Genomic DNA, 57,536 nt, shown 5'->3' with positions numbered 1-57,536 from the left:
TGCGCGGCGGCAAGACCAAGTGGGTCGTCAAGGAGGTGGCGCGCCAGCACCTGCCGGCCGAGATCGTGGACCGGCCGAAGTCCGGCTTCAAGGTGCCGCTGGACGCGTGGTTCCGCGACGGCCTGCGGGACATGGCCTACGACCTGCTGACCGGCCCCACGTCGTTCGTGGGCAAGACCTTCGACCGGGCCGCGGTGCGCTCGCTGCTCGACGACCACGACTCGGGTGACCGCAACGAGCAGCCGCGCATCTGGACGCTGCTGTCGCTCGAGGTGTGGCACCAGACCCTGAGCTGGTAGGCCGCCCATGTACGTCGCCTCGTCACGGCCGGGCCGGACCGACTTCCGCAAACGGTTGCCGGGCACCGTGTTCGCGCTCGGCACGGTCAGCCTGCTCACCGACATCTCCGCCGAGATGATCACCGCGTTCCTGCCGGTGTACCTGCTCTTCACCCTCCAGCTGGGCTACGCGCAGTTCGGCCTGCTGGACGGCATCTACACGGGTGCCACGGCGGTGCTCCGGCTGGTCGGCGGGCACGTGTCGGACCGCTTCCGCAGGCCCAAGGCGGTCGCGGCGGCCGGGTACGGCCTCTCCGCCGCGACGAAGGTCTTCTTCCCGCTGGTCGGCGGCTCGCCGTTCGGGATCGGCGCGCTGATGGCCGCGGACCGGGCGGGCAAGGGCATCCGGACGGCGCCGCGTGACGCGATGATCTCGCTGGCCACCCCGGAGGACCGGCTCGGCGCGGCGTTCGGCGTGCACCGCAGCATGGACACGGTCGGCGCGCTGCTCGGCCCGCTGGTGACGTTCCTGCTGCTCGCCCAGATCGGCATGGTGCCGGGACCGATCTTCGCGGTGTCCGCGGCGTTCGCGGTCATCGGCCTGATCGTGCTGATCTCGTTCGTGCGCGAGACGCCGGCGACCACGAAGCCCAAGGGCCCGCGGCCGTCGTTCAAAGCCGGGCTGGGACTGCTCACCGACACGAAGTTCCGGCGGACCACCATCTCGGCCGGTCTGCTCGGGCTCGCGACCGTGTCGGACGCGTTCGTCTACGTGCTCGTGCAGAAGGCGACGAACATCTCGCTGGGCTACCTGCCCCTGCTCCCGCTCGGCACGGCGGTCGTCTTCCTCGCGGCCGCCGCGCCCCTCGGGAAGCTCTCGGACAGCATCGGGCGCTGGCGGATGTTCCTGATCGGCCACGGGCTGCTGCTGGGCGTGTACGCGCTGCTGTTCATCCCGGAAGGCGGGATGGGCGTGGCGATCGCCGCGCTGCTGCTGCACGGGCTGTTCTACGCGGCCACCGACGGCGTGCTGTCGGCGAAGGTGAGCGAGTCGGCGCCGGAATCACTGCGGGCGTCGGGGCTGAGCGTCGTGCAGACCGGGCAGGCACTGGGCCGGCTGGTGTCGTCCGTCTCATTTGGACTGCTGCTGCAGTACGCGTCCTTCGGAACCGGTGTGACGGTGGCGCTCGTCACGCTCACCGTCACCCTCGTGGTCGCTTACGGAATCAACCGCGAGCAGCCAGCTTCTGCTTGATGGCCTCGAAGCCACCCTTGCCGAGCACCTTCATGGCCGCGTTCTTGGCGGCCACCCGGCCGGAGTCGCGGACGAACCGGACCGGCTGGGCGACCAGACGGTCCTGTGCCACTGCGCTGAACGCGGGCGTGCCGACGTCGTCCAAAGAGGCCCCGAACGCGGCCTTGTAGGGCTCGGGCGAGACGAGGCGGCCACGGGTGCGGTTGGACACGTTGCCGCCGTGCACGACCTGCAGCCAGCCCGGCGCGCCGCCCAGTTCCACGACCGGGAAGTGCAGGTGCATGTGGTTGTGCCAGTGCGCCCAGCACGTCACGGGCTCGTCCCACGTCTCGCGGACCGAGACGAACGCGTTGTGCCGGTCCACCCGGTGGTACAGGCCTCCCGGCGACTTGATCAGGCCGTTGACCAGGTAGTACGCCGCCGTGGTGGTCGGGCGGGGTGCAGCGCAGAGGCGTTCGACGAAGTCGGTGGCGAGACCGTCGTCGTTGTCCAGGTTCGTGGTGACCAGCTCATCGCCGATCTGCCCGAAAAGGGACCGGATGTCCGATCGCAGCTCTGCTCGCGAGACCTCCGCGCGGTACACGGGTGTGTACGCGTCGCCGTGCTCGGCGATCTTGTCCTTGAGCCATTGCGGTGATTCGGGGTCGAAGTAGATGAGCCACTTCGACCGTTTGTCGGTCTGGCCGACCACCGACGGCAGGCAGTAGCGCTCGAACAGCGCAACGCGCTCGGTGAGCCATCCTTCCTTTGCCCGGACGTAGCTTTCGGCGCCCTTCGACGGCAGGTTGAAACGCGTCAGGATGACGTGGTCCATGACTCCCCTTACTCCGGTCATCGCCTACATCGTCCGAAGGGCCCAAAACGTTGCGGGGCTAACGAAAGCGCGGCCGTACCGATAGCTAAGTTGTGCCAACGCTTCCCACAGTGGACGTCGTGATCCCCTGTTACAACTACGCCCACTTCCTGCCCGCGTGTGTCCGCAGCGTCCTCGACCAGCCAGGCGTGGACGTGCGGGTCCTTGTGATCGACGACACGTCCTCGGACAACACGCCTGAGGTGATGGCCGAGCTGATGGCCGCCGACAAGCGCGTCGAGGGACGCCGGCACGAGGTGAACAAGGGGCACATCGCCACCTACAACGAGGGTCTGCTGGAGTGGGCCGGCGCCGACTACACGGTGCTGCTGTCCGCGGACGACCTGCTGGCGCCCGGCGCACTGCTGCGCGCGGCCGAGGTCTTCGAGCGCAACCCCGAGGTGGGCATGGTCTACGGGCGGGTCGTCTACTACAACGACCACAACTCGTTGCCGAAGGTCACCCAGCTGCCCACGACGTCGCGCGTCTGGGCGGGCGAGCAGTGGATCGAGAACCGCTTCCGCAGCAGCCGCAACGTGATCTCCTCGCCGGAGGTCGTGGTGCGCACCAAGATCCAGCAGAAGGTCGGCGGCTACCGCGCGGACCTGCCGCACGCGGGCGACCTGGAGATGTGGCTGCGCATCGCGGCCGTGTCCGACATCGGGTACGTCAGCGGCAAACCCGGCGCGTACTACCGGGTGCACGAGAACTCGATGATGCGCACGACGTTCAAGTCGGTGTTCGCCGACCTGGAGCAGCGCCGCGACGTGTTCGACCTCGTGCTGGAGCAGAACCCCGGCCTGCCCTCGAGGCTCAAGCCGTTGGCGCGCAAGGCGATCGCGAGTGACGCGTTGTGGCGCGCGGTCCGGCTGCACGACCGCGACCAGCTCGACGGCACCGAGCAGGAGCTGCTCGACTTCGCCCGCGAGACCTACCCCGCGGTGGAGGAACTGCCCGAGTACCGGGCCCTGCTGCGGCGCAAGAAGTTCAGCCCGTCGTTCCTGAGCCGCACCCAGCTGTTCCTCGCGCCGCACGCGGTGAAGCGCGCCAGGCTGTGGGCCGGCACGCAGCGCTGGAAGTGGCGGGGCGAGTGGTGAGCACGCAACAACTCGAAGGCAAGGTCTCCAGCGCCATCCGCTGGAGTGCCGTCAACTCGCTGCTGCAACGGCTCGCCGCCGTCGGCATCAGCGTCCTGCTCGCCCGCCTCATCGCCCCCGAACAGTTCGGCGTCTTCGCGGTCGCCCTGGTCGTGCTCAACATCGTGCTGAGCGTGTCCGAGCTCGGTGTCAGCGCGGCCCTGGTCCGCCACAACGGCCCGGTCGAGGAGATGGCGCCGACCGTCACGACGCTGTCGCTGGCGTCCGGCACGCTGCTGGCGTTGATCTGCGTGGCCGGCGCACCGTGGTTCTCGAACGCGATGGACGCCCCGGAAGCGGCCGGCGTCATCCAGCTCATGTCGATCGCGCTGGTCGTCGCCGGCGCCACCGCCGTGCCGGGCGCGATGATGCAGCGGAACTTCCGGCAGGACCACAAGTTCTACGCCGACACCGCCGCGTTCGTCTGCGGCACCGCGGTCGCCGTCGTGCTGGCGCTGATGGGGTTCGGCGCGTGGAGCCTCGCGTGGCAGCGGATCGCGCAGAACCTCTCGGCCGCGGTCATCATGTTCTGGCTCACCAAGGACCGCTTCCGCCCGGGCTGGAACCCGGTCCAGGCGAAGGAACTGCTGGCGTTCGGCCTCCCGCTGGCAGGGTCGAGCCTGCTGATCTTCGGCGTGATGAACGTCGACTACATCGTGGTCGGCGCGATGCTCGGCACCGTGCAGCTGGGCTTCTACCTGCTGGCGTTCAACCTGGCGAGCTGGCCGGTGGCGGCGTTCTCCGCGCCGGTCAGGAGCGTCTCGCTGGCCGCCTTCTCCAAGGTCCGCGAAGACCCCGAGCTGTTCCAGAAGTCGTTCGGCCGCGCGCTGGGCCTCCTGGCGCTCGTCACGGTGCCCGCGTGCGTGCTCCTGGCCGCACTGGCCGAGCCGCTCATCCGCGTGGTCTACGGCGAGCGCTGGGCACCCGCGGCGACCGCTCTGGCGTTGCTGGTGCTGCTCGGCGCGGTCAGGGTGGCGTTGGAACTCGGCTACGACTTCCTGGCGTCCGCGGGCCGGTCGCGGGCCATCCTGGTGATCCACCTGGTGTGGCTGGGCGCGCTGGTGCCGTTGCTGGCGCTGGGCGCGAAGCTCGACGGCATCCGCGGGGTCGCGGCGGCGCACGTGATCGTCGGCGTGCTGGTCATCACGCCCGCGTACCTGATCGCGTTCAAGCCCTACGGCGTCCGCGCCGGAGCGCTCGGCGCGCGCCTGCTCAGGCCGTTCCTCGGCGGCGTGCTCATGGTCGTCGTGGTGCTCGGGGTCCGGAACGTGATCGACAGCGAGCTGCTGCAGATCCTCGTCGGCGGCGCGCTCTCGTGCCTCGCCTACGCGCTCGTGGTGTTCCCGATGAGACACGAAATCCTTGGCGTGTTGCGGAGGAAGGCGTCATGAGGCGGCTCAGACAGGTCACGAAGATCGTCCGCGAGCAGGGCCCGCGCCAGTTGGGTGTCCGGTTGCTGACCGCCGCGACGCGCCGGCTCGGTGCCGAGGGCGAAGAGCTGCCCGTGCGGCTGGAGGACGTCCGCAAGGCCGACGTCGAGTCGCGCAGGCCGGTCGTGATCCCGCCGATCCCGCAGGACGGCAAGCTCACGATCAACTGGGTGACCACTCCCCCGTCCAAGGGATCCGGCGGCCACACCACGATGTTCCGGCTCGTCCGGCACCTCGAGTCGCTCGGCCACGACTGCAGGCTGTACCTGTACGACACGTTCGGCAACACGGTCGCCGACCTCGAACCCGGTATCAGGGACGCGTTCCCGTTCTTCAAGGGCTCGATCCACGACGTGACCGAAGGCATGGCGGACGCGCACGCGGTGTTCGCGACGGCGTGGATCACCGCGTACCCGGCGTTCAACGACCCGTGCGCGGGCAAGAGGTTCTACCTCGTGCAGGACTACGAGCCGTGGTTCTACCCGTCCGGCGGGCTCTACGCGCTGGCGGAGAACACCTACCGGATGGGCATGCACGGCTTCACGGCCGGGCGGTTCCTCGCCGACAAGGTCCGCGACGAGCACGGCATGCCCGCCGACCACTTCGACTTCGGCTGCGACGCCGACCGGTACCGACTCGGTTCCGAGCAGCGCGACGGCATCGTGTTCTACGCGCGCCGCAAGGCACCGCGGCGTGCGTTCGAGCTCGGCCTGCTCGCGCTGGAGGTGTTCGCCGAGAAGCACCCGGACGTCAAGATCCACGTCTACGGCGAGAAGATCGGGCAGCTCGGACCGCAGTTCGTCGACCACGGCCTGGTCACGCCGGACGAGCTGAACTCCATCTACAACCGGTGCTTCGCCGGGTTGTCGCTGTCGATGACCAACGTGTCGCTCGTGCCGCACGAGATGCTCGCGGCCGGGTGCATCCCCGTCGTGAACGACGCGCACTTCAACCGCGTGGTCCTGGACAACGACCACGTCCGGTACGCGGCACCCACCCCGCACTCACTGGCGCGTGCGCTGTCCGAAGTGGTCACATCGCCGGACTTCGGCGCGATCGCCGCGGCGGCCGCGTCCAGTGTGGAGGGACGTTCGTGGGAAGCCGCCGGTCATGAACTGGAGAAGGTGCTTCGCCGCGAACTGTCTACATGACCGGGGACGGCGACGTGGCGTCGGGGATCAGCACGGTCGCCGGCTGCGAACCGTCCGCGGGCACGACGTGAACCGCGGGCAGCTTGGCGTTCTTGGGCACCGCGGCGAACGCGAGCTCGTTGGAGTTGAGCCAGGTCGCCTGGTCGTCGATGCCGGCGGTGCCGGGCAGCCGCTTCTCCGTGCCGGAGGCGAGGTCGAGCACGGCCAGGTCCCACGGACCGAGCCGGCCGATGCGCTTCTTGTAGGCGACCTTCGTGCCGTCCGGCGAGAGCGACGGGCACTCGGCGTCGCGGCGCAGCGACGTGACCGTCTTGGCCACCAGATCGCCCTTCACGAGCCACGTGAAGCCACCGCTGGCGAGCGTGGCGTAGAAGGTCCGGTCGTCGGAACCGACGGTCAGGCCCCAGTAGTTGATGTCACGCGCGGTGAGCGGGGAACCTTCCACAGTGGCGGCGAAGTGCTCCAGCGACTCGACGGACTCACCGGTGCGCACGTCGTAGAACCCGGTGCGGGTGGAGAACCCGCCGGGCACCGAGTACGAGTCACCCGTGACGAAACTCGTCCACGACACCACGTTCCCGGACCGCGACACCTTCGCCCTGCTCGGGATGCCGGGCAGGGCCACCGACTTGACCTGCTGACCGGCGCGGCTGATCTCGGCGGCGTAGGACGGGCCGGGGCCCGACAGCTTGAGGCACACCCTCGAGTCCCCGGCGACGTAGAACCGCTGGCAGGCAAGCTCTGTCTGGGTGCGGGCACCGCCCTCGGCGAGCTTCTCCACCCGGTTCTGCCCGCCGGCGAGGTCGACGAAGAGCAGATCACCGGTCTTGGCCTGCGACACGTGCTCGGAGCCGGCCACCGGCTCGTTCGCGTCGGTGGCGGCCGTGACGACGTAAGCCGCTGTCCCGCCGACGACCACGAGAATGGCCGCGACGGTCACGGTCAGTCGTCCAACACGCATGCTGCTGCCTCCAGGGTTCCCTACCTTCATCGCCGAACTGCTACGGCCTGTAACAGTTGGCGGCTCACCCCGATTTTCCAGGCAGGCGATACCCTACGAACATCGAGCGCGCAAGACCGAGCCGCGGAGCGGGGTTTTTAGATGGACTTCTGGGGAACCGTACGAGTGCTGCGGCGGCGGTGGTACATCGCCCTGCCCGCAGTGCTGCTCACGGGAGTCCTCGCCCTGTCCGTGTACATCTCGGTACCGACCCGCTACGAGTCGACCGGCGTGCTGGTGCTGACCTCCCCCGCGGCCGGCGGACGGTACTCGGAGAAGACGAAGCCCGAGGACGTGGTCAGGGTCAACCCGCTGCTGCAGTTCGACGGCAGCCTCACCACCACCGCGCAGATCCTGACGCAGGTGCTGGGCGACCCGAAGACGCACGAGGAGCTCGCGGGCAAGGGCTCGACGGCGACCTACACCGCCAACACCGGCCCGGTGGGCGGACCGCTGCTGTTCGTCACGACCGAGGCCGACTCGGCGGAGTCGGCGCAGGGCCTGGTCGGCAAGGTGCTGGAACGCACGATCGCCGAGCTCGCGGGGCAGCAGAAGGCCCTCAACGCGCCGGAGCAGACGTTCATCACGGCCCAGACCCTGGTCCAGCCGACCACGGCCGAGGCCAAGGTCGGCGGCAAGGTCCGGTACGTGGGCGCGGCGACAGTCGTGTTGCTGCTGCTGACCATCGCCTCGACGTTCGCCGCCGACTCGATGCTGCTGAAGATCAAGCGCCGCAAGGACAAGGAAGCCGCGGCGGCGTCCGAAAAGGACGCGCCGCCTCCCGCACCGTTGACGCCGTCGGCACCTCCGGCCCGGCAGCATCCCCAGCCGCTGGGGCAGAACGGGCAGCACCGGCCGCAGAACCAGAACGTGCACAACGCGCACCAGAGGACCGTGATCATCCCCGCGCCGAAGCCCCCGAACCCGGCATGGCCGACCAAAGACGACTGACCCGCAAGCGCGCCGACGGCGCCACACTGGTGATCTTCTACCTGCTGGCGCTGCTCGTCGTGCCTGCGAGGTTCACCATCGCGTTCGTCCCGATCACCCTGCCGCCCGCGCTGTTCGTGGCGCTGTGCCTCGCGGTGCTGTGGTTCGCCGCGCACCTGGTCGACCACCTGTTCATGGCCAAGGGCCGCAACGCGGTCCGCACGGTGCTCGCGATCTACGTGATCCTGCACCTGATGACGTACGCCATCGCCACGCGCCGCTACCTGCCCGCCGACGAGCTCCAGGTGTCGGACTCGGCGTTGATCCGGATCGTGGCGATGTCGGCGCTGGCGGTGTTCGTGTGCGACGCCGTGCGCAGCCGCGACCGGCTGAGCCGCCTGCTCAAGGTGATGGTGGGGTGCCTGACGTTCGGCGCGTTCATCGGCCTGTTCCAGTTCGCGCTGGGCCTCGACCTCGCGTCGTTCGTGACGCTGCCCGGCCTGCGCGCGCAGGACAACGGCTACTCGGCGCTGGAGTCGCGGTCGATCTTCTTCCGCCCGGCCGGCACGGTGAACCACCCCATCGAGTTCGGGCTGGTCTGCGTGCTGGGCGTGCCGTTCGCCGCGCACTTCGTGTTCCAGGCGCGTGACCGCGGCGAGCCGCAGGGCCGCTGGTGGCTGGCGCTCGGCCTGCTCAGCCTGATGGCGATCCTGTCGTTGTCCCGCACCGCGATCATCGGCCTGGTGGTGACGGGCGTCGTGCTCGGCCTGCTGTTCCCGCGCAAGCGCGGCCTGCCGCTGCTCGGCGTCGGCGCGGTGTTCCTGGGCGGCGCCTCGGCCGTCGTGCCGGGCCTGTTCGGCACGGTGACGTCGATGTTCTCGAACATCGAGGACGACCCGTCGTTCCAGGGCCGCACCAAGGACTACGACGGTGCGTGGCTCGAGATCGCCAAGCATCCGTGGCTGGGCCGCGGGTTCGGCACGTTCCTGCCGTCCAAGTACACGATCCTCGACAACCAGTACCTGCTCACCATGATCGAGAACGGCTACCTGGGCCTGCTCGCGCTGGCCCTGCTGTTCCTGGCCGGCATCTTCGCGGCGCTGCGGGCCCGCTCGCTGTCGCAGGACGAGAGCGTGCGCGGGATCGCGGTGTGCCTGGTGGCGGCGATGCTGACGGGGGCGCTGGGCGCGGCCACGTTCGACTCGCTGAGCTTCAGCGTGGCGACCGGGCTGATGTTCCTGCTGGTCGGGTCTTCCGGGGCGTTGCTGCGGATCGCCAAACAGGAAGCCGCCGAGAACAGGGAGCCTGCTCCGGCGGCTTCAGAGCCGTCCTAGCACCCGCGCCCGATGGCGGCACCGGGCATGATTTTTGGCGCGAAAAGCACGTTCGGGCCATCTAGCGGCACCAACGTGCTTTTCGCGCCAAAAGGAAGCGATCCTGTGGCTGGCGAGTTGCCGCGCGGTTCGCCGACAAGACGCCGGCACCAACGACGAGGCCCTCACACCAGTGCGGTGTGAGGGCCTCAGTTCGTTGTCAGAGGGCTTTCAGGCCGTCCGGGGTCTCCTCGTGCCGGATCCCGCACTCCGGGCACGTGTAGTCGGCTGAGAGCCGCGCCCCGCAGGAGCAGACCCAGCCCTTCACCACCGCCGGGTTGCCGGCCACGAACGCGTGCGCGGGCACCGACTTCGTGACCACCGCGCCGGCCGCCGCGAACGCGTGCTCACCGATCTCGGTACCGCACACCACGACCGCGCCCGCGCCGAGCGTCGCGCCACGGCGGACCAGGGTGGTCTCCAGCGCGTCGCCCGTCTTCTTGACGTGCGCGCGAGGCCGCAGATCGTTGGTGAACAACACGTTCGGCCCGAGGAACACGTCGTCCTCGCACGTCACGCCGTCGAACACCAGCGTGCCGTTCTTGACCGTCACGTTGTCGCCCAGCACCGCGCCCGACTCGACGAACGCGCCGTCGCAGATGTTGCAGTCGCGGCCGATGCGGGCGCCCGGCAGCACATGCGCGAACGCCCACACCCTGGTGCCATCACCGACGTCATCGGACTCGCAGAGTCCCTGGGGATGCACCCGCACGCCAGTCATCGAAGGGCCTCCGTCAGCGCCTGCACGACCCGAGCCTGCTGCGACTCGGTGATCTCCGGGAACAACGGTAGCGACAGCAGCTCCGAAGCCGACGACTCGGCCACCGGGAACGACCCGTCCAGATGGGCGAACGCGCCGGTCTTGTGCAGCGGCGTCGGGTAGTGGATGCCGGCACCGACGCCCGCGGCGTGCAGCGCGGAAAGCACCCGGTCGCGGTCCGGCACGCGCACCACGTACAGGTGCCAGACGGGCAGGTTGCCGTCCAGCACGACCGGAACCCGCACCCGTTCGACGTCCGCGAGCAGCTCGGTGTACCGGTCCGCGGCGGCGCGGCGGGCCTGATTCCAGCCCTCCAGGCGGCGCAGCTTGGCCGAGAGGACCACGGCCTGCAGCGTGTCAAGGCGGCTGTTGAACCCGAGCACCGGGTGCTCGTACTTGCGCGGCGAACCGTGCTCGCGCAGCAACCGGACCGACTCGGCGATCGCGTCGGACGTCGTCATCACCGCGCCGCCGTCGCCGTACGCGCCGAGGTTCTTGCCGGGGTAGAACGAGGTCGCGGCCGCGACACCGAGGCCGCCGACGGCGACACCGTTGCGGCGCGCGCCCTGGGCCTGGGCGGCGTCCTCGACGACCGGAACACCCAGCGGCAGCAGCTCGACCGGGGCGGCCTGGCCGTAGAGGTGCACCGGCACCACGGCCTTGGTGCGCGAGGTGACCACGGACGACACCTGGTCGACGTCGATCAGCAGCGTGTCGTCGACGCAGTCCACCAGCACCGGGGTGGCGCCGCAGCGGGCGACGGCCTCGGCGGTGGCGATGAAGGTGTTGGCGGGCAGCACGACCTCGTCGCCGTGGCCCACGCCGAGTGCCCGCAGCGCGAGTTCGATGGCGTCGGTGCCGTTGCCGACGCCGATGGCGTGCGGGACTTCCTGGTAGGCGGCGAACTCCGACTCGAACCGGGCGACCTGGGGGCCGTTGATGAAGGCTGTCGTCTTGAGCACTTCTGCCCAGCCGTCCGCCACCTCCTCGGCCACCTGCTCGTGCTGGGCACGCAGGTCCACCAGCGGAATCTCGATCACGCGCTCTCCCCACGCAACGGGCGGGCCGGCACGCCGGCCCACGTCTCTCCTGCCGGAACGTCCTGCAGGACAACGGCTCCCATGCCCACCACGGCACCGGCGCCGATCTTGCACCCCTCGCGCACCATCGAGCCCTGGCCCAGGTACGCGGATTCTCCGACGAACACTCCCCCGGCGAGCGATGCGCGGCCGGCGAACGTCACGCCGTCCGACACCACGTCGTCGTGGGTGATCAGCACCTGGGGCATCACCACCACGTGCCGGCCGATCTCCAAAGGCGTCGTGATCACGACACCCGCGAGCACGACCGTGCCGCAACCCAGGGAAGCTCCGGAAGTAACAGCCGCCGGATGCACGATGGTCGCCCACCGCTCCTCCGGCAGGTCAAGACGCGACACCAGCGAGAGCCGCGACAACGGCCGCCGCGCGTTCGCGATGCACGCCACGACGGCCGCGTCTCGGTGTCGGCCGAGCTGATCGAGCCCGCCCAGCACGGGCACCCCGTCGATCCGGGTGCCGTGCAGGGCGGCGGAGTCGTCGAGAGCCCCGATCGGGTTCCAGACGTCCGGGAGGAGGCGGACCGCCGCGATCACCTCGCGGGCGAGTCCGCCTGCTCCGACGAGCAGCAGTGGCCGTGGGGTCACTGGAAGACCACGTCGACCCAGTAGTTGCCACCGTTGTAGGACGAGGTCGGGAACCCGGACCCGGACGTGAACACACCGGCCGAGGCCGTGGCACCCAGCGGCGGCGAGTTCACCGAGCCGAAGTAGCCGGCGTTCACCGCGTAATGCCCTGTGGTGGTCGTGTACGAGGCCACGTAGGTGGTCCCGGACGTGATCGCCACCGGCTGGGCGAACGTCAGCGTCTGCCAGCCCGACCCGGTCTCGTTCGAGAACGTGCCGGTCGCCAGACGGGTGCCGTCCGCGGACCACAGCGAGCCGGTGTGGCTGCCGGTGTTGCCCGCGCCCTTGTAGAACTTCACGCCGGTGATCTGGCCGTTCGCCGACGACGTGAACTTCACGCCCAGCTCGTACGCGCTGCTGTCATCGGCCGAAGTTACCGTCGGCACCGTCGCCGCGCTGAACAACGAGCACGGACAGGTCTGCGTCGTCGCCGAGGTGAACGACCACGTGACGGGGTTCGCCATCACGTTGCCGAACGTGTCCTCGATCCGCATGCTCGCCGTGTACACAGTGGACGCCGCGAGCCTGGCGGCCGGGGTGAAGGTCACCATCCTGCCGTCCGGCGAGAGCGCCAGCGTGCCGCCGATCCTCGCGCCACCGGGGTCGGTGACGGCGAACTGCGCGGTGTTCAGGTCGACCTGCTCGTCGAACGACATCGTCACCGTCGACGTCAGGTCCACTTCGGACGCCCCGGACAGCGGGGTGTGCGACTGCAGCACCGGCGCGTCGTTGTCCGCGTTGGGCTGGTAGACGACGTCGACCCAGTAGTTGCCGGAGCCGTACGTCATCGTCGGGAACCCGGCGCCCGGCACGAACACGCCGTTCTGCTCCTGCGGTGCCGTGAGCGGCGGCGAGTTCACCGGACCCGTCCCGAAGTACCCGCCGTTCACCGCGTAGTGCCCGGTGGTCGTCGTGTACGAGGCGGTGTAGGTCTGCCCGGCGCTGACGACCACCGGCTGCGAGAACGTCAGCGTCTGCCAGCCGGTCGCGGTCTCACCGGTGAACGTGCCGGTCGCGAGACGCGAGCCGGAGGCGCTCCACAGCGAACCCGTGTGCGTACCGGTGTTGCCCGCGCCCTTGTAGAAACGGACACCGGTGAGCTGGCCGGACTGGGTCGGGCTGAACCGCACGCCCAGTTCGTAGGCGCCGCTGTCGTCCGCCGACGTCACCGCCGGCACCGTCGCCGTGCTGAACAACGAGCACGGGCAGGTCGGCGTCGTCGTGGTGGTGAAGTTCCACTCCGCCGGGGCCGCCATCGCGATGCCGTTGACGTCGGCGATGCCCACGTGCGCCTTGTACTGCGTACCGGCCACGAGCTTGCCGGCGGGCGTCCAGGTGACCGTCTTCTGGTCGCCGGACAACGACACCGAGCCGGTCAGCTTGCCGCCCTTGGGGTCGGTCAGCCAGATCTGCGCCGACGCCGGGTCGACCGGTTCGCTGAACGTGGACGTCAGCGTGGTCTGCAGGCCCACGTTCGTCGCGTTGACGGCCGGCGAGCGGTTCGTCAGCGTCGGCGGCGTGGTGTCGCCGTTGAGACCGTTGCGGTAGATGACGTCGACCCAGTAGTTCGTGGCGTTGTACGACGAGTTCGGGAACCCGCCGCCGCTGCCGTAGCGGTAGATGCCGTTGCCGCCGTCCTCACCGTTGGGCAGCGCGTGCAGCGACTGGTAGTCCGCGCCCTGGCCGTTGAAGAAGCCGGAGCTGACGGAGTACCGGCCGTTCGGGGCGTAGTACGACACGACGTAGGTCGTGTTCGCCTGCACCTGGACCGGCGAGTTGAACATCAGCTTCTGCCAGCCGGACGTGGTCTCGGCGGTGAAGGTGCCGGTCGCGAGCAGCAGACCCGTCGACGTCCACAGTGAACCGGTGTGCGTGCCGGTGTTGCCGGATCCCTTGTAGAACCGGACGCCGAGCACCTCGCCCTTGCCGTCGAAGCGGACCTTCGTGCCGAGCTCGACCGCGGTGGTGTCACCTGCGTCGATCACCGCCGGTGCCGCGAAGTCGTCCCAGATCGTGCACGGGCAGGTCGCCGGACGTGGCGAGCCCGTCGTGAACGTCCAGTTCGCCTGCGAGGACAGGTTGTTCGACGAGTCGGCGGCCTTCATCGAGACCGTGTAGGCCGTCGCCGCGGCCAGCGGGGCGGACGGGGTGAACGTGATCGTGCGGGCGTCGTTCGAGATCGACTTCGTGCCGGTCACCGCGCCGGCCGGGCCGGTCACCGTGACCTGCGCCGAGCTCAGCGTGACGTTCTCGTCGAACGTGCCGGACACCGTGGTGTTCAGCGCGACCGAACCGGCGTTGGACACCGGCGACATCGCGGTCTGGATCGGCGCACGGGTGTCGGGGCCCGGGTCGAGCGCCCACACCACGTCGACCCAGTAGTTGGTGTTGTCGAACGTGCTGTTCGGGAAGCCCGCGCCGAAGCGGAACACGCCGTTCGGACCGTCCACACCGGACTTCAGGCCGGTGACCGGTTCCATGTACGCCTGCTGGTTGTAGAACCCGCCGGTGTCGTACGCGAAGTGGCCGGTCGGCGTGAAGTACGAGACGACGTAGGTCGTGTTCGCGGTCACCGCGATCGGCGACGGGAAGAGCAGCGTCTGCCAGCCCGTCGGGCTCTCGTTGGTGAACGTGCCGGTGGCGAGCAGATCACCGTTGGCGGCCCAGAGCGAACCGGTGTGCGAGCCGGTGTTGCCCGTGCCCTTGTAGAACTTCACGCCGCGGACGTAGCCGTTGCTCGCGGCACGCCATTTCACACCGAGCTCGAGCTGCGAGCTGTCGTCGGCGGAGGTGACCTTCGGGACCTCCTGGCCGGAGAACATGCCGCACGGGCAGGTGCGGGCGGCGACGTTCGGCGAGGCCTGCACCGGGGTGGACAGGTTCAGCGAGTCGTCGACCGCGCGGACGCGCAGCGCGGCGGCACCGGACTGCGACGGCGTGTAGGTGTAGCTCCACGTCGTCTGCCCGGCCGTCCAGGTGGCGTAGTGCCAGCGGGTGCCGCCGTCGGTCGAGACCTCGACGCCGGCCACCTTGCCGGCCGCGTCGATCACGGTGCCGGAGAACGTGTACGGCTGGCCGACCGTCGACTGGGACGGCAGCGTGGTGATCTGCACGCCGGGCGCCGCGCCGTCGGAGATGGCACCGGAGATCACGAGCTCGTCGGCACCCCACAGCTGGTAGGGCTGGACGCCCATGTCCGCGAGGAAGTTGACGGTCGCCTGCTTGATCCGCTTGTCCGAGGTCGGGGTGTTCGTGAGGAACGCGTGTTCGTCGTCCACGCCCCACGCCCACTGCACCGTGCCCGCGCCGAACACCAGCGAGCCGGAGGGCGCGCGGTAGTACGTGATCGCGTGCGTCTCGGGGCCCGAACCGTACTCGTCGCCGTAGTTCTTCAGCGCGTAGTACCCGTCCAGGTTCACCGTGGTGCGCGACATCTGCGCGACGCCGGCGGGCTGGGAGCCGTTGTCGTACACGGTGTTCCACTCGTAGCCGAGCGTGCCGGGCTGGAACGTGTACGTGCTGCCGGAGGCCAGGTTCTGCAGGTCGGTGTTGCGCCAGAGCCGCATCTTGCCGTACGCGGCGGGCACCTGCAGCGAGTCGTCGCGCCGACCGTTGACGGTGAACATGTTGCCCAGCAACGCGTTCTCCGGCCGTCCACCGTCCTGCGGCGGGCTGAAGCGCGGATCGCGCCACGTGCCGGTCCAGGTGGCCAGGCCGTCGTTCTGGGTGCCCTTGGTCTCCTTGAAGCACGCCATCGTGCGCCAGTCGGTCTGGGAGGAGTCGATGCTCTTCTCCCACCGGGTCTTCCAGAAGATCTCGTTGCCGGTCAGGAACGCCATGTGCACGCCGGCGTCGCGGGCGGACATCACGTTCGCCATCTGCTCGTTCGACCAGTACTCGTCGTGGCCGACGGCCATGAACACCTTGTGGTTCTTGATCAGGTGCCCGCGTCGCGCCGAGTCCACATCGGTCGTGTAGCTCATGTCGTACCCGTTGCGTTCCAGGAATCTCAGCATCGGGTACTCGGCGTTGAAGATGAAGTTCTCGTCGCCGTCGCCGCCGGTGTACGGGCGGTTGTAGCTGACCTTGTAGGACGAGCCGCCCTGGCCGGGGCCGTCACCGAAGTAGAGGCTGTTGCCGCCGTAGCGGTTGTACGCGACCCAGGTGGCGTCGGAGGTCTGGAAGAACACCTTCGACTGGGACGCGTCGTCGCGGACGACGAACACGATCTCGTTCTCGGCGCCGGTGTCGTTGCGCGTCACGCGGGCGTAGTACAGACCGGACACCGCGTTCGACGGGATGGTCCAGTTGACCGACACGGCCCAGTTGCCGCAGTCGATGAGCGCGGTCGGCCCGTCCCGCAGACAGGGTGGCTGGTTCTGCGGCGTGTTCCGGTTGACCGTGCCCATGTAGCGCGCGCCCTTGCCCGCGTACCAGCCGAGCCGGTAGATGTCGAGCTTGTAGGACGACGCGGAGGTCAGCATCTTGAAGCCGACCGTCTGGCCGACGTTGTAGCTGATGTCCGTCGTGTAGCCGAGGATCGCGTCGTCGCGGTACTGGGCCTGCCAGTTGTCCGCGCCGGGCTGCGTGTTCTCGCAGGCGACCTTGTTGGTCACGGGGATGTCACACGGGGCGGCGTTGGCGTTGGGGGCGTTGAAGACTCCCAGCACGAACATCGTCGATGCGATTAATGCCGTGATCACAAGCACCCGCACGAGACGCGACTGCTGAGCCACCATGGGAGTTCACCTCTCGGACGGAGTTACCGTGTGTGATCCGCGCACTACGCTGGACAGCACAGGGCTGCTACTCCGAACGTCGGCGATTTGATTGAAGCTGTTACGTGCCAACACAAAAATGTTCCGCTGCGGGCTCAATATTTATCTTTCAACCACGGACGGTCAGATGGAATGTGTGGAGAGTTTCCGACAACGCTGACACGACCGTGTCCTGCTGGTCGTACGTCATGTCGTGGAACAGCGGGAGAATCAGCGTCCTGGCGGTGAACGCCTCCGTCACCGGCAGCGGCGCGCTGGGGTGGCCCGCGTAGGCGGGTTCGAGGTGTGACGCCATGATTCCGCGCCGTGCCGAAACTCCGCGTTCGGCAAGGCCCGCAAGGATTTCCGTGCGGTCCGGAGCACCCTCCGGCAACCACACCCAGAACGACTGGTAGTTCGTCGTTCCGTACTCAGGGTCACGAACCGCCGTGAGGCCGGGCAGATCGGCCAGCAGCTCGTGGTAGCGCGCCGCGAGCTCACGGCGGCGGGCGATGATCACGTCCAGTTTGGACAGCTGCACCAGGCCGACGGCGGCCTGGATGTCGGTCATCCGGTAGTTGAACGCGGTCTCCAGGTACTGCTCGATGACCGCCGACCCGCCGTGGTGGCGGTCCGCCGCGGACACGCTCATCCCGTGTTCGCGCAGGCGCTTGAGCCGAATGGCCCAGTCCTCGTCGTCGGTGGTGACCATGCCGCCCTCACCGGTGGTGAGGAGCTTGCGCGGGTGGAACGACCAGGCCGCCAGCACGGCGTTGGTGCCGACCGGCTTGCCCTGGTAGGTCGAGCCCGCGGCACACGCCGCGTCCTCGATCACCACGATGCCGCGCGGCTCGCACAACGCCTTCAGGCTCTCCACGTCGGCGGGCACGCCGGCCTGGTGCACGACCATGACCGCGCGGGTGCGCTCGGTGAGCACCGCCTCCACTGTGGACGCGCTCAGGTTGCCGGTCTCGGCCTCGACGTCGGCGAACACCGGTGTGGCGCCGGTGTAGCGCACGGCGTTCGCGGTCGCGATGAACGACAGCGACGGCACCACGACCTCGTCGCCGGGGCCGACACCGAGCAGGTGCACGGCGAGGTGCAGGCCCGTGGTGCAGGAGGACACGGCGACGCCGTGCTCCGCGCCGACGGACGCCGCGAAGCGTTCCTCGAACTCCCGGACCCGGGGTCCCTGCGCCACCCACCCGGACCGGACGGCCTCGGCGGCGGCGAGCGCTTCTTCCTCACCGAGCAACGGCCGCATAACCGGAATCACTGTCGTACCTCGATCTGTGGGTGCGGCCGCGGCGCCGCGCCGGCCTGGGGGTGCCGGCGGACGCCGCAGCCGCGGCTTCTGGGGTAGATCAGGCGTTCTCTGCGACGATTTCTGCGGCGATTTCTGCGGCGTGCTTCTCCGCACGCCACCACGCGACCAGGTCGCGCAGTCCGCCGTCCATCTCGATCTCGGGCTTCCAGCCGAGTTCGGTGGCCGCGGCGCTGATGTCGGCGAGCCGGCGGGTCACGCCGTTCACCTTCCGCTCCGGGCCGTGCTCCAGCGGCAGGTCGGAGTCCATCGCGGCAAGCAACGCGAGGGCGAGCTCCTTGAGCGACGTCTCCTTCGAGGACGCGATGTTGTAGACGGTGTCGGTCACCGGGGCCTGGGCGGCGAGGATGTTCGCGCGGGCGATGTCGTGCACGTGCACGAAGTCCATCGTCTGCGCGCCGTCACCGAAGATCAGCGGCGACTTGCCGTCCACGATGCGCTCCATCCACCGGATGAGCACCTCGGTGTACAGGCCGTGCACGTCCATCCGCGGGCCGTAGACGTTGAAGTACCGCAGCGCCACGTAGTCCAGGTCGTACATCGCCTTGAAGCTGCGCAACATCCCTTCGTTGAACGCCTTCGCGGCGCCGTAGAAGGTGTCGTTGTTGTACGGGTGGTGCCGTTCGTTGGTGGGGAACGACTCCGCGAGGCCGTAGATCGACGCCGACGACGACGCGATGACCTTCTTCACGCCGGCCGCGGCGGCGGCCTCCAGCACCGTGAACGTGCCGTCGACCAGACACTCCAGCGCGAGGCGCGGTTCCTCCGCGCACTGGGTGATGCGGATGGCGGCCAGGTGGAAGACCAGGTCCTTGCCCACCGTCAGCTCGTGGACGAGCACCTTGTCGTTGATGTCGCCTTCGACGATGCGCACGACACCGGACTTCAGCGCGCCGGCGAGGTTCTCCCGGCGGCCGCGCACGAAGTTGTCGAGCACGACGACCTCGGCGGCACCCGCCTCGACGAGCTGGTCCACCACCGACGACCCGATCGTGCCCGCGCCGCCCGTGACGAGCACCCGCTGACCACTGATCGGCTGCGCCAGATGATTCTGGGCCGACATCAAGACACCTTGCCTTCGACTTGTTGAACGGGAACGAAAACTCCGCCGGAGCGCAACGACTCCGACGCCGCCTCCAGCACGGCCAGCACGCGCAGACCCGCGCGGCCGTCCGTGAGCGGCGGACGCTTCTCGGTGATGGACGCCGCGAACTCGGCCATCATCGTGCGCAGCGCCTCGCGTTCCACCAGCGCCGGCGCGACCATGTCGCCGGTGCGGTAGGAGATCTTCTGCTGTTCCTCGGAACGGTCGACGCCGCGGTCGTAAATGGACAGTCGCTGCGCCGGGTTGTTGTCGTCCCACACCACCGTGCGCTGCGAACCGCCGATGACCATCGTGCGGATCTTGGTCGGCGACAGCCAGTTCACGTGCACGTGGGTGATCGCGCCGTTCGACAGCCGGACCGTGAGGTGGCCGACGCAGGCGACGCCCGCGCCGATCGGGTCCGAGCCGTGCGCCGCGACCTCCACCGGCGTCACGTCGTCGGGCAGGATCGCCTCGAAGATCGACAGGTCGTGCGGGGCGAGGTCCCACAGCACGTCCACGTCCGGCTGCACCAAGCCGAGGTTGATGCGCACCGAGTCGATGTACTGGATCTCGCCGAGCTCACCGCCGCGGATGATCTTGCGCAGGTGCTGCACGGCGGAGGTGTACGCGAACGTGTGGTCCAGCATCAGCGTGAGGCCGCGGGACTCGGCGGTCTCGACGAGCTTGAGGCCGTCCTCGAAGGTGGCCGCGAGCGGCTTCTCGACCAGGACGTGCTTGCCGGCCTCCAGGGCCGCCAGCGCGACGGGCAGGTGCGTGGCGGCGGGTGTCGCGATCGCGACGGCCTGCACCTCGGGGTCGGCGAGCACCTCGTCCAGCGACGCGGTGGCGCGCACGGTCGAGTACTCCCCCAGCACGCGCCGAGCCTTCGCGACGTCGAGGTCGCAGAGGTAGCGCAGGCGCAGCTCGGGGGTGGCCTGGGCGTTGCGGACCAGGTTCGGTCCCCAGTAGCCCGCGCCGATGACGGCGATGCCGATCACAGAAGTCTCCATCAGTAGGCCCCCTGACCGCCGAAGACGGCGCGGAAGGTCTTCCACAAGATCACGGCGTCGAGGGCGAGCGACCAGTCCTCGACGTAGCGCAGGTCGAGCCGGATCGACTCCTCCCACGACAGGTCGCTGCGGCCGCTGACCTGCCACAACCCGGTCAAACCAGGCTTCACGAGCAGGCGGCGCCGCACGTCGGAGGAGTACTTCGCGGTCTCCTCCGGCAGCGGCGGGCGCGGGCCGACGAGCGACATGGTGCCGCCCAGCACGTTGAACAGCTGGGGCAACTCGTCGATCGAGTACCGGCGCAGGAAGATGCCGACCTTGGTGATGCGCGGGTCCTTCTTCATCTTGAACAGCAGGCCGTGGCCCTCGTTGGCGGCGGCCAGCCTGGCGCGCAGGGCGTCAGCGTTGGTGACCATCGTGCGGAACTTGATGATCGTGAAGGGCGAGCCGTCCTTGCCGACGCGTTTCTGGCGGTAGAACACGGGACCGCGGCTGTCGATCATCACGAAGGCGGCGACCGCGAACATCAGCGGGGCCAGCGCGAGCAACAACAGGAACGCGCCGACGCGGTCGACCACGCCCTTGACGAGACGGCGGAAACCGGTGAGGGCTGGTTCGCTCACCCTGAGCAGCGGCATGCCGAGCACGGCGCTCATGTGCAGGCGGGGACCGGCGACCTCCATGAGGCCTGGCGACACGACCATCTCGGCACCGGAGCCCTCGAGGGCCCAGGCGAGCTGCTGGAGGCGGCGAGGCGTCCAGTAGGCGTCCGGTGTCACCGCGACGATGCGGTAGCCACCACGGCGCACGTGGTCGGCGAGTTCGCGCAGCTGACCGACGACGGGCACGCCGTCGACCTCCAGGCCGGCGCGGCCACGGCCGTCGATCGTGCAGACCGCGTCCACGCGCCAGCCCAGGTGGGCGATGCGGCGGGTGCGGGTGATCAGGTCCTCGACGGTCTCGAGGTTGCCGGCGGCGAGGACGGACAGCAGGAAGCGCCCTTCACTGCGGCCGCGGTGCAGCGGGCGGCGCAAGGCGTAGCGCATGGGGAAGGCGACCAGGGCGATCGCGGGGACGACGACGAAGACCCACAGGCGGGCGCCGGGGATGTCGACGGCGAGCGCTCCTAGGCCGAGCGCTACCACCGCACCGAACAAACCCCGGCCGAGTCTTCGGAACTCTTCAGCTCCCTGACCCAGAACGGTGGACGTCCACACGCGGTTGATCGCGAGCGAACCCGCCACCACGACCACTGTGAGTATGTCCAGCAGCGCAAGAGAAATCGGGCCAAAGGCGGCATGACGCATGTGCATGACCGCTCCGACGGCGATGACGACCAGGGCAATGGTCAGCACATCGGCCGTGATCACGGCATAGCGGTATCGACTTTCCCAGCGGGCGACCGGTGGGTGCGTCTGTCTGTGTTCGGACAGCGGATTGAGCCTGGAGCCCTGCCCGTGAACGTCACGGGCAGCGCGGACCTGCTCACTCATCGTTGTGATCTCCCCGGCTCAGCGGCGATTCCGGACGTGCAAGTACGCAGGCCACCCCGAGGACCTTGATCCTTCAAACGACTGTCACGCCTGAATCAGGCGTCGCGGCCGAAGCTCGCAACCGATGATTCGTACGCCCAGGCATCCGCGTTACATGCTGTGGAAAAAAGTTTCCCCAGCGCCCGAATATCGGACGTGACGCGCGTCTCATCGTCTGGAAACGGTGGCAGCACAAGACGATTCCACATGTCCACAAGGGACATAAATGGTGCACATAGGCCGGGGAATGGTCCAGAAGAGGGACTTCAGGCCCTAGTCTGATCGGCTGCGTTTATGCATGCACTTACCGCTGAACGGAGTAATCCCCTACGGCCGAACGGAAATGCGAACCTCGTCACTGCCGACCACCACGATGTCGCCGGCCCGGAGCTGTGCTCCGCGGCGCACTTCGACAGCGCCGTTGACGTGGACCTCTCCGTCCTCGATGAGCTCTTTGGCGTGCCCGCCGTCCTCGGCGAGCTGAGCCAGCTTGAGGAACTGCCCTAGCCTGATCGGCTCTTCCGAGATCTCCACCGTCCGCATGAGCCACATCATCCCAGTAGGGCGATCCCTACTGCTCGCTCGGGGGAGGACACCAGCGCATCCGGGTGATGTCGTTGACAGGCTTGCGCTTATGAAAACTTCTTGGGGGTACGCCGCCTGGCTGGCGGTGTCGGGATTGGTCTGCGTGGCGATCACGGTCTTCGCCGCGAGCGCGTACGTGACGCTCGACATGAGCCAGGCCAGGCCGGATCTGCACGGCGGAGTCCACTACGGCCTGCTGGTCGCGCACATCTTCACCGGAACGGTCGCGATCCTCGCGGGGGTGTCGCAGTTCTGGCCGGGACTGCGCGGCCGACACCCGCGCGTCCACCGGGTGATGGGCCGCGTCTACTTCGCCGGGGTGCTGCCGTCGTCGGTGCTCGGCGTCGTGTGCGCTCAGTTGTCACTGAACGGACTGGCGGCTTCGGCACCGCTGACGGTGCTGTCCGTGCTGTGGTTCGTCAGCGCGGTCTACGGCCTGCAGACGGCACGGCGGCGCCAGTTCGGCGCGCACCGCATCTGGATGATCCGCGGTTTCGCACTGACTGGCGCCGCCGTGACCGGTCGGCTGTGGGGCCTGCTACTCGGCGGCCTCCTGCCCGAGGGGGACGGGCTGGTCGTCTTCGCCACCGCGAACTGGCTGTCGTTCGTGGTGAACCTGCTGGTCGCCGAGTGGTGGATCCAGTCGCGGGGTTACACCCGGACCTTGCCCTCCGTCGCACTGAGGCCCAGCATCTCCAGCAGGTCGGCGCAGTCGAGCGCGTCGGTCGCGTGACACGCGACGGTGCGCGCCGCCTTGCTGTTCTGAATCGTGCTGTGCTCCTTTTCCAGAGCCTTGGCCTCGGCGAACGTGCCGGTTTCGGGCTCGGCGATCGCGGGACGCGCCCAAGTCATGTTGTGCCTGCTTCCGCATCGGGGGATGACCTCATCATGACAACGGGATCACTGAAACACCAGAACTTGTGCTTACCGTAATCGATCACCCACAGAGCGTGTAAATCGAGAAAGCGTTTACCGGACATCGGCCGCGAAGTTTGTTGCCAGAAATTTGCTTCAACGGCCGTAGCGCAGCACCGACTCCACTTCGGTCACAAATGCGACCAGCCGTTCATCGTCCACATCGTCCGGCGTGGGACCGTCCACTGCAAGCCGTTGCAGCGCAACGGAAGTGGTGGCGTGCTCCCGCGCCAGGCGGCGGAACCCGAAGGTCGCCTCGTAAAGCGACATCGCGGTGCCCAAAGCAGCCAAAGTCGTTGCCACGAAACCCCACATGGCCCTGCGCGGCCCGTCCGCCATGCCGATCGCGGCGGCCGCGGCGGCCACGATGAAGAGCGTCGCGGCGAGCGCGACCGTCCACGTGCGAGCCTGGGAGTACTTCTTGCGGCCGCGTTCGAAGTGGTCGAGCCGGTCCTGGAAGCGGTGCCTCAGATACGCCTCGACGAACTGGGCCTGCCGCTGCTTGACCGGCACTTGCGCCAGTTTCGGCTCTTTCGGCTCGACGACCGCTTCCTCGGCGTTCTCGGGCTTCACATCAGTCGGCACAGTCATGTCCTGACCACCTCGTGCTTGCGGTTGCTGACCGCGGCTTCCAGATCGGCCACCCTGTCCTGCCGCTCCTCCTCCGTCGCCGGCGCGGGCGCCGCGAGGTGAGCGAAGTAGAGGGCACGCAGGCGTTCGGCCCGCGACCGCGCGGTGAGGTACTTGTCCAGCGACTCGCGCTTGCGCGCCACGATCGTGATGGCCGCCGCGAACGCCCCGCCCGCCACGACCAGCACACCGGGCCACGGCGTGTCCCGCAGCCACGTCTGCAGTGCGGCGAACACCGTCGTCGTCAACCCACCGGCGATCGCGAGCACCGCCGTGAGGCGATACCGGTTCTGCTCGACCTCGGCCTGCGCGTCGAGCTCCTGGAAGGCCGGCGCCACGACCTGGTTGGCGTCGTGGATGGCGTCGGCGAGCATCGGGTACGCGACCACGAAGCCGGGATCGACGAGCGGCCGCGGTTCCGGTGCCTGATAACGGATCTTGGGCAGGACCTTCGGCGGCTTGGCGGGCTTTTCCTTGCTCAGCAACCGTTCCAGCGCCGTGACCGTCTTCCCCGCGCCCTCGTCGACGTGGATGATGAAGATCTTGCCGCTGCGCACCAGCACCGCGAGGTCACCGGTGAGGTCACCCGTCGCGATGCGGTCCGCGAGGCCACCGGTGCCGGCGAGCACCAGCAGCGGGTTGTCGCCGCTGAGGTGGTCGATGACCTCTTTTTCGCTCTCGCCTCCGACGACGAGTGCGACCACGGGCTTCTTGTGCCGGATGGCGTCGATCGCGCGGAACAGCACCGGTGTCGCGTCCGTCCACTCCGAACCGGGCACGATGACGGCGACGCTGTGGTTGGGCTCCAACGCGATCTGGCCGTTGGTGGAGTCCTCCGTGACGTCGTGGACCTTGCTGCTGGGCGCCACACCGACCACGACGGGCCACCGTTGCTCACAGGCCTGCAACGCCATGCCGAGCAAGTGGACAACGCCTCTGTCGGTGCCTTCGGTCACGAACACCGCACCGTTGCGCGCCGCGGTCACCACGACGGATCTCAGCACCGGCAACAACTTCGCCGCGAGATCGGTCTCGATGTCTTGGGTGGAGCCGAAGACCGAGATCACCGTCCGGCCTCGGGGCAAGCCGAGGGCGCGCGGTTTGATGTCGGCGTCCGGCTGGGACAGCCGTTTGACTGTCGGGCCGACTGCTGTGGGCATGCCGCGCACCATAACGCCGTGATCGATCCCAGACCAGAGCCGTTCAGACCCGTCTCAGGTGGCCCACACGCGCCTGATCAGCTCGTTGAGGTTGGAGAGATCGTCGAGCACGGTCGTGGCTCCTGCTTGGTGGAGGTCCTCTTTGCTGCTGCGCCCGGTGGCCACCGCCACCAGCCGCACACCCGCCGTCGTGGCCGCGTAGACGTCGTGAGGCGTGTCACCGATGAGCACGACTTCGTCATGTGTGAAAACCCGGATGTGCTTCGCCCTGCGCCGGGCGAACGTCACCAGCTCGGCCCGGTCCGCGTGGTCGTCCCCGAACGCGCTGACGTCCCAGTCCACGAGATGCGCGAGCCCGAACTCCTCCAGCTTGATCTTCGCGACGCTCTTGAGGTTCGCGGTCAGCACGCCCTGGTGCACGCGCGGGTCGTCCGCGAACGCCTCCAGCGCCCGCTGCGCGCCGGGCAGCACCTCGCCGTGCCCGTTGAGCTCCCCGCGGCGGTGCTCGAAGGAGGTGGCGAGCGCGTTGGCCAGCAGCTGCGTCGCTTCCTCGGTGTGATCGATGTCGTGCTGGCGCAGGGTCTCGGCGATGATGTCCAGCTCGGTGCGTCCGCCCAGGTCCACGGGCCAGGCGAGCTCCTGGCCGAAGGCCTTCCGGAACGCTTCCCGGTACATCAGGCCACCGAAGCCTCGTGCGGCGATCAGCGTGTTGTCGATGTCCCACAGGACCAGCAGTTCGGGCCCGGTCACCGCCCCACCACCCCCCAACCCGTAAAATCCCAGCTCATGACCTCGATCGACCCCGCAGAGCTGGAAGTCTGCCTGCGCGTACTGGCCCAGGTCGAGGACCTTCCCGCCGAGCACGAGGACGCGGTGCGCGTCCGCCGGGCCACCGCGAAGATCTTCAAGGCCGCCAAGAAGTTCCGTAAGTCCGAGCGCAAGGCCGCCATCACGGCCAACGACCGTGCCGTGACGGCACTGACCGCCACCGGGTCGCCGGACCGCATCGACGACGAGACGCAGGGGCTGCCCCTCGTGTCCAACGCTCAGGGTGCGACGGCGGGGACGTTGCTGCGCGCGCGGTCCTGTTACACGTGCCGCAAGCGGTTCGTCGAGGTCGACGCCTTCTACCACAACCTCTGCCCGGACTGCGCCGCGTTCAACCACGGCAAGCGTGACGCGCGCACGGACCTGACCGGCCGCAACGCGCTGCTGACCGGTGGCCGGGCGAAGATCGGCATGTACATCGCGCTGCGGCTCCTGCGTGACGGCGCGCACACCACCATCACCACCCGGTTCCCGAAGGACGCCGCACGCCGGTTCGCCTCGATGCCCGACGCCGCGGACTGGATCGACCGGCTCAAGATCGTCGGCATCGACCTGCGCGACCCGGCCCAGGTGCTGGCGCTCGCCGACGAGGTGGCCGCGCACGGACCGCTCGACGTGCTCATCAACAACGCGGCGCAGACCGTCCGCCGGTCCGCCGGCGCCTACACGCCGCTGGCGAACGCCGAGCACGAGGCGCTGACCGGCGACGCGACTCGGCCCGAGCTGATCTCGTTCGGCGGGCACGGCCAGCTGGCACTCCCCGGTACTGCGGTGCCCGAGGCGCACTCCGTCACCACGCTGGCGTTGATGGCGGGATCGAAGGACATCGACGCGGGCGGCCTCGTGCCGGACACCGCGGCGGTCAACTCGTGGATCCAGAACGTCGAGGAGGTCGACCCTGTCGAACTGCTCGAGGTGCAGCTGTGCAACTCGACGGCGCCGTTCCTGCTCATCTCGCGGTTGCGTTCGTCGATGGCGAAGTCCGCTCATCGACGCAAGTACGTCGTGAACGTGTCCGCGATGGAGGGTCAGTTCTCCCGCGCCTACAAGGGTTCCGGGCACCCGCACACGAACATGGCCAAGGCCGCGCTGAACATGTTGACGCGGACGAGCGCCGAGGAGATGCTGCAGGCCGACGGCATTCTGATGACGGCCGTCGACACCGGCTGGATCACCGACGAGCGCCCGCACCCGATGAAGATGCGGCTCGCCGACGAGGGCTTCCACGCCCCGTTGGACCTGGTCGACGGCGCGGCGCGGGTGTACGACCCGATCGTGCGCGGTGAGGCCGGCGAGGACCTGTACGGGTGCTTCTTGAAGGACTACGCGCCCTCGAATTGGTGACACGTCACCAGCCCAGCTTCTAGGAATGTCACTGACGCACGCGTCCGAGGTACCCGTCGGACGCGCCCGAACGAGCCCTTTCGTCACGGCACAGGTCTATTCGACCGTGTGTTCGAGTACCCATTTGTCATGAGGACTGTGTGGCGGGGAGCACTTCGGTTCGGCATGACGACGATGACGGTGCGGCTGGTGGCCGCGGCCACCGAGCACCGCAGCAGGGTGCACCTGGTGCACCGGGAGGACAGCGGCCGCGTCCGGCACCAGCAGGTGTGCGGCGAGTGCTCGCTGCGGCTGGGGCCGGACGACATCGGCCGCGGCTACGAACTCGACGACGGCCGGATCGTGCAGATCGACCCGGGAGAGCTGCCGGCGCCCGAGGACGGGATCATCGACGTCCAGCAGTTCGCGCCGCAGGCCGACGTCGACCCGATCTCGTTGCACCGCAGCTACTACGTCGAGCCGGACGACCTCTCGGTGCGCTCCTACGTGCTGCTGCGCGAGACCCTGGAGCGGACCAAGACCGCCGCCATCGTGAAGTTCGGGCTGCGCAACAAGGAGACGCTCGCGGCGATCAGGCCGCAGTACGGCGTGCTCGTGCTGCACACCCTGCTGTGGCCGGACGAGGTCCGCGACCCGCACTTCGCGTTCCTGCACCGCGACACCGAGGTGCGCACCGGCGAACTCGCGGCCGCGGCGGCGCTGGTGCGGGCGCAGACGCGGCCGTTCAAGCCGCACGACTACCCGAACACCAACGCCGAGACCTTGCTGCGGCTGGTCGAGGCGAACGTGTAGCTCCTGCCACGCCGGGCCGAGGTCCCACCGCCGCGGTGAGGCCTGACTAGCATCCTGTCCATGCTCGCCAGCCCGTCGGACCTCGTCGACCTGCTCGAGTGCGAGCACCGCAGCTACCTGGGCCGCAACGACAGGCAGGGCGACCCCGGCAGTCTGCACGCCGAGGCCGAGCGCACGGCCGCCGAGATGCGCACGAACAAAGAGCTCATCGAGAACGCCGTCTTCTTCGACGGCGTTTTCCACTGCACGGCGCAGACGCTCGTCTTCACCCCGAACGGCTACGAACCGTGCGAGGACGAGGCAACCCCGCAGGCAGTGCTGAGCCTGACCGCCGCCGCCCAGGCCATCGGCGCCGAACGGGCCCACCTGCTCGTCGACGGGCGGCGCACCTCGTTCCGCGTCGCCGACTTCACCCCACTCCTGCAGCGCCTGAAGACCCGCCTGGCGAAGCCCGGACCTGCACCGAAGCGCACCTGGGGCGACGTCAGGGCCGCGTGCAACGGCTGCCGCTTCGTCCGTCACTGCGCGACCGGGCGCGAGGAGGCCCGCGACCTCTCGCTCGTGGCCGGGCTGCGGGCCGACCAGCGCCGCAAGCTGGTTTCGGCCGGCATTGACACGATCGACGCGCTTGCGCGGACCGAGGAACGGCCGGCCACCCTCTCCCCCGCGAGCTTCACGGCGTTGACCGCGCAGGCGAGGCTTCAGGTGCAGCAGGAACGCACCGGCGTGACCACCTACGAGGTCGTCGCGCCGGAAGCCCTGCAGAACCTGCCGGAACCGCGGGAGGACGACGTCTTCCTGGAGGTCGACGGCGACACGTTCCGCACTCCGGGCTGGGAGGGCACGTTCGCGGAGTTCGTCGACCGCACGCCGGCGGGCACGGTCTACCACTTCACCCCGCACGACCTCGCCGGGCGGGCTGCGCGGACCGCGACCAAAGAGTCCGAAGTGGACGAACTGGTGCGCCGCTGCGTCGATCTCGGCGCGCTCACCCGCCGGGTCCTGCGGGTCTCCACTCGGGAGTACACGCTCCAGGCCCTGAAACCGTTGCTGCAGAACGACATCCCGACCCGGGGCATCCGGGATCTGCTGCACCGGATCAAGCTCGAGAACGACATCGAGACCGCGGCACCGCAGGAGCAGGACGAGGCGGCCAGGGAGAAGGCCGCCGAGCGGGCACGGCGGATGGCCGCGCTGACCGAGCCGTTGCTCGCGGAGGGGCACGCGTTGTTCGCGGCCACGGTCGGCTACCACCGCCGTGAGGCAAGTCCCGCATGGGGTGACTTCTTCCGGCAGGCCAGCGCGCCCATCTCCGACCTGGAGACCGACTCCAACTGCGCGGTCCCGATCACGCTGAAGGCCGAGGACTGGGTGCCGCCGAGCGGCCGGACCCGCACCCACAAACGCCAGGTCCACGCGCGGATCGACCCCGAGCGGCCGCACCCGTTCGGCCAGGGCGAGCAGGTCCGGCTCCTCTACCCCGGTGGCGTCACGCGCAACGCGGCCGTCGCCGACGACAACCCGTACGAGCTCGTGATCACCGAGAGCGCGAGCCAGGAACACGGCGACATGCCGATCGCCGTGCTGCCAGGCAGCCCGGTGCCCGCGTCGCCGAAGGACGAGGCCGTCGCGGAACTCGCGGAGCAGTCCGTCGGCCTGCTGCCACTGCTCCCCCGCAACCCCGGCATCGACCTGCTGCTGCGCACCCCGCCCGCACAACCGTTGCCACAGCACGATGATGTGGTGCAGGCCGTGCTGAAGGCGGTCGACCAGCTCGACGGCGGCACGCTCGCCGTCCAGGGACCGCCCGGCGCCGGCAAGACCTACCTGGCGACCAAGCTCATCAGGCACCTCATCGACCAGGGCAAGACCGTCGCGGTGACGTCGAACAGCCACAAGGCCGTCGAGAACGTCATGAACTCGGTCGACCCGGACATCCCCATGGCCAAGCGCCCCAAGGGAAAGCCCTCCAAAGACGACCCGGTCCCGCCGTGGGACCAGCCGAAGGACAACGGTGCGCTGGCCCGGTGGCGCGAGGAACACCCGCAGGGACATCTGGTCGGCGGCACGGCGTGGACGTTCTCCAACGCGGTGATCAAGGCGCAGCCGTTCGACGTGATGATCATCGACGAGGCCGGCCAGTTCGCACTGGCCGACGCGGTCGCGGTGGCGACTGCCGCCAAGAACCTCGTGCTGCTGGGAGATCCGCAGCAGCTGCCGCAGGTCGTGCAGGGTGTGCACCCGCCGGGCAGTGACGCGTCCGCGCTCGGCCACCTGCTCGGCGACCGGGAGGTGATCCCGGACCACCTCGGTTACTTCCTGGCCGAGACGCGCCGGATGCACCCGGCAGTGTGCAAGCCCGTGTCCGAACTTTCTTATGCCGGACTACTCCATTCGCACGAATCCGCCGCTCACCGCTGGATCGACGGCATCGAGCCCGGCATCTACCTGCGCGAGGTCGATCACCGGCACAACATCACGTCGTCGACCGAGGAGGCCGACGCCGTGGTGGAGTCGGTGCGGCAGATCGTCGGTCGTACGTGGACGGACAACGGCAAAACGCGCGAACTGACCGATGCGGACATCCTCGTCGTCGCGCCGTACAACCTGCAGGTCAGGGTGATCCGCAGAAGGCTGGCAGATGCGGGTTTCGACGAAACTCGGGTGGGCACAGTGGACCGCTTCCAGGGGCAGGAAGCACCCGCGGTCATCATGTCCATGACGTCGTCGTCCACCGTGGACCTACCGCGTGGCCTGGACTTTCTTTTGTCACGTAACAGATTGAACGTGGCACTCTCCCGTGCCCAGGCGCTCGCCGTGATGATCTGCTCGCCACGGCTGCTGGATGCCGATGTCCGGGGCGTGGAACAGATGCGGCTGGTCGCCGGGGTCATCGGCCTAACAGAGAACATGAGGATCTGTCCGTGGTGACACCTCACCGTTGTCATACGGTGACCTTTTGAGCGCTCTCCGTTGCTAGCGTGGCGCGGTTCACCCAGTCGGGTGATTCAGAAAGTGAATGTGCTCGATCCGCCGCGCACCAACCAGAGCAGGAGAAATCCGTTGGCAAGTAGAGTTCTCGGCGCGTTCGTGGTGGCAGGCACCACGGTTCTGGCCTCGCTGGCGCTCGCCACTCCGGCAAGCGCTCACACCCCCAAGGTGGAGGCCTACTGCGACCAGAACGCAAAAGTGACCGTGCTGAAGGTGTCGCTCACGCAGTACGCGGGCGGTAACAAGAACACCGTGCTCGTCAAGGACGGGAACACGGAGCTCCAGCCCACCAAGAACTTCGGCGAGAGCTGGTCGAAGACGTGGGACAAGCTCGACGCCACCGTTGAACACAACTTCAGCGTCGAGGTGATCGCCTCCGACACCACGCCGAAGAAGAACTACAACTACAGCTGGTCCAAGTTGGTCAAGGACTGCGTCAAGACGCCGCCGACCAAGCCGACTGAACCGACGAAGCCGACCAAGCCCACCGAGCCGACCAGCTCGACCCCGGAGGTGCCCTCGTCCTCCGTCGTGCCGCCGTCGTCGACCCCGAACGCACCGGCCCCCGGTGGCAGCACTCCGGAACCGCCGCTCGCGGCGACCGGTGCTTCCCCGATGTGGCTGCTGCTCTCGGGTCTGGGCCTCGTGGGCGCCGGTGCCGGCACCCTGCTGTTCCTGCGCCGCCGTCGCGCGTGAACTAGCTGAGCAAAGAAGCGGGGGCGGCAACGATGCCGCCCCCGTTCTGCTTCCTAGAGGTCCAAAGTGGACGCCGGTCCGTGCCCTTCGCGGATGAACCACTCGGTGCTGAACGCGACCGCGAACGTCTCGTCGTCGAGCGCCAGGAAGAACGACTGCTCGGGGATCTGTGAGGCGTGCGCCCGCATCGCCGCCCGCTTCACGTCCAGGTACTTCGTGACGTCGACACCGACGTTGATCTCGGACTCCGGCACCGCGCCCTCCATCTCGGGCGGTTCTTCCATTCCGGCCAGCCGCATGGCTTCCCGGAACTCCGACTCCTTCACCATCGCCTGGTAGACCGCCGGAGTTCCCGCGATCTCCGCCGCACGTTTGCCCACCCGGTGCACCTGGATGTGGTCCGGATGGCCGTAGCCGCCGAAGCTGTCGTAGATCGTGAGCGCGGAAGCGTCCTCTTCTTCAAGGATCGCAGCGAGTTTGCGCGCGGCCTCCTCGACGTCGGCTGTCCAGAACGAGCCCGGCTGCGAGTTGAGCTCGTCGCCCATCATCCCGGAGTCCAGGTAGCCCAGGAACTCCACGCGCGCCACCCCCAGCAGGTCGGCCGCCGCGTGCGTCTCCACCACTCGCCGTTGCCAGAGCTCTTCGCCCTCCTCCAGGAAGTCCGGGATCTCGCCGGCCTCCCCGCGGGTCGCGACGACGAGCACGACCCGGTGTCCCTCCTCGAACGCCTTCCGCATCACGCCGCCCGTGACGATGCACTCGTCGTCGGGATGTGCGTGGAACGTCACCAGTGTCGCCATGCCCGCGACGTTACCCGGCAGTGGAACTCCGCCATTCCGATGCTCCCGCGCGGTACCTACCGTGGGGACAGACCCTAGGCCGCAGGGGAGGATGTCGTGCGCGTGCTGTGCACAGTGGCGTTCTCGGCCGCCCACGCGAGGGCCGTCCTCCCGCTCGTCGCCACGCTCGCCGAAAAGGGCCACGAGGTGCTGGTGGCGGGACCGGCGAGCGTGCTGCACGGGTTCGCCGCCGAACCCGTGCGCACCGTCGCGGCACTGCCCGAGGTGTGCGACCAGCTCGCGGACCTGCTGCAGGGCGAGGTGCTCGCGCTCCCACCGGACTACGACCCGTTCGCGGACGAGATGCTCGTCGAGTTCGCGGCGGGCCCGCACATCACGCCGACCGCTCGGGCGCTGCTGACGATCGCCGCCGACTTCCGCCCGGACCTGGTGCTGCGCGCGGGCATCGAGTTCGCGGGGGTGCTGGTCGCGGAACGGCTCGGGGTGCCGCACGTGGCCGCACCGTCCGGGGCCGCCCACTACATGGACCGCCTGACCCTGCTGAACGCGCTCAACGAACGGCGGGCGGAGCTGCGGCTGCCGCTGCACGAGTCGCTCGACTCGGCGCACCGCTACGGCCGCCTGGACGCCGTTCCGCCGGGTTACTCCTTCGCCCGCCAGCGGATGCCCGCCGCGTTCGGCTACCAGCAGCCCGCGCACCACAGCCCGGGCGAGCGTCTCCCCCAATGGCTTGCGGACCTCGATCCGGCCCGGCCGCTCGTCATCGCGTCGACCAGCACGTCCGGCGGGGTGTTCGCGACCGAGTCCGCGTTGCGGCTCTTCGACTTCGACGCCATCCCCGACCAGGCGCTGCGGCACTCCCCGCTGGCACATCTGGAAACGCTGGTGGCGGGGCTGTCCGCGGTGGACTGCGAGGCGGTGGTGCTCACCGGCGGACTCCCGGTCGAGGCACCGGCGGCCGCGCACGTGCACCTGGCCGAGTCGCTGCCGCAGGCGTTGTTGTTGCACACCGCCGATCTGCTGGTGTCGCACGGCGGCTACAACTCGATCCGCGAGGCCATGCGGGCCGGGGTGCCGACGGCCGTGCTGCCGGTGATGCACGACCAGATGCACAACGCCCACCGCGTCTGCGAGCTGAAGCTCGGGGTGCGGGTGCCGGACTTCCACCCGGACGCGGTCGAACACGCCTGCAGGCAGGCGCTCACGAGCCAGGAGATCGCGCACAGCGTTAAGAGGGCTCAGCGGCACGTGCTGGGGCTGCCCCCGCTCCGTGCGGTGGCCGGGTACCTGGAGCGGGTCGTGCTGCGCAACCGGCGGCTCGTGAGCATGTGAAAGGGCGGCGCCTCCCCCAGGAAGTCCAGTCTGGAAGGCGCCGCCCCTCGGCGAACAGGTGGAGCTATCGCAGGGTCAGGTTCCAGGCGTTGATGTACCCGGTGTCACCGGAGTACATGTCCTGGACCCGCAGCTTCCACGTGCCCGCCGCGACCTCGGACGAGGCGTTGACCGTGTAGGTCGCCACCACGTTGTCGGCACTGTCCGAAGTGGACGAGTTCTTCAGCCGGTAGGCGGTGCCGTCCGGCGCGATCAGGTCGATCACCAGGTCGCCGCGGTAGGTGTGGACGATGTCCACGCCGACCTTGACGGCCGAGGAGGCGTTGCCCGTCACCGAGGAGCTGATCGAGGACTCCGCCGTGCCGAGGTCCGCGATCGCGACGTCCGTCGTGTTCTCCAGGCCACCGCTGGGCGGCGGCGTGGTGTCCACGGCGTTCACGGTCTTGGTCGCGTCCGCGAGGCCTGCACCGCAGCCACCCGAGCAGGTGCCGGGGAACGGGCGGGAGTTGGTCTTGATCAGGTCCTTGACGTTCGCCGGCGTGAGCGACGGCTTCTTGGCCACGAGCAGTGCCGCGAGGCCCGCGATGTGCGGAGCGGCCATCGACGTGCCCTGGTAGGGCTTGTAGTTCTCCGCACCCGGCGTGGTGGCGCCCGCGTTCAGCGTCGACCAGATGCCGTTCTCCGGCGTGGTGATGGTGCCGGGGGTGTCGGTGCCGCGACGGGTCTCGCCACCGGGGGCGGCGATGTCGATGCGGGAGCCGAAGTTGGAGTAGAACGCCTTGTTGCCCTCACGGCTGGAGGCCGCGACGGTGAGCACACCCGAGCAGTTGGCCGGGGTGAAGTTCGCGACGTTGGCGTTCGAGTTGCCGGCCGCGACGACGACCGTGGTGCCGCGGTTGATGGCACCGTTGATCGCGTTCTGGTAGGTCGTCGAGCAGGACGACTGACCGCCCAGCGACATGTTGATGACCTTGGCGACGTTGGTGTTCGCGGGAACGCCGCTCACCGTGCCACCGGACGCCCAGGTGATCGCGTCGGCGATGTCCGAGGTCGCGCCACCGCACTTCGCGAGCACGCGCAGCGGCTGGATCTTGGCGTCGTAAGCGATGCCGGCGATGCCCTTGCTGTTGTTCGTGGACGCGGCGATCGTGCCGGCCACGTGGGTGCCGTGCCAGGACGAACCCTGGTCCTGCGCGGGCACCGGGTTGCCGCTGGCGTCGGTGCCGCACTCGCCGCGCGCCACCCAGTCACCCTCGTCGGCCGGGTTCGAGTCGCGGCCGTTGTTGTCACGGGCACGCGCGGAGTCGGACACGAAGTCGTAGCCCGCGACGACCTTGGAGGCCAGGTCGCTGTGCGCGACGTAGCCGGTGTCGATGACCGCGACGGTCACGCCGGAACCGGTGGTGCTGGCCCACGCGCCGGGCACGTTCATACCCGCGGTGGCCTCGAACAGGTCCCACTGCCGGGAGTACTCGGTGTCGTTCGGGTCCGCGAGCGGCTGCATCAGCAGGTCGGGCTCGACGAACGCGACATCGGGGTCGTTCTTGAACGCCTGGATCGTCGAGTCGGCGTTGCTGGTCTTGGAGCCGAGATCGACCACGACCGCACCGCTGGACATCCGGCGGTGCACGGACTTGCCCTTGTTACGTGCATCGTCCGAGGCAGCGGAGTCGGACGAGGCTTCGGCGGTCCCCGGCTTGTAGCCGACGATCAGCCGTTCGAACGGGCGGTTCACCTGGGTCGAGTCCGGTTGGGACTGGATCTGGGCAGGAGCTGCGCTGACTGGTGAGACAACGCTGAGCACGGCGGCGGAGACAGCCGCGGCGCACAGGCTCGTGCGTCGCAATCCGTTCACGAGACGGGGTCCTTCCGAACAGGGCCACCGCGTGCCGTTGAGGGCGTCAGGGTTCTGAACCGGCTGCGGGGGTGCCGGGACCGTAAGCCGGGTCACAGCTGCGAAAACAGGTCTAGTCGAGGCCGTTTAACGACACTGGCGTGTTCACGACAGGGGTACTGCTCTGAATGGCGCACAATGTGGCCGTGTTCGGACACCTGGGCGTCAACGCGGAACAGACTGCTGTTTACGAGCTTCTGGTAACGGGCGGCAGCCGCACGACCGACGAGATCGGCGCCGCGGCGTCACTGCTGGAGTCGATGCGCGAGCTCGGACTGGTCCGGCACCTGCCCGGCGACGTGTGGCAGGCCGTCGCCCCCGACCTGGCCGTCGAAGCGCTGATCGCGGGCCGTGAGGAGCAGAACCGCAGGGCGCGCGCGAACGTCGGGCCGTTGATGGAGCTCTACCTGCGCAACCGCGACGAGGAGCTGGCCGACAACGCGTTCGTCGAGGTGGTGTCCGGGGCGGGCGCGGTGCGCGAGCTGTGGCACACCCTGCTGCGCAGCGCCCGCGACGAGGTCTGCGTGCTCGACCAACCGCCGTACGTGACGCCCCTGGGCGAACACGTCGCGCTGGAAGACGAGACACGCGAACGAGACGTGCAGTGGCGCGTGGTCTACGACCGGTCCGCTGTGGACATCCCGGGCCGGGTCACCGAGATCATCGAGCTCGTCGCGGCCGGCGAACGGGCTCGCGTCACCCCGACCCTGCCGTTCAAGCTCGCCGTGATCGACACGCACGCGGCCGTGCTGCCCGTGGCGAACGGCGACGTGGTCGACAAGGTGCTGCTGATCCGGCCGTCGGCGTTGCTGGACGTGCTGCGGTCGACGTTCGAGCTGTACTGGGACAAGGGGATCCCGTTCAGTCCCGGCGGGATCTACGCCGCGGCGGCCGATGTGGACCCGAACCTGCTCGGGCTGCTCGCGGCCGGGCTGACCGACGAGTCGATCGCGCGGCAACTCGGGCTGGCGCCGAGGACCGTGCAACGGCGGGTGCGGCAGCTGATGGACCGGTGCGGCGCGCAGACCCGGTTCCAGGCCGGGGTACAGGCGATGCGGCGAGGCTGGCTCTAGCGCGGAACCAAGGCAACCTTTGGTGATCTTGCGGCGTCTGACTCTGTGCAAGCAAGTACTCACCAGGGGGATTCATGCGCATGCGCAAGGTGATGGCGGCTGCCCTGACGGGCCTGGCGCTCATCGGTCTCGCGGGCACGGCATCGGCATCGGCTTCTGACTCGGCTGTCGCGGACTACCCGTGGCCGCCGAAGGACGTCACGCCGGTCCACAAGACCAAGGCGGAGCTGCAGAAGCAGGCGGACGGGTTCTCCGCACGCCAGCAGCAGACCTACCCGCGGGTCTTCCGCGGCGCGCAGAACGTCTCGCCGGGCAACTGGGGCGGCGAGGCCGAAGGCGTGTTCGACGACATGCAGTACATGGGCAACACGGTGACGTTCACCTACAAGGGCCAGAACGTCACGACGTACACGCAGGTCAACGCTCCGGGCCAGCACGCGTGGTCGCCGAAGGAGTACTGCGAGGTGACCACCTGCACCGGCAGCGTCAGCGACCACCGGGGCGGCCTGATCGTCTTCAGCAAGTACGAGCAGTTCGGCATCACGTCGGCCCGCAACTTCCGCCCGAACGGCGAGGTGGTCTGGGTGCAGAGCTGGACGCCGGGCACCGAGGCGCAGCTGGCGGCCGCGGCCTCCGACCGCGCTCTCACGTTCACGAGGTAACGCGGTGAAGAGCGGGCGCTTCCGGTCATGGAGTCACCGGAAGCGCCCGCTCGATCAACTGGTGACCTTGCGCGCGGCCACCAGCCGTCCGTCCGCGAACCCCTCGACGCGCACCTCGCTGCCGATGGCACTCAACGTCGCCGTGTGGGCGCCGTCGGTGACGTCGAGCGAGGTGGCCGGGCGGCCGTCCACGTAGATGTCCACCCGGTCGAGGTTCACGGTGTCCAAGGAGACGGTCGCCCCGGCGACCGCCACTCCGAGCCGCCGCACCGGCAGTGCGGCGAGCAGCGAGCCCGCGCGTGCGAGCAGATCGGTGTTGCCCTGCAACAGGTCCGCGCGCGTCAGCCGGTGCTGGTGCGTCGGCCGCACGCCCAGGTCCTCCACCGGCGTGCCGGCGAGCTTGCCGACCCGCAGCGTGCGGCGGATCGAGACACGCATGTTCGCCCTGTTGGGCAACGTCTTGTACGGCGACTCGGGATCGCCCGGCGCCGGGATCTTCAGCAGCGTCGCGAGCAGGCCGTGCGTCCACACGTTCGCGCCGCCCGCACCGGTGTTGTCGTCCACGCCGAGGATCGGGCCGAGCTCGTGGTCGGCCCAGCCCGCGGCGAAGATGTCGGTCGCCGAGTAGCAGCGCGCGTCGGTGATCAGCACGACCGGCCCGTGATAGGTCTGGCCCACGGCGTTCGCACCGTCCGTCGGCGTGATCGTGTGCGCGCAGGAGAAGGCCTGGCCGGTCTCGGTCGAGCTGTCGAGCGACGGGAACCACGGGCCGAGGTCGATCTGGCCGGTCGGGTCGTCCGCGTGGCGGCGGCAGATCCGCAGGTTCAGCGGAGTGCTCAGGAACTGCACGGGTTCCGGCTCGATGCGCCGCGGCGTCATCGTCTGCAGCAGGAACTCCGACGCGAAGATGTGGCCACCGCCGTTGTCCCGGACGTCGACGATGAGTCCGTTCTGCGGCAACAGGTTCGCGAGCCGGATGAACTCCGCGAGGAACGCGTCCGGGTCGTCCACGCTGAACGTGAAGATCCGCAGGTGGCCGAACGTGCCGGACGGCGTGGTGATCGGCCGCGCCCGGAACACACCGGGCATGGTCGTCGCGACGTCCTGCGAGGCCATCGCGACCGCGCCGCCCGCCGCCTCCGCCTGCACGACCTTGGGCGCGTGCAACAACTTCTTGGCGCGGGCCTTCTCGTCCGAGTCGAGGTCGACCCCCTGCGCGGCGGCGGCCGGGCTGAGTGAGTCGACGTCGGTCATCGGAGGCAGGTTGTCGGTCACCTGCCAGTCGACGCGGATGTCCTCGGCGGCACCGGCGGCGTTGCGGTAGCTGACGACCACCCAGTCCTCGTCCGGCGGAAGCTGGATCACCAAGGGGCGCAGCGTGAGCGACTCGAGGCCGCGGGCGAGGTTCGCGGCGGTGTTGCTGCCGCAGAAGATCGCGCCGTTCAACGCGACCGCGCGGGCGATCGGCGTGCCGTTCCAGTGCGTGACCTCGGCGCCGATGCTCAAGCCGTTGAAGTTCGCGACAGTGCGCGCGACGAGGTACAGCTCGGTGCCGTCCGCGGCGAAGCAACGCTCGAGCTGGAACGGCAGGAAGGCGATCTTGCCCGCGAACGGCGCGGGCAGCAGGTAGTTCGTGTGCAGGTCGCGAACCGAGTGGAAGGTGCTCGAGAGATCGCGGTGGAACTGCCACTCGGGCTCGGCAGTGGCGTCGGTCTGGCGTTCCAGTCTGGCTCGTAAGACCCTGAGTCTCTGCACGGGATTCACCGCGTGCATCGCGACTTTGAGCGGCAGATGCGCGTAGTTCTGTTCCAGCAACACCAGGGCCTGGTCGACGATGAGCTTGCGCTGCGCCAGCGTGAGGGTCCCCGCCGTGGCGAGGAACTCGGCGAGTCCGACGGAGTTGGCGACGTTCGGGTGAGCGGTTGCGGTCATGGTGGGGCCTCCTTGCCAAGTAGAGGCTTTCCAGGGCGCCTGGATACACCTTTTTCACCCGTTCGGCCGCTAACCGGAGCAATTCCCTGGACGACAACTGGAGTAAGAGGGAGGCCGACCATGAGTCCACGGGCCTTGGAATTGCGCATTCACGGTGTCAACAACACGCCTCCGCCGGCGATGCTGGCGCTTCCCGAGCAAGCCGTTGAGCAGTTCCGGGGGGACAAGTTCGGCAGCTTCTGGCGACCTCTCAAGGACAAGGTGGCCGAGCTGCACGACGGCCATTCCGGCATCCCGCGCGAGGACATCGAGCGCGAGGCCTACTCGTGGGGAGGCATGGCACGCAGCACGCCGGGAGCGCCGGGCAGCGGTGTCGCGTCGGTGGCGGCCAACGTGCTCGGCCGCATCGGGTGGGCGCTGCTGCTGCCCTTCGGCTTGGCCAACGTGGCCTACTGGAGCCGCGAGATCCCCCGGAACTGGACCGCGGAGGACGAGCCGCAGAGAGCCGAGGCGGAAGACGCGTCTGCCTCCGAGCCCGAGGAGGAGGACGCGGCGCCGATCGGGTCCCCTGCCCAAAGCCAGAGCAACACCACCGAGGCGCCCACCGCGGCCACGGCGAACGCTGCCGCGGCGTCTGAGGAGAAGAAGAGCCGCTGGTGGTTCAACGCCGGCCGAGGCGCCGCGAGCACGCGGTTGTTCGGGCTCGGGCTGACCATCCTGCTGGTGCTCTCGGTGTGCGCGGTGGTGATCGACCTCTACGCGGTCCAGTGCTCGTTCGCGGACGTCACCTGCCGCCAACTGCCCGAGTGGCTCGACGTCCTGCGCAACCCCGCCCGGCACGTCCGGGTCCTGGCCGCCTCCGCGGTACCGGTGCTGCTTCTCGTCGGCCTCCTGCTGCTGACCTCGTTGTCGCGCAGCAGGTACGAGATGGCGCCCGCGAAGGAGAAGCCGGTGTTCCGCGCGGGCGTGCTCTTCAGCAGGCAGGGGATGTGGGAAGGAAGTCCGCGCCTGCGCCGGTTGACGAGGCTGCACCTGGCCGCCGGATTCTGCGTCGTGACCCTGGTTACCAGTTGGGAACTCGCGCCCGGAAGCACCACCTTCTCCATCATCACCGGTCTCGCCTTCCTGTTCCTGTTCTTCGTCGCACTCCGCGTGGCGATGACGGCGACCGACTGCCCGGACGCGCCGAAGAAGGAGAAGGGCGGCGTGTACTCGTGGCTGCTCGTCGTGGCCACAGGTCTTCTGCTGGCGGCGCACGCCATCGCCCTCAACGTTGCCGAGCCGGAGTTCCACGCACCGCTGGCGGTCACCACGTGGGGGCCGCCGATCGTGACCGGCTTCCTGCTCGCCATCGCGCTGTCCGCGTGGTCGTGGCGCAAGCGCCGCAACACCGAGACCACGCGGGAGTGGCCGGTCAGGTTGCTGGTGGGTCTCGCGCTCGTGCTCGCGCTCGCGTTCACCGGCAGGCAACCGTGGCTGTGGGGCGTCGTCGTGATCACCGGCGCGGCGCTCTTCGCCTGGGCCTGGAACGGAAACCACAAGTGGCAGGCGTGGCGCGGCACCGGTCCCGGTGTGCTGCTGGGACTCTCGGTCACCTCGTCGCTGCTGTTGTCGACGGTGCTCGTGCTGACGGCGCGAAGCTGGCTGAACGGCACCGAGCCGATGAAGAAGAGGCTTGAAGCACCGTGGTTCTACTGGTGGTTCGCCGGGTCGTTCACCCTGGTGCTCGCGCTGCTGGCGGTGCTCCTCCTCGTCGTCGCCGGGTTCCTCGGCTGGCGGGTGTTGAAGCCGAAGGACTTCCTGCTGGACACCAGCATGTCCGTTGCCGAGGAGAAGCGGGCTCTCGTCATGCGGTGGCGGCACGTGATCGCGACGTCGCACCGGGCGGAAATCATCGTGGGTGTGCTGTCGGCGCTCAGCACGCTGGCGATCGCGCTGACGGTGTACGTGTCGTTCGCCGAACCGTTCTGGCTGAACACGGGATTCGCCGCCTGGCTCATCGACTGGAGTGTCACGGTGACCGCGCTCGCCGGGGTCTCGCTGATCGGGTCGTTCGTCGGGGCAGGCCTGCTCGCCAACCGCCGGCCGCTCGGTCTGCTGTGGGACCTGATGTGCTTCCTCCCGCGCACCGCGCACCCGTTCGCCCCGCCCTGCTACGCCGAGCGGGCGGTGCCCGAGATCGCCGGCCGGGTCGTGGAGTTCCTGGACAAGCACCCCGACGAGGACAAGCGCACCGTTGTGGTGCTCTCCGCGCACAGCCTCGGCGCGGTGCTCGCGATCGCGGCGCTGTACGCGCTGCCGGGCCAGTACCTGGAGCGGGTGAAGCTGCTCACGTACGGCGTGCAGCTGCGCCCGTACTTCGGACGGATCTTCCCGGAGCTGCTGGGACCCGAGGTGCTCGGCATCCCGCGGTGCCGCAGGGGAACCCTGTGGCGGCTCGACCCCTGGGCGCGCGAGGACGATCCGGACGCCGAACTGCCGGAGGCGGACCGGACGGTCAAGCCGGACGACACCGTCAAGAACCTGATGGCGGGCAAGTGGATCAACCTGTGGCGGCGCACCGACTACCTCGGCTTCCCCGTCTTCACCTGGGCCAGGCCGACGGAGGACTCGGTGGACCAGTGGGCGAACGAGACGAACGGCAGTCCGGACAAAGTGGAGACTCACTCCGACTACCACCGTTGCGACGCCTACGAAGCGGCGCTGGAGAAGCTCGTACCGAAGGCCCAGGCGTCTCAATTGATCTGAACCGGTCGCCCGATCGTGAACGTGCAGGAGGTGGGAACCTGGAACGCAGCTGACTCAAGGAGAAACATGCGCACGAACGTGGCGGCCCTCGTGGGTGCCGTACTGCTCGCCGGGGGACTCGCCGCCTGTTCGAGCGAGGCCCCGTCTTCCGCACCGCAGCCCACCGCGCCCGCGATCAAGCCGGTGGCCGAGACCGCGGTCGCGGCGCCTGCCGCGTCCGGCGAGCAGCCGAAGGGTCTCACCTACGACGCCAAGCGCATCCCGGTGGGCGCGCAGATCTCCACCGGCTCGTCCGTCGCGAATGGACAGACGACGGTCGAGCTGAAGGTGGCCGGCCTGCTGCCGAACACGAAGTACGGCTCGCACGTGCACACCAAGCCGTGCGGTGCCAAGCCCGCCGACTCGGGCCCGCACTACCAGAACGAGAAGGACCCGGTGTCGCCGAGCGTCGACGCGAAGTACGCCAACGCGCAGAACGAGATCTGGCTCGACTTCACCACCGACGCGCAGGGTGCCGCGACCGGCACGGCGACGGTCAACTGGGAGTTCCGCCAGGGCGAGGCGAACGCGGTCATCATCCACGCCACGCACTCCAGCACCGAGCACGGCAAGGCGGGCACCGCCGGTGACCGCCTCGCCTGCCTCACGGCCCAGTTCTGATCCATGAGGGTGACCCTCATGGACCTGAGGTTCATGAAGGTCACCCTCATGGACCACCCGCACGGGCAGGGCCTGTTTCTTGGATCTCGTTCGATGAGAGTCGAGCCTGAGGTGGTTCCTGGCGGTGCGGGCGACAGGCCCGCATACCGGTGTTGTATGTGGGCCTGTCGCCCGTGCCGCCAGGGGCCGCCTCAGGCCCGGCTATCGCGAACACGGATCCGAGAAACAGGCCCTAGCAGGGCCAGGTCAGGGCCACACCCCCAGCGAGGTGTGGCCCTGACACCGGTTCCAGCACCGCCGCGCGTACGAGGTTGAGCACCTCGTATCGGGGTCCGGCGCGGCGAACCAGCCCGCGCACGCAGAGTTCGTGCACGGGATCCTCCGAGTCGTAGCCGGTGTGGTCGGCCATCCTGGTCAGCAGCCCGCGTTCACGCAGGTCCAATGTGGACAGCGAGCGCCGCAGCGAGTCGCGCAGGTGCGCCGAGGTGGGGTCCAGCGGGTTGGACCGCAGCCGTTCCAGCAGGTGCTGCGGCGAGTAGACCATGAACCAGCCGGCGGCGAACTCCAGTGCCGACGGCAGGCAGTCGAGCTGGTGCACGAGTCCCATCAGCGCGGCCTGGTTCGCGGGCTCCTGCCGGAAGCCGGGGCGCACCCGGCGCACGTGGGTGAGCAGCAACCGGACCGCGGCCTCGTCGGCCAAGGGCCCCAGCGGGAACACTCGCTCGCCCGCGAGGCCGGTCGGTGCCAGCGCGGTGACCACGATCCGCAGGCGCGGATGCGCCTCCAGCAGTCGCGGGTCCGGCCGGTGGTCGGTGACCAGCACGGTGTCCTGCGCGTCGTCGACGCTCGGCATGCGCACGGCGGGCAGCCACAGCACCGACCAGCCGCGCCGGAAATGCAGCTCCCCCGCCACCTCCAGCGCGAGCCGCGTCTTGCCGACACCGCCTACGCCGGTGATCGTGACCAGCCGCCTGCCTCCGGCCAGCAGGTCCATCAGCGCGGCGGCCTCCGCCTCCCTGCCCACGATCGGCGAGGACGCCGCGGGTGGCGCCACCGGCAGCCGTCCCGCCGGGCGGCCGCCGGCCTGGTGCAGGTCCGCGCGGCTGCCGTCGTCGAGCCTCAGCCCGTCCGCGAGCAGCCGCAGCGTCTCGGCGCGTGGTGACCTGGTCCGGCCGCACTCCAGGTCGCGGATGGCCCGCACGCTCAGCATCGCGAAGTCGGCCAGCTGCTGCTGGGTCAGGCCGGCGCGGAGGCGGTGCGTGCGCAGTAGTTCCCCGAACTCCCTCATGTCCAGCTCCCTCCTGGAGCTGAGTCTCGGGTGAGCGGCGCCGCGGAACATGGGTGGTGGCCCCCCATATTCATCTTCGACGTCAAATCTGGGGGCTCGGCCCCCATGTGTCCCACGCGCGCACGTGCGAGGTTCAGCCGGTGACCTCCGCGGCCGGGACCAGGACGGGCGAGAGCTGGACAGCGGCTTTCGCGCACGCGCTGCGCCCGCTGATCGACGCCGCCCGCACCGAGGTGGCGCCGCCGTTCGACGCGCCGTTCGCCGAGCAGCTCGGCCGGCGCCTGGTGGCCATCGCGGCCCGCACGCTGGTCCTGGAGCTGCACCAGACCCGCGGTGCGCTGGCCGGGTCCACCGGCGCCGAAAGGTTCACCGAGTTCACCAGGACCGTGGACCTGCCCGGCCTGTTCGCCCGCTACCCGGTGCTGGCCCGGTTGCTCGCGCAGGCCTGTGAGCAGGCAGTCTCCGCGCACCACGAGCTGTCGTCGCGGTTCACCAGAGACCGCGCGGAGATCGTGCGGGTGCTGTTCGGCGGGACCGATCCCGGCGCGCTCGTGTCCGTGGAGACGGGTCAGGGTGATCCGCACCAGCAGGGGCGCACGGTGGCCGTGCTGGAGTTCGGCTCCGGCGCCCGGCTGATCTACCGGCCGCGTCCCACCGGGCTGCACGCGCGGTTCACCGCCCAGCTCGCCTGGTTTTCCACACGAACTGGAATCGAGTTCCGCTCGCCGCGGCTGCTGGCGCGCGACGGGTACGGCTGGCTCGAACACGTCGCCTACGAGCCGTGCGCGGACGTGGCCGGTGTCGCCGAGTTCTACCGGCGGCTCGGCGCGTTGCTGGCGCTGCTCTACGCGGTCGACGGCACGGACATGCACTACGAGAACCTGATCGCGTGCGGCGACCAGCCGGTGCTGGTGGACGTGGAGACGCTGTTCCACCCGACGCTCACCCCGGACACCGACCCGGCCGCACTGGCGCTGGCCCGCTCGGTGCAACGCACGGCGCTGCTCCCCCTCGTGCTGCTCGGCGACAACGGCGGCGCGGACGTGTCCGGCGTCGGCGGCGACCAGGGGGTGCTGTCGCCGCTGGACGTCGTCGACTGGGCCGACGCGGGCACCGACCGCATGCGGCTCGTGCGGCGGCCACGCGAGACATCCGGTGCGTGCAACCGGCCGCTGCTGGGTGGCGTGCCGGCCGAACCAGCCGACTACCAGGACTCGGTGCTGGCCGGGTTCCGCGCGGGCTACGACGCGATCGTGGCGCACCGCGACGAGCTGCTGCAGCTGGTTCGCGACTGCGCGGACGACGAGGTGCGGTTCGTGGCGCGGGCGACGCGTCAGTACGCGAGATTGCTCGACGAGTCGACGCATCCGTCCGTCCTGGCCGATGCCCTGGACCGGGACCTGGCGTTCGGGGTGCTGGTCGTCGACGACCCGGTGCTCGACCGGCTGGTGCCGTTCGAGGTAGCCGACCTGTGGCGGGGTGACGTGCCGCTGTTCACGTGCCGGCCGGGTGCACGTGATCTGTGGACCGGGTCCGGGCTCCGGCTGCCGGGGATGCTGCCGGAGCCCGGACTGCACGCGGTGGAACGCAAGATCGCGGCGATGAGCGAGGTCGACCGGCACGACCAGCAGTGGGTGATCGCGGCCGCGCTGGCGTCGCGGCCACGCCCGGTGTCGCACCGCAGCGGTGCTCCGCTGCCCGGCCACGTCGCCGCGGTCGACCCGGACCCGGCGCGGCTGCTCGTCGCCGCGTGCGGGATCGCCGACCAGATCCTCGCGCACGCCGTGACGGGCAGGGACCGGGTCAACTGGCTCGGGCTCGAGCTCATCGACGACCGGCACTGGACCGTGCAGCCGCTCGGTGCCGGTTTGTCCACCGGCTACACAGGTGTCGCGCTGTTCCTCGCCGAGCTCGGCGCGTTGACCGGTGCCGCGCGGTACGTCGACTTCGCGCGGAACGCCCTGCGCCCGCTGCCGTCGTTGCTGGAGACGTTCGCCTCGTCGCCGGACCTGGTCGCGGCCGTGGGCGGCGGATTCCACGGCATGGGCGGGATCTGTTACGGGCTGGCCCGGCTGACGCCGTTGCTCGGACTCGACCCGTCCTGGCTGTCGTCGGCCGTGTCGTTGATGCCCCTCGAGGATGCTTCGGTGAGCGTCGTGGACGGCGTCGCGGGGTCGCTGGCCGCGATGCTCGCCGTGGGTACGCCTGAATCGCTGATGCTCGCTGATCACTACGCGTCGGTCCTACGTGGCGTCATTTGCGATTCGAATGGCTTCGCCCGGGGCCATGCCGGAATCGGATGGGCTCTGCGCCGTTACGCGGCAAGGGTTTCGAGCGAGTCATCTAGTGTGGCGGCGGCAGCGGACGTGGCGGGGCGGGTCCATCTCGAGAGCGACGCCATCGACGCGACCGACATCGGCTGGTGCGGTGGTCTCGCGGGTGCCGCACTGGCCCGCGACGACGAACGCCTGGCCGCGCTGCTGGTGTCCCGGGAACCGTTGCGGGACATGAGTCTCTGCCACGGCGAACTGGGCGTCATCGAGGCGCTGTCCACCCACCACCCGAGCGCCGCGACCCGCCGCACGGCGCTGCTGCTGGGCGCGTTGGACGAACACGGCGCCCGTTGCGCCACCCCCGGCGGCGTCCCGACGCCCGGTCTGCTCACCGGGCTCGCCGGCATCGGTCACGGCCTGCTGCGTCAGGGGTTTCCGGTGCCGTCGGCCCTGCTGCTCGAATCGACAACCACCATCCGTCTGGCAGACAACGAGGAGTGCACCCGATGAACGAGTCCCTGCACCGCCCGGCCGCCACGCCCGAACCGGCCGAGCCCGTGCTCGGGGAGATGGAGCTCGCGCCGAAGACACTTGCCGGTGCGAGAGCCCGAGCCCTGGTCGGCATCACACTCGCGATGGGCGCGTTCGCCTCCATCACCCCCGTGCTGTCGGACACGACAGTCAGCGTGAGGTGACCTCCGGGGGCCGGGTTCGCCCGGCCCCTTCTCCGCCGATCGCGGAAAGGTCCTTTCCTGATCGCCGGGAATCGCCGGGACTCGCCGCGCGCCACGGTGAATACGCCTGTGCAGCCGATACAGACGGCACCACGGGGCCGTTAAGGTCCTGCCATGCAGACCCGAGCGCCCCACGTGGTCGGCCGTGACCCGGAGGTCAAGGCCCTCGCGGAGGCACTCGAACGCACCCGGCACGCCCGTGGCGGAGCGATCTTCCTGACCGGTGAGGCCGGGATCGGCAAGTCGCGGCTGGCGCGGTTCGCCGCGGGCCAGGCGTTCGACGAGGGCATGCGGGTGCTCAAGGGGCGCGGCACGTCCATCGGCCCGATGGTGCCGTTCCGGCCGATCGCGGAGGCCCTGCTGGGCCTCTTCCGCGGCACGCCCCCGGACGACTCGGCGCTCGGACCGTACAAACCGGTGCTGGGCAAGCTGATCCCCGAATGGCAGGACCAGCAGTCCACGACGGAGTCGGTCGTGGTGCTGGCCGAGGCGGTGCTGCGGCTGCTGGCCTCGGTGGCGCGCAAGACGCCCTGCCTGCTCGTGCTCGAGGACCTGCACGACGCGGACGCCGAGACCCTCGCGGTCATCGAGTACCTGGCGGACAACCTGGAGGAGCAACCGGTTCTGCTGCTGGCCACGATCCGCAACGAGCCCGGCAACGCGCTGGAGCTGATCCACCGGATCGTCCAGCGCGGGGCGGCGACGCGGCTGGAACTGCGCAGGCTGACCCAGCACGAGGTCGTGCGGATGACCGCCGCCTGCCTGGAGAGCGAGCAGATCCCGGCCGAGCTCTCCGCTCGCTTGTGGACGGACAGCGCCGGGAACCCGTTCGTCATCGAGGAACTGCTGCACGGCATGGTGAGCGGCGGGCTGCTGGTCGCGGGTGCGGACGGCTGGCAGGTGCTCGGTGAGCTCAAGCTCCCGGTGCCGGCGGCGTTCGTGCGCAGCGTCGCGCACCGCACGGACCGGCTCGGACCGCAGGGCCGGGAGGTGCTGTCCATCGCCGCGGTACTGGGCCACCGGTTCCCGCTCTCGGTGGTGCAGAAGGTGACCGGCATCGACGACCGGCAGCTGCTGAGCCACCTGCACGCCGGGGTGGCCGCGCAGCTCGTGACGCCCGACGAGCCCACGCCCGACTGGTACGCCTTCCGCCACCCGCTGACCGCGGACGCGCTGCTCGCCCAGCTGACCCCGGCCGAACGCGCCGACCTGTCCGCAAGGACCGCCGACGCCGTCGAGGACCTGCACCCCGGCCTGCCCGGCGACTGGTGTCCCCTGGTCGCCGCGCTGAGGTCCGACGCCGGCTCCCCGGCCCAGGCGGGCAGGCTGTTCGCCGAGGCGGGCAGGCGGGCGCTGGCCGGTGGCGCGGCGGGGTCCGCGGTGACGTTGCTGGATCGCGCACAACGCCTGCTGGCCGACGAGATCACCGCGCGGGCCGACGTGCTGGACGCGCTGCTGCCCGCGCTGGCCGAGACGGGCGAGTTCGAGCGCGCGTTCGGCCTGGAGCGGGACGTGACCGAGCTCAGCACGGCCGGTCTGGACAGCGCGCGCCGGGCGAAGCTCCACACGCGACTCGCCCGCGCCGCGTACATGGCCGGCCGGTTCACCGAAGGCGTCGAGCAGGTCCGCACCGCGCGCACGTTGCTCGGCCCGGACGCGCCCGACGACCTGACCGCGCCGCTGGACATCAACTCCGCCTATCTCGCGCTGAACATCCCGAGCACCGACCGGATCTCCTCGGCGGCGCGGCTCGCCAGGCAGGCGGCCGAGGCGGCGGCACGGGCAGAGCTGCCGATGGTCGCGTGCGAGGCGTGGCAACTGCTCGGGATCATCGCGCGCGAGCAGGACCTCGACGAGGCCAACGCGTGCTTCGACAAGGCGCGGGCGATCGCGGACGCGCATCAGATGCCCATTCAGCACATCTACGCCCTGGTGCGGATGGCGGGCAACGACTGGCTGGCCTCCGGCAGCACCGCGGCGCTCGGCCGTGCGCACGAAGAGGCGTGCCGGGCGGGCGCGATCACGGTGGCGTACAACGTGGACGCCATCATGTCCCTGCAGCTGGTGCTCACCGGCGCCTACGCGGCGGCCGCCGAGCAGATCGACCGCTGCCTGCAGGCCACGGGGCGGCTCCAGCTCCACGCGCTGACCCGCTACCTGCTGATGGTGAAGGCGACGCTGGCCGGGCACCGCGGCAACCGCCCGGACACCGACGACGCCACCAGGAGGTTCGAGGCGGTCGCGAAAGGCGGCGCGCAGGAGATCCCGCTCTGCCACGGGCTCGCCCGCGCGTTCTGCGCCCTGCTGGAGGAGAACCGCGCGCTGGCAACGGAGGAGCTCGACCGCGCGGCGGCCCAGGAGTCGCAGAACCCCACGACGTTCCACCTCTCCGGCACGCACGGCATGCGCCTGCTGCTCGGCGTGCTCGACCGGCGCTTCGGCTGGGACGAATACCGGGCACAGGTCACGTCGTCGGCCGCCGGCATGCGGTGGAACCGGCAGTTCGCCGATCTCGCGCACGCGGTCCTGCTCGGCCGTGACAACCGGTACGCCGAGGCCAAGGACGCCTTCGCCAGGGCCCAGGAGGCCGCGTCGCTCTACCCGATGGCGAAACACCTGGGGCTGCGGCTGACCGCACCGGAGTCCGAGCCCTGGGGTGATCCGGTGACCTGGTTGCGCGCCGCCGAGGAGCACTTCCACCAGGCCGGCATCCCGGCGGTGGCGTCGGCGTGCCGCGGCCTGTTGCGCCAGGCGGGTGCGCCGGTGCAGCAACGCCGCAGCGGAACGGACCAGGTGCCTCAGCAGTTGCGCGGGCACGGCGTGACCGTGCGCGAGTTCGAGGTGTTCGTGCTGCTGGCCGACCGGATGGGCAACAAGGCGATCGGCACCCGCCTGCACATCTCCCCGCGCACGGTGGAGAAGCACGTCGCCTCGCTGATCGCGAAGACGGGCAAGCCGGACCGCGAGTCGTTGTCGGCGTACGCGGCGGCGCTGGGCCGCTGACGGGTGTGACCGCTCTCTCCACAGGTATGACGCCTGCTTCCAGCGGGTATTACACCCGAGTGCGCCTTCCTTCACCACGAGGTCCTCTCTCCCAGCACGTCGTCGCCGCGCTGAGCGGTGAACCGGACGGGCGCACGATCGCCTTCATCGCCGCCGACCCGTACGGCGAAGACCTCACCATCGCCCTGCACACGTTGTACGAGCTGCACTACGGCGGTTTCGACGGCGTGGACCCGGCCTGGGAGTGGGATCCGGAGCTGCTGCGGCTGCGGGCACGGGTCGAACGCATCTTCCTCAACCGACTGCGGTCCGATGTGGACGGTGGGGACGACATCGACGCCGCACTGGAAGCGTTGACGGTCGAGCACGGCGGTGTGTCGCATCACCTGCGGGACAACGGAACCTGGGACCAGATGCGCGAGTTGTTCGCGCACCGTTCGGTGTACCACCACAAGGAAGCCGATCCGCACGTGTGGGTCATTCCGCGGCTGCGGGGCCAGGCGAAAGCATCCGTGGCCGCCGTCGAGTTCGACGAGTTCGGCGGCGGCCGGGCAGAGCGGATGCACGCGCGGCTGTTCGCGGACCTGCTCGAAGGCGCCGGGATGCGCCCGGACTACCTGCACTACCTGGACGACGTGCCCGCGCCCGCCATCGCGATCGTCAACATGATGTCGCTGTTCGGCCTGCACGGGTCGTTGCGGGGCGCGCTGGTCGGCCACTTCGCCGCCGCCGAGATCACCACGGCGCCGAGGGCCCGGCGCATGGCGCAGGCGTTGACGCGGTTGAACGCCGACCCGAGGTGCTTCGAGTTCTTCGCCCAGCGCATCGCGGCCGATGCCGGGCACGAGCAGATCATGCGGCTCGACGTCATCGGCTCGCTGCTGGAGCAGGAACCGTCGCTCAAGCCGGACGTGGTGTTCGGCATCCAGGCGACCGAGGTGCTGGAGGCACGGCTCACCGGTCACCTGTTGTCGTCGTGGGAGGCGGGCGAGTCGTCGCTGCGCACGCGCCGGCGGTGGCGGATGTCGCAGAACGGATAGCGCTTGACGTAGCCACCAGGTCGATGCGCATCGGCCGAAAGTCCGATGCAACCTCCCGGACCCATCAGGTGTCCTTATCGGTAGGTTGGTCGAAACGACATGGGGGACATTCGTGCGCAATATTCTTCTCGCGCCGCTGTGCGCGCTGATCACGGTGGGCGTGGTGGCGTGCAGTCCGTCAGGTCCGGATCAGACCAACCCGGAACTGGCGCCGCGCGGCACCGCGATGACCAAGGTCAAGCCCACCAAGCAGGACCTCACGACGAAGCTGAGCATCTCGGGCAAGGTCGAGATGAACCCGACGTTCGGGCTCGTCGCGCCGGTCGCGGGGCAGGTCAGGTACTTCGACGTCCCGGCGCCGAACGGCACGCCGACCAAGCCCATCCGGGTCGCGACGGTGTGGAAGGACGGCGCGCCGAACTACGTGGAGGCCCCGGCGGGCGCCACGTTCGGCGGCAGGCTGGTGGACGACAAGGCGACGGTGACGGCGGGCATGCCGATCGCGTCGGCCAAGCACGTCGGCTACGCGATCGTCGGCGACATCGACGGCCAGCAGGCGTACAAGATCAGCGGCGCGCTCACCGACGTGACCGTGCAGATCAAGAACGGGCCGGGCCCGTTCCCGTGCACCGTGCTCGGCACGATCGCCGCGCTGCCGCAGGGCACCATCCCGGAGAAGCCGCCGGTCACGCCGGACACCAAGAACCCGCCGGCCGGTCAGCAGCCCAAGACCCCGGAACAGCCGCAGCAGCCGCAGCAGCCGAGCGCGTCGACGGGCCTGCGCATCGTGTGCACCGCGCCCGCCGACGTGCAGATGATCAACGGCGCCAGCGCGTCGATCGAGGTCACCACCGGCAAGTCCACCCAGGCGCTGGTGGTCCCGGTCGAGGCCGTCGCCGGTCAGCAGGGCAAGGGCAAGGTCGACGTGCTGCAGCCGGACGGCTCGCGCCGCACCACGGACGTGACGCTCGGCCTCACCGACGGCAAGGTCATCGAGGTCAAGTCCGGCCTCACCGGTGACGAGGAGCTCGCGATCCCCGGCCCGAACCTGGCGGAACCGCAGCAGCAGGGCGGCGCCGACCAGACCAAGCCGACGGGACCGTGATGACCCAGCCCCAGGTCACGACCGCGGCACCGCTGCTGCAGCTCAACGGCATCACGAAAATCCTGAAGGGCCAAGAGGAACCGCGCACGATCCTGTCCGGTGTGGACCTCACCGTCCTGCCGGGGCAGAGCGTCGCGATCCTCGGCCGTTCCGGCTCCGGCAAGTCGACGCTGCTGAGCCTGATCGGCCTGTTCGACCGCGCCGACGAAGGCCAGTACTACCTGCAGGGCAACGACATCACGAAGCTGCCCGAGCGCAAGGCCGCGGCGTTGCGCAGCGCGGAGTTCGGGTTCGTGTTCCAGCGCTTCTTCCTGCTCAAGCACCTCACCGCGGCGCAGAACGTGGCGATGGCGCTGGTGAACGGCCAGGGCTGGTCGTCGCGCCGCAAGCGCAAGCAGCAGGTGCTGGAGGCGCTCGAGCAGGTCGGCATCGCGCACCTGGCCAAGAGCAAGCCGTCCCGGCTCTCCGGCGGTGAGCAGCAGCGCGTCGCGATCGCACGGGCACTCGTGCGGCAGCCGCGCATCATCCTCGCCGACGAGCCGACGGGCGCGCTCGACACCGAGACCGGCAACCTCGTCATCGAGGTGCTGCTCAACACGACCAGGCAGGGCTGCGGCCTCGTGCTGGTCACGCACGACCACGACCACGCGCGCAAGATGGGCCGCGTGATGGAGCTGCGGGACGGACGGTTCAACTGATGCTTTCCGGCAAGTTGCGGTCCGCCCTGGTGATCGGCGGACAGGGCATCCGCGCCCGCAAGCTGCGCACGTTCCTGTCGATGGTCTCGCTGTTCCTCGGTGTCCTCGCGGTCGTGGCGGTGCAGGCGGGTTCGGAGATCGCCGAACGCGCGATGCTCACCGACGTCGAGCTGCAGGCCGGCAAGGACGGCACGATCATGGGCTACATCCCCGGCGAGAAGGGCGCGTCGGGGATCGTGGAGTCGATGTTGAAGGGCCGCACCGACGCGGTCGCGCTGATCGGCTCGAAGGCGATCATCGGCGAGCCCGGCGTGCGGCCGATCAACGAGGGCGGCATGCCGTTCGAGTACGCGGGTCAGGGCGGTTACTACGGCCCCATGACGTACTGCGACTCCAGCGGCGTCTGCCACGAGCAGAAGCCGCAGGAGAAGAAGCCGGATGGCCAGGCGATCGAGGTCAGCATGGTCGCGCTGACCGGCGACATCAGGCCGTTCCGCCCGTTCCGCCCGGTCTCGGGCAGCTGGCTCGACTTCACCTCCGCCCCCTCGATGGCGCCGCGCATCGTGCTGAACGAGGAGGCCGCGAAGGGCCTGCGGCAGTTCCGCATCCCGGGCGAGATGATGATCGACGGCGCCACCCACCACGTGTCGCCGCAGATCATCGGCGTGGTGCAGGACGGCAACTCGTCGCCGCGGATCTACATGCGCCTCGACGAGCTGCGCACCTGGATGCCGTCGGCCACCGAGACCAACGACGCGAACAAGTTCACCGGCGGCGGCACCAATCTCGAGGTGTACATGGCGCCGGGCACCGACGACCTGCAGCAGCTGATCAAGGCCAAGGTGGTCGGCGCCGGTGTGCAGCCGGACCAGCTGCACTTCAACACGGTGAACTCCAAGGAGCGCATGCAGTCCGAGCTGAAGATCATGCGACTGATCTTCCTCGGCATGGCGTTCCTGGTGCTGCTGATCGGTGTCGCGGGCATCCTCAACGTCGGTCTCGCCACGGTCGGCGAGCGGGTCGAGGAGTTCGCCCTGCGCCGCGCGGTGGGCATGTCCCGGATGCTGCTCGCGGGCATCGTGCTCGCCGAGACGCTGCTGACCGGCCTGCTGACCGCGGCGCTGGCGATCGGCGCGGGCGCGGCCGGCCTGCAGGTGGCGCTGATGATGTTCGGCAGCCGCTTCCCGTCGTTGCAGGGCACCACCTTCCCGTGGGAGGCCGGTGTCGCCGGTGTGATCGCGGGTCTCATCGCCGGTGTGCTCGGCGGTCTCATCCCGGCGATCCGGGCGGCCCGGATCCCGATCGCCACGGTCATGCGGGCCTAAGTCATGCGGGCCTGGTCCTTGGCCCGTCGCCGGCGAAGCCCCGGATCGCGATCAAGCGGTCCGGGGCTTCGTATTTGCGTCACACCTCGTTGAACGCGTCCGGATCCGGGCCGATGCGGCCACCGCGGTCCAGAGTGGACAGTGCGGCGATCTCCTCGTCCGGCAGCTCGAAGTCGAACACCGCGATGTTCTCCCGGATGCGGGACGGTGTCACGGACTTCGGGATCACGACGTTGCCGATCTGCAGGTGCCAGCGCAGCACGACCTGCGCCGCCGACCGGCCGTGCCTGGCCGCGATCTCGGTGACGACCGGGTCGGACAGCAGCTCGCCGCCCTGGCCCAGCGGCGACCAGGCCTCGGTCTGGATGCCGTGCTCGGCGTGGAAGGCGCGCAGCTCGGCCTGCTGCAGGTACGGGTGCAGCTCGACCTGGTTGACGGCGGGCACGACACCGGTCTCGTCGATGAGCCGCCGCAGGTGCGCGGGCTGGAAGTTGGAGACGCCGATCGCGCGGACCCGGCCCTCCTTCTGCAGCTGGACGAACGCCTTGAAGGTCTCGGTGTAGAGCTCGCGCGCCGGGGCCGGCCAGTGGATCAGGTACAGGTCCAGCGTGTCGAGCTTCAGCTTGCCCAGGGACTCGTCGAACGCACGCAGCGTCGCGTCGTAACCCTGGTCGGCGTTCCACAGCTTCGTGGTGACGAAGACGTCGTCACGGTCCACACCGGACTGCGCGATCGCCTCGCCGGTGCCGGCCTCGTTGCCGTAGATGGCGGCGGTGTCGATGCTGCGGTAGCCCGCCTTCAGCGCCTCCGCGACGGCCGGGGTGGCCTCCGCGTCCGGCACCTGGAAGACGCCGAAACCGAGCTGGGGCATGGACACGCCGTTGTTGAGCTTGACGATGTTCAAGACGAATTCCTTAAACGGTAGGACTTGTGGGATCAGCGTTCTACGGAATCAGCGTCGGGGCGGTGCCGCCGTCGACGCGCAACGCGGCTCCGGTCGTCGCGGACGAGAGGTCCGACGCGACGTAGGTGATGAGGTTCGCGACCTCGTGCGGGCGGATCAGGCGGCCCAGCAGCAACGTGGGGCGTTCGGTGCGGACGAACTCCGCCTCGCCGCCGTCGCCGACGCGGTCGCGGATGAACTCCTCGACGCCGTCGGTGAGCGTCGGGCCGGGCAGCACCGAGTTCACGGTGACACCGGTACCCGCGACCGCCTGGGCCATGCCGCGGGAGATGGCGATCTGCGCGGTCTTGGTCATGCCGTAATGGACCATCTCGGTGGGCGTGAAGACCCCGGACTCGCTGCTCACGAAGATCACCCGGCCCCAGCCCCGCTCGACCATGCGCGGCGTGTAGTGCCGTGCGAGCCGCACGCCGGACATGACGTTGGTGTCGAAGAACCGCTGCCATTCGGCGTCGTCGATCTCGAAGACCGGCGTCGCCGAGTAGATGCCCAGGTTGTTGACCAGCACGTCCACGTCGGGCAGCTGGTCGATCAGCTCCGCGGCACCCGCGCCGGTCGAGATGTCCGCGGCGATACCGCGCACGTCACCGTCCAACTTGGCGACGGCCTCGTCGACTCGAGCCTGACTCCGGCCGTTCACGACCACCGTCGCACCGGCCCTGAGCAGCCCTTCCGCCGCGGCGAAGCCGATTCCGGAGGTGGAGCCCGTCACAAGAGCCGTGCGTCCCGACAGATCCATGTCTCTCCCCGCTAGACTTGTTGAAGACGATTACGAGCGTACGCAATAGTTGCACACGCTGTCTATTCGAGAAGGGTTGACCTATGTCACTGGACGACGACGCCGTCCAGGCGCGCGCACAGGGCTGGCGCACGCTCGCGGCGTTGCACGCACGCATCGAGGATCGCCTCGAGAGAGCTCTGCAGAAGGCGCACGAACTCTCCGTCAGCGAGTACACCGTTCTGGACGTCCTCAACCGTCAGGACGGCTTCCACCTCCGGATGAACCAGCTCTCCAACGCCGTGGTGCTCAGCCAGTCGGCGACAACGCGGCTGGTCACCCGCCTGGAGGACCGCGGCCTGCTCGCGCGCTACCTCTGCCCCACCGACCGGCGCGGCATCTACACCGAGGTCACCGAGAAGGGCCATGAGCTGCTCGCTCTGGCGCGGCCGACGCACGACGAGGTCCTGTCCGCGTCGCTCGCGGAGGCCGAGGGCGTGCCGGAGCTCAAGCCACTCGTTGAGGCGCTCGCCAAGCTGTAGCGCGTCGAGCAAGATCGCGCGCATGGATCTCCACGCCCTGATCCGCGCCGAAGCGCCGGTGGCCGAGCAACAGCGCGCCCTCACCGAACCGGCGCTGGCCGCACTCGTCGACCACGGCGTGCACCGCCTGATCGCCCCGAAGCGCTACGGCGGCGCCGAACTCGGCCTGCCCGAGTGGAGCCGCGAGATCCAGGAGCTGTCGCGGTCCGACGCCTCGACGGGCTGGACCGCGATGACCACGACCATCTCGTCCTCACTGGCCTGGCACCTGCCCCAGGAGGCCGCGGACGAGGTCTTCGGCGACCCGCGCGCGTTGATCGCGGGCACGGCCGCCCCTCTCGGCAAAGCCGTCGAGGCCGACGGCGGTTACCGCGTGACCGGCCGTTGGGGCTGGGGCAGCGCCGTCACGCACGCCGCGTGGGTCATCGGCGGCACTCTCACGCCCGTGGGCCCACGTCTGGCCGTGTATCCGCGCTCGGACGTGACGATCCACGACACCTGGCACGCCGCGGGCCTGCGCGCCACCGGCTCGCACGAGTTCTCCGTCGCTGACGCCTTCCTGCCGTTGCGGCGCACGGTGTGGCCGATCGGCGGCACTCCCGGCATCGCGGGCCCGATCACGGCGTTCCCGTACTTCAGCTTCCTGGCCGTGGGCGTCGCGTCCGTGGGTCTGGGTGCGGCCCGCCGCGCGATCGACGAGATCGAGGCGCTGGCCGTCGCGAAGACCCCGCAGCACGCCACGACGAGGCTCGCCGAGCAGGCCGGCGTGCAGATCGAGATCGCGCTGATGGAGGCACGGCTGTCGGCGGCGGCCGCGTTCCTGCACGAGGCGCTGAGCACGGCCTGGGAGTTCGCGGTGCAGGGCGCGCCGACACCGGACCCGGCGAAGGCACGGCTGCGGCTGGCCTGTTCGTTCGCCTCGGGTGAGGCCGCGGACGTGACGCAGAAGGCGTTCGCGGCGGGTGGTGGCAGCTCGGTGTTCGAGTCGTCCGCGCTGCAACGGTGCTTCCGGGACGTGCACGTGGCCGCCCAGCACACAGTGGTGTCGCGGCGTCTGTTTGAGACGTACTCCATGCTGCGGCTCGGCCTTCGGCCGGACATGTCCCGCTTCTAGCTTGAGTTTTAACCTGTTCGGTCCGGGTGTGGGTGGCAGGGCTCGGTTGTGTTGTGGTGCTTGTGTTTGCGCCTGTCTGCGCTGGTGACGA

General features: G+C 69.3%; 47 protein-coding genes (1 of these 47 running past the window's edge). 26 read left to right on the top strand and 21 right to left on the bottom strand.

Annotated features, from left to right (window positions below):
* A protein-coding gene (gene asnB, locus ACIA8G_RS00235; RefSeq protein ID WP_396416048.1) for an asparagine synthase (glutamine-hydrolyzing) crosses the window boundary here: on the top strand, positions 1 to 299 show its 3' end. Its footprint begins 1,525 nt before the window's first position; only the last 299 of its 1,824 coding nucleotides appear in the window; its start codon lies beyond the left edge, outside the window; the stop codon is at positions 297 to 299.
* A 7-nt stretch (positions 300 to 306) separates the two neighbouring features.
* On the top strand, positions 307 to 1,533 hold the full coding sequence (locus ACIA8G_RS00230) for an MFS transporter (protein WP_396416047.1): 1,227 nt from the start codon (positions 307 to 309) through the stop codon (positions 1,531 to 1,533).
* On the opposite strand, the gene ACIA8G_RS00225 is transcribed toward ACIA8G_RS00230, so the two are convergent.
* Positions 1,505 to 2,347: a glycosyltransferase gene (locus ACIA8G_RS00225; RefSeq protein WP_396416046.1), complete on the bottom strand. Its 843-nt coding sequence runs from the start codon at positions 2,345 to 2,347 to the stop codon at positions 1,505 to 1,507. The two genes, ACIA8G_RS00230 and ACIA8G_RS00225, sit on opposite strands and share 29 nt — an antisense overlap.
* Before the next feature lie 110 nt (positions 2,348 to 2,457).
* Between ACIA8G_RS00225 and ACIA8G_RS00220 the strand changes: the two genes are divergently transcribed.
* From ACIA8G_RS00220 to ACIA8G_RS00210, 3 genes are read left to right on the top strand one after another with little or no spacing between them, the layout of a single operon-like run.
* Entirely contained in the window at positions 2,458 to 3,483 is a 1,026-nt protein-coding gene (locus ACIA8G_RS00220) for a glycosyltransferase (RefSeq protein WP_396416045.1), read from the top strand.
* Positions 3,480 to 4,913 (top strand): lipopolysaccharide biosynthesis protein, encoded by a 1,434-nt coding sequence (locus ACIA8G_RS00215; RefSeq protein WP_396416044.1) that lies wholly within the window; start codon positions 3,480 to 3,482, stop codon positions 4,911 to 4,913. Before ACIA8G_RS00220 ends, ACIA8G_RS00215 begins: the two co-directional genes overlap by 4 nt.
* Complete coding sequence (locus tag ACIA8G_RS00210; RefSeq protein ID WP_396416043.1) at positions 4,910 to 6,103, top strand: glycosyltransferase family 1 protein; 1,194 nt, start codon at positions 4,910 to 4,912, stop codon at positions 6,101 to 6,103. Before ACIA8G_RS00215 ends, ACIA8G_RS00210 begins: the two co-directional genes overlap by 4 nt.
* Here ACIA8G_RS00210 and ACIA8G_RS00205 read toward each other — a convergent pair.
* Positions 6,096 to 7,064: a TolB family protein gene (locus ACIA8G_RS00205; protein WP_396416042.1), complete on the bottom strand. Its 969-nt coding sequence runs from the start codon at positions 7,062 to 7,064 to the stop codon at positions 6,096 to 6,098. The two genes, ACIA8G_RS00210 and ACIA8G_RS00205, sit on opposite strands and share 8 nt — an antisense overlap.
* A gap of 141 nt (positions 7,065 to 7,205) precedes the next feature.
* Here ACIA8G_RS00205 and ACIA8G_RS00200 point away from each other — a divergent pair, with 141 nt between their 5' ends.
* On the top strand, positions 7,206 to 8,054 hold the full coding sequence (locus ACIA8G_RS00200; RefSeq protein WP_396416041.1) for a hypothetical protein: 849 nt from the start codon (positions 7,206 to 7,208) through the stop codon (positions 8,052 to 8,054).
* A complete protein-coding gene (locus ACIA8G_RS00195) occupies positions 8,033 to 9,367 on the top strand; it encodes an O-antigen ligase family protein (RefSeq protein ID WP_396416040.1) in 1,335 nt (444 codons plus the stop codon). The genes ACIA8G_RS00200 and ACIA8G_RS00195 overlap by 22 nt, the downstream gene beginning before the upstream one ends.
* 199 nt (positions 9,368 to 9,566) lie before the next feature.
* On the opposite strand, the gene ACIA8G_RS00190 is transcribed toward ACIA8G_RS00195, so the two are convergent.
* The 9 genes from ACIA8G_RS00190 to ACIA8G_RS00150 form a co-directional block, all read right to left on the bottom strand.
* On the bottom strand, positions 9,567 to 10,127 hold the full coding sequence (locus ACIA8G_RS00190) for an acyltransferase (protein WP_396416039.1): 561 nt from the start codon (positions 10,125 to 10,127) through the stop codon (positions 9,567 to 9,569).
* Positions 10,124 to 11,206: a DegT/DnrJ/EryC1/StrS family aminotransferase gene (locus ACIA8G_RS00185; protein ID WP_396416038.1), complete on the bottom strand. Its 1,083-nt coding sequence runs from the start codon at positions 11,204 to 11,206 to the stop codon at positions 10,124 to 10,126. Before ACIA8G_RS00185 ends, ACIA8G_RS00190 begins: the two co-directional genes overlap by 4 nt.
* Positions 11,203 to 11,850 carry an acetyltransferase gene (locus ACIA8G_RS00180; RefSeq protein ID WP_396416037.1) on the bottom strand — a complete coding sequence of 216 codons (648 nt, stop codon included), beginning with the start codon at positions 11,848 to 11,850 and terminating at the stop codon, positions 11,203 to 11,205. The genes ACIA8G_RS00185 and ACIA8G_RS00180 overlap by 4 nt, the downstream gene beginning before the upstream one ends.
* The gene (locus ACIA8G_RS00175; protein WP_396416036.1) at positions 11,847 to 16,628 is read right to left on the bottom strand and encodes a DUF4082 domain-containing protein; all 4,782 of its coding nucleotides are present in this window, start codon (positions 16,626 to 16,628) and stop codon (positions 11,847 to 11,849) included. The genes ACIA8G_RS00180 and ACIA8G_RS00175 overlap by 4 nt, the downstream gene beginning before the upstream one ends.
* 148 nt (positions 16,629 to 16,776) lie before the next feature.
* Entirely contained in the window at positions 16,777 to 17,991 is a 1,215-nt protein-coding gene (locus tag ACIA8G_RS00170) for a DegT/DnrJ/EryC1/StrS family aminotransferase (protein ID WP_396417282.1), read from the bottom strand.
* A 19-nt stretch (positions 17,992 to 18,010) separates the two neighbouring features.
* A complete protein-coding gene (locus tag ACIA8G_RS00165; protein WP_396416035.1) occupies positions 18,011 to 19,033 on the bottom strand; it encodes an NAD-dependent epimerase/dehydratase family protein in 1,023 nt (340 codons plus the stop codon).
* Positions 19,033 to 20,067 (bottom strand): Gfo/Idh/MocA family protein, encoded by a 1,035-nt coding sequence (locus tag ACIA8G_RS00160; RefSeq protein WP_396416034.1) that lies wholly within the window; start codon positions 20,065 to 20,067, stop codon positions 19,033 to 19,035. The genes ACIA8G_RS00165 and ACIA8G_RS00160 overlap by 1 nt, the downstream gene beginning before the upstream one ends.
* The gene (locus ACIA8G_RS00155; protein ID WP_396416033.1) at positions 20,067 to 21,560 is read right to left on the bottom strand and encodes a sugar transferase; all 1,494 of its coding nucleotides are present in this window, start codon (positions 21,558 to 21,560) and stop codon (positions 20,067 to 20,069) included. The genes ACIA8G_RS00160 and ACIA8G_RS00155 overlap by 1 nt, the downstream gene beginning before the upstream one ends.
* 366 nt (positions 21,561 to 21,926) lie before the next feature.
* The gene (locus ACIA8G_RS00150) at positions 21,927 to 22,142 is read right to left on the bottom strand and encodes an RNA-binding S4 domain-containing protein (RefSeq protein ID WP_396416032.1); all 216 of its coding nucleotides are present in this window, start codon (positions 22,140 to 22,142) and stop codon (positions 21,927 to 21,929) included.
* Between the two features lie 91 nt (positions 22,143 to 22,233).
* On the opposite strand from ACIA8G_RS00150, the gene ACIA8G_RS00145 reads away from it, so the two are divergent.
* Complete coding sequence (locus ACIA8G_RS00145; protein ID WP_396416031.1) at positions 22,234 to 22,917, top strand: DUF2306 domain-containing protein; 684 nt, start codon at positions 22,234 to 22,236, stop codon at positions 22,915 to 22,917.
* Here the strand turns inward: ACIA8G_RS00145 and ACIA8G_RS00140 are convergent.
* From ACIA8G_RS00140 to ACIA8G_RS00125, 4 genes are all read right to left on the bottom strand, one after another.
* Entirely contained in the window at positions 22,836 to 23,036 is a 201-nt protein-coding gene (locus ACIA8G_RS00140) for a hypothetical protein (protein WP_084401971.1), read from the bottom strand. The two genes, ACIA8G_RS00145 and ACIA8G_RS00140, sit on opposite strands and share 82 nt — an antisense overlap.
* A 159-nt stretch (positions 23,037 to 23,195) precedes the next feature.
* Entirely contained in the window at positions 23,196 to 23,690 is a 495-nt protein-coding gene (locus tag ACIA8G_RS00135; RefSeq protein WP_396416030.1) for an SLATT domain-containing protein, read from the bottom strand.
* Entirely contained in the window at positions 23,687 to 24,889 is a 1,203-nt protein-coding gene (locus tag ACIA8G_RS00130; protein WP_396416029.1) for a hypothetical protein, read from the bottom strand. The genes ACIA8G_RS00135 and ACIA8G_RS00130 overlap by 4 nt, the downstream gene beginning before the upstream one ends.
* Positions 24,890 to 24,943: 54 nt before the next feature.
* Positions 24,944 to 25,639, bottom strand: a complete 696-nt coding sequence (locus tag ACIA8G_RS00125) for an HAD family hydrolase (protein ID WP_396416028.1) — start codon at positions 25,637 to 25,639, stop codon at positions 24,944 to 24,946.
* A 36-nt stretch (positions 25,640 to 25,675) separates the two neighbouring features.
* Between ACIA8G_RS00125 and ACIA8G_RS00120 the strand changes: the two genes are divergently transcribed.
* The 4 genes from ACIA8G_RS00120 (at position 25,676) to ACIA8G_RS00105 (ending at position 31,540) form a co-directional block, all read left to right on the top strand.
* A complete protein-coding gene (locus ACIA8G_RS00120; RefSeq protein WP_396416027.1) occupies positions 25,676 to 27,061 on the top strand; it encodes an SDR family NAD(P)-dependent oxidoreductase in 1,386 nt (461 codons plus the stop codon).
* A gap of 129 nt (positions 27,062 to 27,190) precedes the next feature.
* On the top strand, positions 27,191 to 27,853 hold the full coding sequence (locus ACIA8G_RS00115; RefSeq protein WP_396416026.1) for a Ku protein: 663 nt from the start codon (positions 27,191 to 27,193) through the stop codon (positions 27,851 to 27,853).
* A gap of 60 nt (positions 27,854 to 27,913) precedes the next feature.
* Positions 27,914 to 30,784 (top strand): AAA domain-containing protein, encoded by a 2,871-nt coding sequence (locus tag ACIA8G_RS00110; protein WP_396416025.1) that lies wholly within the window; start codon positions 27,914 to 27,916, stop codon positions 30,782 to 30,784.
* A 132-nt stretch (positions 30,785 to 30,916) separates the two neighbouring features.
* The gene (locus ACIA8G_RS00105) at positions 30,917 to 31,540 is read left to right on the top strand and encodes an LPXTG cell wall anchor domain-containing protein (RefSeq protein WP_396416024.1); all 624 of its coding nucleotides are present in this window, start codon (positions 30,917 to 30,919) and stop codon (positions 31,538 to 31,540) included.
* A 53-nt stretch (positions 31,541 to 31,593) separates the two neighbouring features.
* Here the strand turns inward: ACIA8G_RS00105 and ACIA8G_RS00100 are convergent, their stop codons facing one another.
* Positions 31,594 to 32,340 (bottom strand): PIG-L family deacetylase, encoded by a 747-nt coding sequence (locus tag ACIA8G_RS00100; RefSeq protein WP_396416023.1) that lies wholly within the window; start codon positions 32,338 to 32,340, stop codon positions 31,594 to 31,596.
* A gap of 96 nt (positions 32,341 to 32,436) precedes the next feature.
* Between ACIA8G_RS00100 and ACIA8G_RS00095 the strand changes: the two genes are divergently transcribed.
* Positions 32,437 to 33,672: a glycosyltransferase gene (locus tag ACIA8G_RS00095; protein ID WP_396416022.1), complete on the top strand. Its 1,236-nt coding sequence runs from the start codon at positions 32,437 to 32,439 to the stop codon at positions 33,670 to 33,672.
* A 64-nt stretch (positions 33,673 to 33,736) separates the two neighbouring features.
* On the opposite strand, the gene ACIA8G_RS00090 is transcribed toward ACIA8G_RS00095, so the two are convergent.
* Entirely contained in the window at positions 33,737 to 35,527 is a 1,791-nt protein-coding gene (locus ACIA8G_RS00090; RefSeq protein WP_396416021.1) for a S8 family serine peptidase, read from the bottom strand.
* A gap of 185 nt (positions 35,528 to 35,712) precedes the next feature.
* On the opposite strand from ACIA8G_RS00090, the gene ACIA8G_RS00085 reads away from it, so the two are divergent.
* Both ACIA8G_RS00085 and ACIA8G_RS00080 read left to right on the top strand, forming a co-directional pair.
* Positions 35,713 to 36,639: a LuxR C-terminal-related transcriptional regulator gene (locus ACIA8G_RS00085; RefSeq protein ID WP_396416020.1), complete on the top strand. Its 927-nt coding sequence runs from the start codon at positions 35,713 to 35,715 to the stop codon at positions 36,637 to 36,639.
* A gap of 74 nt (positions 36,640 to 36,713) precedes the next feature.
* Positions 36,714 to 37,301, top strand: coding sequence for a hypothetical protein (locus tag ACIA8G_RS00080; RefSeq protein ID WP_396416019.1), 588 nt, complete (start codon positions 36,714 to 36,716; stop codon positions 37,299 to 37,301).
* A gap of 54 nt (positions 37,302 to 37,355) precedes the next feature.
* Here the strand turns inward: ACIA8G_RS00080 and ACIA8G_RS00075 are convergent, their stop codons facing one another.
* Positions 37,356 to 39,233, bottom strand: coding sequence for a S41 family peptidase (locus ACIA8G_RS00075; protein WP_396416018.1), 1,878 nt, complete (start codon positions 39,231 to 39,233; stop codon positions 37,356 to 37,358).
* A gap of 120 nt (positions 39,234 to 39,353) precedes the next feature.
* Between ACIA8G_RS00075 and ACIA8G_RS00070 the strand changes: the two genes are divergently transcribed.
* Positions 39,354 to 41,981 carry a hypothetical protein gene (locus tag ACIA8G_RS00070; protein ID WP_396416017.1) on the top strand — a complete coding sequence of 876 codons (2,628 nt, stop codon included), beginning with the start codon at positions 39,354 to 39,356 and terminating at the stop codon, positions 41,979 to 41,981.
* Positions 41,982 to 42,047: 66 nt separating this feature from the next.
* The gene (locus tag ACIA8G_RS00065; RefSeq protein ID WP_396416016.1) at positions 42,048 to 42,641 is read left to right on the top strand and encodes a superoxide dismutase family protein; all 594 of its coding nucleotides are present in this window, start codon (positions 42,048 to 42,050) and stop codon (positions 42,639 to 42,641) included.
* Between the two features lie 232 nt (positions 42,642 to 42,873).
* On the opposite strand, the gene ACIA8G_RS00060 is transcribed toward ACIA8G_RS00065, so the two are convergent.
* Entirely contained in the window at positions 42,874 to 43,929 is a 1,056-nt protein-coding gene (locus ACIA8G_RS00060) for a helix-turn-helix domain-containing protein (RefSeq protein ID WP_396416015.1), read from the bottom strand.
* A gap of 140 nt (positions 43,930 to 44,069) precedes the next feature.
* Between ACIA8G_RS00060 and ACIA8G_RS00055 the strand changes: the two genes are divergently transcribed.
* From ACIA8G_RS00055 to ACIA8G_RS00025, 7 genes are all read left to right on the top strand, one after another.
* Positions 44,070 to 46,712, top strand: a complete 2,643-nt coding sequence (locus ACIA8G_RS00055; protein WP_396416014.1) for a type 2 lanthipeptide synthetase LanM family protein — start codon at positions 44,070 to 44,072, stop codon at positions 46,710 to 46,712.
* On the top strand, positions 46,709 to 46,897 hold the full coding sequence (locus ACIA8G_RS00050) for a hypothetical protein (RefSeq protein WP_396416013.1): 189 nt from the start codon (positions 46,709 to 46,711) through the stop codon (positions 46,895 to 46,897). Before ACIA8G_RS00055 ends, ACIA8G_RS00050 begins: the two co-directional genes overlap by 4 nt.
* A gap of 153 nt (positions 46,898 to 47,050) precedes the next feature.
* Positions 47,051 to 49,939, top strand: a complete 2,889-nt coding sequence (locus ACIA8G_RS00045) for a helix-turn-helix transcriptional regulator (protein ID WP_396416012.1) — start codon at positions 47,051 to 47,053, stop codon at positions 49,937 to 49,939.
* 59 nt (positions 49,940 to 49,998) lie between these two features.
* Complete coding sequence (locus ACIA8G_RS00040; protein ID WP_396416011.1) at positions 49,999 to 50,979, top strand: iron-containing redox enzyme family protein; 981 nt, start codon at positions 49,999 to 50,001, stop codon at positions 50,977 to 50,979.
* Between the two features lie 112 nt (positions 50,980 to 51,091).
* On the top strand, positions 51,092 to 52,084 hold the full coding sequence (locus tag ACIA8G_RS00035) for an efflux RND transporter periplasmic adaptor subunit (RefSeq protein ID WP_396416010.1): 993 nt from the start codon (positions 51,092 to 51,094) through the stop codon (positions 52,082 to 52,084).
* Positions 52,084 to 52,782 (top strand): ABC transporter ATP-binding protein, encoded by a 699-nt coding sequence (locus ACIA8G_RS00030; protein ID WP_396416009.1) that lies wholly within the window; start codon positions 52,084 to 52,086, stop codon positions 52,780 to 52,782. Before ACIA8G_RS00035 ends, ACIA8G_RS00030 begins: the two co-directional genes overlap by 1 nt.
* The gene (locus ACIA8G_RS00025; RefSeq protein ID WP_396416008.1) at positions 52,782 to 54,107 is read left to right on the top strand and encodes an ABC transporter permease; all 1,326 of its coding nucleotides are present in this window, start codon (positions 52,782 to 52,784) and stop codon (positions 54,105 to 54,107) included. The genes ACIA8G_RS00030 and ACIA8G_RS00025 overlap by 1 nt, the downstream gene beginning before the upstream one ends.
* 79 nt (positions 54,108 to 54,186) lie before the next feature.
* Here ACIA8G_RS00025 and ACIA8G_RS00020 read toward each other — a convergent pair whose 3' ends face one another.
* A complete protein-coding gene (locus tag ACIA8G_RS00020; protein ID WP_396417281.1) occupies positions 54,187 to 54,978 on the bottom strand; it encodes an aldo/keto reductase in 792 nt (263 codons plus the stop codon).
* Positions 54,979 to 55,051: 73 nt separating this feature from the next.
* Complete coding sequence (locus ACIA8G_RS00015) at positions 55,052 to 55,810, bottom strand: SDR family NAD(P)-dependent oxidoreductase (protein ID WP_396416007.1); 759 nt, start codon at positions 55,808 to 55,810, stop codon at positions 55,052 to 55,054.
* 83 nt (positions 55,811 to 55,893) lie between these two features.
* On the opposite strand from ACIA8G_RS00015, the gene ACIA8G_RS00010 reads away from it, so the two are divergent.
* On the top strand, positions 55,894 to 56,331 hold the full coding sequence (locus ACIA8G_RS00010; RefSeq protein WP_396416006.1) for a MarR family winged helix-turn-helix transcriptional regulator: 438 nt from the start codon (positions 55,894 to 55,896) through the stop codon (positions 56,329 to 56,331).
* A 22-nt stretch (positions 56,332 to 56,353) separates the two neighbouring features.
* Positions 56,354 to 57,445 (top strand): acyl-CoA dehydrogenase family protein, encoded by a 1,092-nt coding sequence (locus tag ACIA8G_RS00005; protein ID WP_396416005.1) that lies wholly within the window; start codon positions 56,354 to 56,356, stop codon positions 57,443 to 57,445.
* Positions 57,446 to 57,536 lie beyond the last annotated feature (91 nt).

It is taken from the genome of Lentzea sp. NPDC051213, from assembly GCF_044455585.1.
Lineage (GTDB): Bacteria > Actinomycetota > Actinomycetes > Mycobacteriales > Pseudonocardiaceae > Lentzea.
Note: the sequence above shows the minus strand (reverse complement) of the source record. Positions and strands in the feature narration are given on the sequence as shown.

What these genes read in the sequence shown, in the direction of transcription:
- ACIA8G_RS00120 (WP_396416027.1), top strand. Translation starts at nt 25,676, where the DNA reads ATGACCTCGATCGACCCCGCAGAGCTGGAAGTCTGCCTGCGCGTACTG.
- ACIA8G_RS00190 (WP_396416039.1), bottom strand. Translation starts at nt 10,127, where the DNA reads ATGACTGGCGTGCGGGTGCATCCCCAGGGACTCTGCGAGTCCGATGAC.
- ACIA8G_RS00015 (WP_396416007.1), bottom strand. Translation starts at nt 55,810, where the DNA reads ATGGATCTGTCGGGACGCACGGCTCTTGTGACGGGCTCCACCTCCGGA.
- ACIA8G_RS00230 (WP_396416047.1), top strand. Translation starts at nt 307, where the DNA reads ATGTACGTCGCCTCGTCACGGCCGGGCCGGACCGACTTCCGCAAACGG.
- ACIA8G_RS00100 (WP_396416023.1), bottom strand. Translation starts at nt 32,340, where the DNA reads ATGGCGACACTGGTGACGTTCCACGCACATCCCGACGACGAGTGCATC.
- ACIA8G_RS00225 (WP_396416046.1), bottom strand. Translation starts at nt 2,347, where the DNA reads ATGGACCACGTCATCCTGACGCGTTTCAACCTGCCGTCGAAGGGCGCC.
- ACIA8G_RS00200 (WP_396416041.1), top strand. Translation starts at nt 7,206, where the DNA reads ATGGACTTCTGGGGAACCGTACGAGTGCTGCGGCGGCGGTGGTACATC.
- ACIA8G_RS00110 (WP_396416025.1), top strand. Translation starts at nt 27,914, where the DNA reads ATGCTCGCCAGCCCGTCGGACCTCGTCGACCTGCTCGAGTGCGAGCAC.
- ACIA8G_RS00130 (WP_396416029.1), bottom strand. Translation starts at nt 24,889, where the DNA reads ATGCCCACAGCAGTCGGCCCGACAGTCAAACGGCTGTCCCAGCCGGAC.
- ACIA8G_RS00155 (WP_396416033.1), bottom strand. Translation starts at nt 21,560, where the DNA reads ATGAGTGAGCAGGTCCGCGCTGCCCGTGACGTTCACGGGCAGGGCTCC.
- ACIA8G_RS00115 (WP_396416026.1), top strand. Translation starts at nt 27,191, where the DNA reads ATGAGGACTGTGTGGCGGGGAGCACTTCGGTTCGGCATGACGACGATG.
- ACIA8G_RS00020 (WP_396417281.1), bottom strand. Translation starts at nt 54,978, where the DNA reads ATGCCCCAGCTCGGTTTCGGCGTCTTCCAGGTGCCGGACGCGGAGGCC.
- ACIA8G_RS00195 (WP_396416040.1), top strand. Translation starts at nt 8,033, where the DNA reads ATGGCCGACCAAAGACGACTGACCCGCAAGCGCGCCGACGGCGCCACA.
- ACIA8G_RS00050 (WP_396416013.1), top strand. Translation starts at nt 46,709, where the DNA reads ATGAACGAGTCCCTGCACCGCCCGGCCGCCACGCCCGAACCGGCCGAG.
- ACIA8G_RS00010 (WP_396416006.1), top strand. Translation starts at nt 55,894, where the DNA reads ATGTCACTGGACGACGACGCCGTCCAGGCGCGCGCACAGGGCTGGCGC.
- ACIA8G_RS00205 (WP_396416042.1), bottom strand. Translation starts at nt 7,064, where the DNA reads ATGCGTGTTGGACGACTGACCGTGACCGTCGCGGCCATTCTCGTGGTC.
- ACIA8G_RS00210 (WP_396416043.1), top strand. Translation starts at nt 4,910, where the DNA reads ATGAGGCGGCTCAGACAGGTCACGAAGATCGTCCGCGAGCAGGGCCCG.
- ACIA8G_RS00065 (WP_396416016.1), top strand. Translation starts at nt 42,048, where the DNA reads ATGCGCACGAACGTGGCGGCCCTCGTGGGTGCCGTACTGCTCGCCGGG.
- ACIA8G_RS00175 (WP_396416036.1), bottom strand. Translation starts at nt 16,628, where the DNA reads ATGGTGGCTCAGCAGTCGCGTCTCGTGCGGGTGCTTGTGATCACGGCA.
- ACIA8G_RS00150 (WP_396416032.1), bottom strand. Translation starts at nt 22,142, where the DNA reads ATGCGGACGGTGGAGATCTCGGAAGAGCCGATCAGGCTAGGGCAGTTC.
- ACIA8G_RS00025 (WP_396416008.1), top strand. Translation starts at nt 52,782, where the DNA reads ATGCTTTCCGGCAAGTTGCGGTCCGCCCTGGTGATCGGCGGACAGGGC.
- ACIA8G_RS00070 (WP_396416017.1), top strand. Translation starts at nt 39,354, where the DNA reads ATGAGTCCACGGGCCTTGGAATTGCGCATTCACGGTGTCAACAACACG.
- ACIA8G_RS00135 (WP_396416030.1), bottom strand. Translation starts at nt 23,690, where the DNA reads ATGACTGTGCCGACTGATGTGAAGCCCGAGAACGCCGAGGAAGCGGTC.
- ACIA8G_RS00160 (WP_396416034.1), bottom strand. Translation starts at nt 20,067, where the DNA reads ATGGAGACTTCTGTGATCGGCATCGCCGTCATCGGCGCGGGCTACTGG.
- ACIA8G_RS00005 (WP_396416005.1), top strand. Translation starts at nt 56,354, where the DNA reads ATGGATCTCCACGCCCTGATCCGCGCCGAAGCGCCGGTGGCCGAGCAA.
- ACIA8G_RS00165 (WP_396416035.1), bottom strand. Translation starts at nt 19,033, where the DNA reads ATGTCGGCCCAGAATCATCTGGCGCAGCCGATCAGTGGTCAGCGGGTG.
- ACIA8G_RS00060 (WP_396416015.1), bottom strand. Translation starts at nt 43,929, where the DNA reads ATGAGGGAGTTCGGGGAACTACTGCGCACGCACCGCCTCCGCGCCGGC.
- ACIA8G_RS00030 (WP_396416009.1), top strand. Translation starts at nt 52,084, where the DNA reads ATGACCCAGCCCCAGGTCACGACCGCGGCACCGCTGCTGCAGCTCAAC.
- ACIA8G_RS00075 (WP_396416018.1), bottom strand. Translation starts at nt 39,233, where the DNA reads ATGACCGCAACCGCTCACCCGAACGTCGCCAACTCCGTCGGACTCGCC.
- ACIA8G_RS00145 (WP_396416031.1), top strand. Translation starts at nt 22,234, where the DNA reads ATGAAAACTTCTTGGGGGTACGCCGCCTGGCTGGCGGTGTCGGGATTG.
- ACIA8G_RS00080 (WP_396416019.1), top strand. Translation starts at nt 36,714, where the DNA reads ATGCGCATGCGCAAGGTGATGGCGGCTGCCCTGACGGGCCTGGCGCTC.
- ACIA8G_RS00045 (WP_396416012.1), top strand. Translation starts at nt 47,051, where the DNA reads ATGCAGACCCGAGCGCCCCACGTGGTCGGCCGTGACCCGGAGGTCAAG.
- ACIA8G_RS00140 (WP_084401971.1), bottom strand. Translation starts at nt 23,036, where the DNA reads ATGACTTGGGCGCGTCCCGCGATCGCCGAGCCCGAAACCGGCACGTTC.